Annotated in this window: 54 protein-coding genes (2 of these 54 only partly in view); 28 read left to right on the plus strand and 26 right to left on the minus strand. The window is 63.7% G+C overall.

What is annotated here, in order from left to right:
* The 3 genes in view from ABH922_RS08250 to ABH922_RS08260 are tightly spaced (at most 6 nt apart) and all read right to left on the minus strand, a layout consistent with a single transcriptional unit that may run on beyond the window.
* Positions 1-584, minus strand: partial view of an energy-coupling factor transporter transmembrane component T family protein gene (locus ABH922_RS08250; protein ID WP_424806448.1) — the 5' portion only. The gene continues 22 nt to the left of window position 1, outside the view; 584 of the gene's 606 nt are visible here — the first part of the coding sequence; it begins with the start codon at positions 582-584; its stop codon lies off the left edge, out of view.
* A complete protein-coding gene (locus ABH922_RS08255; protein ID WP_424806449.1) occupies positions 581-1261 on the minus strand; it encodes an energy-coupling factor ABC transporter ATP-binding protein in 681 nt (226 codons plus the stop codon). Before ABH922_RS08255 ends, ABH922_RS08250 begins: the two co-directional genes overlap by 4 nt.
* Before the next feature lie 6 nt (positions 1262-1267).
* The gene (locus ABH922_RS08260) at positions 1268-1864 is read right to left on the minus strand and encodes a biotin transporter BioY (RefSeq protein WP_424806450.1); all 597 of its coding nucleotides are present in this window, start codon (positions 1862-1864) and stop codon (positions 1268-1270) included.
* A gap of 225 nt (positions 1865-2089) precedes the next feature.
* Here ABH922_RS08260 and ABH922_RS08265 point away from each other — a divergent pair, with 225 nt between their 5' ends.
* The 7 genes from ABH922_RS08265 (at position 2090) to recX (ending at position 7812) form a co-directional block, all read left to right on the plus strand.
* Positions 2090-2266: a hypothetical protein gene (locus ABH922_RS08265; protein WP_424806451.1), complete on the plus strand. Its 177-nt coding sequence runs from the start codon at positions 2090-2092 to the stop codon at positions 2264-2266.
* A 95-nt stretch (positions 2267-2361) separates the two neighbouring features.
* Complete coding sequence (locus ABH922_RS08270; RefSeq protein WP_424806452.1) at positions 2362-3030, plus strand: TetR/AcrR family transcriptional regulator; 669 nt, start codon at positions 2362-2364, stop codon at positions 3028-3030.
* Complete coding sequence (locus tag ABH922_RS08275) at positions 3027-4547, plus strand: glycerol-3-phosphate dehydrogenase/oxidase (RefSeq protein ID WP_424806453.1); 1521 nt, start codon at positions 3027-3029, stop codon at positions 4545-4547. Before ABH922_RS08270 ends, ABH922_RS08275 begins: the two co-directional genes overlap by 4 nt.
* Positions 4548-4589: 42 nt before the next feature.
* Positions 4590-5759: a glycosyltransferase gene (locus ABH922_RS08280; RefSeq protein WP_424806454.1), complete on the plus strand. Its 1170-nt coding sequence runs from the start codon at positions 4590-4592 to the stop codon at positions 5757-5759.
* A 58-nt stretch (positions 5760-5817) separates the two neighbouring features.
* The gene (locus ABH922_RS08285) at positions 5818-6012 is read left to right on the plus strand and encodes a DUF3046 domain-containing protein (RefSeq protein WP_424806455.1); all 195 of its coding nucleotides are present in this window, start codon (positions 5818-5820) and stop codon (positions 6010-6012) included.
* 193 nt (positions 6013-6205) lie between these two features.
* The gene (gene recA / locus ABH922_RS08290; protein ID WP_424809609.1) at positions 6206-7243 is read left to right on the plus strand and encodes a recombinase RecA; all 1038 of its coding nucleotides are present in this window, start codon (positions 6206-6208) and stop codon (positions 7241-7243) included.
* Positions 7244-7251: 8 nt separating this feature from the next.
* Positions 7252-7812 (plus strand): recombination regulator RecX, encoded by a 561-nt coding sequence (recX, locus tag ABH922_RS08295; RefSeq protein ID WP_424806456.1) that lies wholly within the window; start codon positions 7252-7254, stop codon positions 7810-7812.
* Between the two features lie 248 nt (positions 7813-8060).
* Here the strand turns inward: recX and ABH922_RS08300 are convergent, their stop codons facing one another.
* The 4 genes from ABH922_RS08300 to gluA all read right to left on the minus strand — a co-directional run bounded on the left by ABH922_RS08300 (position 8061) and on the right by gluA (position 11406).
* Complete coding sequence (locus ABH922_RS08300; protein ID WP_424806457.1) at positions 8061-8957, minus strand: amino acid ABC transporter permease; 897 nt, start codon at positions 8955-8957, stop codon at positions 8061-8063.
* Positions 8954-9634, minus strand: a complete 681-nt coding sequence (locus ABH922_RS08305) for an amino acid ABC transporter permease (protein WP_424806458.1) — start codon at positions 9632-9634, stop codon at positions 8954-8956. The genes ABH922_RS08300 and ABH922_RS08305 overlap by 4 nt, the downstream gene beginning before the upstream one ends.
* 97 nt (positions 9635-9731) lie before the next feature.
* A complete protein-coding gene (locus tag ABH922_RS08310; RefSeq protein ID WP_424806459.1) occupies positions 9732-10565 on the minus strand; it encodes a glutamate ABC transporter substrate-binding protein in 834 nt (277 codons plus the stop codon).
* 112 nt (positions 10566-10677) lie between these two features.
* Positions 10678-11406, minus strand: a complete 729-nt coding sequence (gene gluA / locus ABH922_RS08315; RefSeq protein WP_424809610.1) for a glutamate ABC transporter ATP-binding protein GluA — start codon at positions 11404-11406, stop codon at positions 10678-10680.
* 212 nt (positions 11407-11618) lie between these two features.
* Here gluA and miaB point away from each other — a divergent pair, with 212 nt between their 5' ends.
* Positions 11619-13148, plus strand: coding sequence for a tRNA (N6-isopentenyl adenosine(37)-C2)-methylthiotransferase MiaB (gene miaB, locus ABH922_RS08320; RefSeq protein ID WP_424806460.1), 1530 nt, complete (start codon positions 11619-11621; stop codon positions 13146-13148).
* Positions 13136-13735 (plus strand): hypothetical protein, encoded by a 600-nt coding sequence (locus ABH922_RS08325; RefSeq protein ID WP_424806461.1) that lies wholly within the window; start codon positions 13136-13138, stop codon positions 13733-13735. The genes miaB and ABH922_RS08325 overlap by 13 nt, the downstream gene beginning before the upstream one ends.
* 68 nt (positions 13736-13803) lie before the next feature.
* On the opposite strand, the gene ABH922_RS08330 is transcribed toward ABH922_RS08325, so the two are convergent.
* Positions 13804-15213 (minus strand): DUF349 domain-containing protein, encoded by a 1410-nt coding sequence (locus ABH922_RS08330; protein WP_424806462.1) that lies wholly within the window; start codon positions 15211-15213, stop codon positions 13804-13806.
* A 139-nt stretch (positions 15214-15352) separates the two neighbouring features.
* Between ABH922_RS08330 and ABH922_RS08335 the strand changes: the two genes are divergently transcribed.
* The 6 genes from ABH922_RS08335 (at position 15353) to ABH922_RS08360 (ending at position 21913) form a co-directional block, all read left to right on the plus strand.
* Entirely contained in the window at positions 15353-16081 is a 729-nt protein-coding gene (locus tag ABH922_RS08335) for a hypothetical protein (protein ID WP_424806463.1), read from the plus strand.
* On the plus strand, positions 16069-17010 hold the full coding sequence (miaA, locus tag ABH922_RS08340) for a tRNA (adenosine(37)-N6)-dimethylallyltransferase MiaA (RefSeq protein WP_424806464.1): 942 nt from the start codon (positions 16069-16071) through the stop codon (positions 17008-17010). Before ABH922_RS08335 ends, miaA begins: the two co-directional genes overlap by 13 nt.
* 36 nt (positions 17011-17046) lie before the next feature.
* Positions 17047-17916 carry a diaminopimelate epimerase gene (gene dapF / locus ABH922_RS08345; protein ID WP_424806465.1) on the plus strand — a complete coding sequence of 290 codons (870 nt, stop codon included), beginning with the start codon at positions 17047-17049 and terminating at the stop codon, positions 17914-17916.
* Positions 17917-17985: 69 nt separating this feature from the next.
* The gene (hflX, locus tag ABH922_RS08350; protein WP_424806466.1) at positions 17986-19443 is read left to right on the plus strand and encodes a GTPase HflX; all 1458 of its coding nucleotides are present in this window, start codon (positions 17986-17988) and stop codon (positions 19441-19443) included.
* Positions 19443-20471, plus strand: coding sequence for a hypothetical protein (locus ABH922_RS08355; RefSeq protein ID WP_424806467.1), 1029 nt, complete (start codon positions 19443-19445; stop codon positions 20469-20471). Before hflX ends, ABH922_RS08355 begins: the two co-directional genes overlap by 1 nt.
* A gap of 116 nt (positions 20472-20587) precedes the next feature.
* On the plus strand, positions 20588-21913 hold the full coding sequence (locus tag ABH922_RS08360) for an alpha/beta hydrolase (protein WP_424806468.1): 1326 nt from the start codon (positions 20588-20590) through the stop codon (positions 21911-21913).
* Positions 21914-21946: 33 nt separating this feature from the next.
* On the opposite strand, the gene ABH922_RS08365 is transcribed toward ABH922_RS08360, so the two are convergent.
* The 4 genes from ABH922_RS08365 to ABH922_RS08380 form a co-directional block, all read right to left on the minus strand.
* Complete coding sequence (locus tag ABH922_RS08365) at positions 21947-22204, minus strand: HPr family phosphocarrier protein (RefSeq protein ID WP_424806469.1); 258 nt, start codon at positions 22202-22204, stop codon at positions 21947-21949.
* A gap of 82 nt (positions 22205-22286) precedes the next feature.
* Positions 22287-24329: a PTS fructose transporter subunit IIABC gene (locus ABH922_RS08370; protein ID WP_424806470.1), complete on the minus strand. Its 2043-nt coding sequence runs from the start codon at positions 24327-24329 to the stop codon at positions 22287-22289.
* 72 nt (positions 24330-24401) lie between these two features.
* Positions 24402-25370, minus strand: coding sequence for a 1-phosphofructokinase family hexose kinase (locus tag ABH922_RS08375; protein WP_424806471.1), 969 nt, complete (start codon positions 25368-25370; stop codon positions 24402-24404).
* On the minus strand, positions 25367-26134 hold the full coding sequence (locus tag ABH922_RS08380; protein ID WP_424806472.1) for a DeoR/GlpR family DNA-binding transcription regulator: 768 nt from the start codon (positions 26132-26134) through the stop codon (positions 25367-25369). Before ABH922_RS08380 ends, ABH922_RS08375 begins: the two co-directional genes overlap by 4 nt.
* Before the next feature lie 167 nt (positions 26135-26301).
* Between ABH922_RS08380 and ABH922_RS08385 the strand changes: the two genes are divergently transcribed.
* The 3 genes from ABH922_RS08385 to ABH922_RS08395 all read left to right on the plus strand — a co-directional run bounded on the left by ABH922_RS08385 (position 26302) and on the right by ABH922_RS08395 (position 30631).
* Positions 26302-27975 (plus strand): putative PEP-binding protein, encoded by a 1674-nt coding sequence (locus ABH922_RS08385; RefSeq protein WP_424806473.1) that lies wholly within the window; start codon positions 26302-26304, stop codon positions 27973-27975.
* 31 nt (positions 27976-28006) lie between these two features.
* A complete protein-coding gene (locus tag ABH922_RS08390; RefSeq protein ID WP_424806474.1) occupies positions 28007-29305 on the plus strand; it encodes a uracil-xanthine permease family protein in 1299 nt (432 codons plus the stop codon).
* Positions 29306-29488: 183 nt separating this feature from the next.
* Positions 29489-30631, plus strand: a complete 1143-nt coding sequence (locus tag ABH922_RS08395; protein WP_424806475.1) for an acyl-CoA dehydrogenase family protein — start codon at positions 29489-29491, stop codon at positions 30629-30631.
* Between the two features lie 75 nt (positions 30632-30706).
* On the opposite strand, the gene lexA is transcribed toward ABH922_RS08395, so the two are convergent.
* Positions 30707-31441: a transcriptional repressor LexA gene (gene lexA, locus ABH922_RS08400; RefSeq protein ID WP_424806476.1), complete on the minus strand. Its 735-nt coding sequence runs from the start codon at positions 31439-31441 to the stop codon at positions 30707-30709.
* A gap of 421 nt (positions 31442-31862) precedes the next feature.
* Between lexA and ABH922_RS08405 the strand changes: the two genes are divergently transcribed.
* From ABH922_RS08405 to ABH922_RS08415, 3 genes are all read left to right on the plus strand, one after another.
* Positions 31863-32522: a LysM peptidoglycan-binding domain-containing protein gene (locus ABH922_RS08405; protein ID WP_424806477.1), complete on the plus strand. Its 660-nt coding sequence runs from the start codon at positions 31863-31865 to the stop codon at positions 32520-32522.
* A gap of 223 nt (positions 32523-32745) precedes the next feature.
* Positions 32746-33240 (plus strand): transcriptional regulator NrdR, encoded by a 495-nt coding sequence (gene nrdR / locus ABH922_RS08410; RefSeq protein ID WP_424806478.1) that lies wholly within the window; start codon positions 32746-32748, stop codon positions 33238-33240.
* A gap of 190 nt (positions 33241-33430) precedes the next feature.
* Complete coding sequence (locus tag ABH922_RS08415) at positions 33431-33892, plus strand: hypothetical protein (protein WP_424806479.1); 462 nt, start codon at positions 33431-33433, stop codon at positions 33890-33892.
* Positions 33893-34040: 148 nt separating this feature from the next.
* Here ABH922_RS08415 and hrpA read toward each other — a convergent pair whose 3' ends face one another.
* Positions 34041-37946, minus strand: a complete 3906-nt coding sequence (gene hrpA, locus ABH922_RS08420) for an ATP-dependent RNA helicase HrpA (RefSeq protein WP_424806480.1) — start codon at positions 37944-37946, stop codon at positions 34041-34043.
* Between the two features lie 71 nt (positions 37947-38017).
* Between hrpA and ABH922_RS08425 the strand changes: the two genes are divergently transcribed.
* Positions 38018-38668 (plus strand): Pr6Pr family membrane protein, encoded by a 651-nt coding sequence (locus ABH922_RS08425; protein ID WP_424806481.1) that lies wholly within the window; start codon positions 38018-38020, stop codon positions 38666-38668.
* A 104-nt stretch (positions 38669-38772) separates the two neighbouring features.
* Entirely contained in the window at positions 38773-39996 is a 1224-nt protein-coding gene (locus tag ABH922_RS08430; protein WP_424806482.1) for an aspartate aminotransferase family protein, read from the plus strand.
* A gap of 1 nt (position 39997) precedes the next feature.
* Here ABH922_RS08430 and ABH922_RS08435 read toward each other — a convergent pair whose 3' ends face one another.
* The gene (locus tag ABH922_RS08435) at positions 39998-40264 is read right to left on the minus strand and encodes a hypothetical protein (protein WP_424806483.1); all 267 of its coding nucleotides are present in this window, start codon (positions 40262-40264) and stop codon (positions 39998-40000) included.
* Between the two features lie 296 nt (positions 40265-40560).
* Between ABH922_RS08435 and ABH922_RS08440 the strand changes: the two genes are divergently transcribed.
* On the plus strand, positions 40561-41259 hold the full coding sequence (locus ABH922_RS08440) for a hypothetical protein (RefSeq protein WP_424806484.1): 699 nt from the start codon (positions 40561-40563) through the stop codon (positions 41257-41259).
* Here the strand turns inward: ABH922_RS08440 and ABH922_RS08445 are convergent.
* The 3 genes from ABH922_RS08445 to ABH922_RS08455 form a co-directional block, all read right to left on the minus strand.
* Entirely contained in the window at positions 41245-41925 is a 681-nt protein-coding gene (locus ABH922_RS08445) for a PhzF family phenazine biosynthesis protein (protein ID WP_424806485.1), read from the minus strand. The two genes, ABH922_RS08440 and ABH922_RS08445, sit on opposite strands and share 15 nt — an antisense overlap.
* Positions 41926-42003: 78 nt before the next feature.
* Positions 42004-42543, minus strand: a complete 540-nt coding sequence (locus ABH922_RS08450; RefSeq protein WP_424806486.1) for a carboxymuconolactone decarboxylase family protein — start codon at positions 42541-42543, stop codon at positions 42004-42006.
* Between the two features lie 2 nt (positions 42544-42545).
* Entirely contained in the window at positions 42546-43133 is a 588-nt protein-coding gene (locus ABH922_RS08455; RefSeq protein ID WP_424806487.1) for a peroxiredoxin, read from the minus strand.
* A gap of 230 nt (positions 43134-43363) precedes the next feature.
* On the opposite strand from ABH922_RS08455, the gene ABH922_RS08460 reads away from it, so the two are divergent.
* Positions 43364-44293 (plus strand): LysR substrate-binding domain-containing protein, encoded by a 930-nt coding sequence (locus ABH922_RS08460; RefSeq protein WP_424806488.1) that lies wholly within the window; start codon positions 43364-43366, stop codon positions 44291-44293.
* A gap of 50 nt (positions 44294-44343) precedes the next feature.
* On the opposite strand, the gene ABH922_RS08465 is transcribed toward ABH922_RS08460, so the two are convergent.
* The 5 genes from ABH922_RS08465 to ABH922_RS08485 all read right to left on the minus strand — a co-directional run bounded on the left by ABH922_RS08465 (position 44344) and on the right by ABH922_RS08485 (position 50262).
* Complete coding sequence (locus ABH922_RS08465) at positions 44344-45732, minus strand: FAD-binding oxidoreductase (RefSeq protein WP_424806489.1); 1389 nt, start codon at positions 45730-45732, stop codon at positions 44344-44346.
* Positions 45733-45811: 79 nt separating this feature from the next.
* Entirely contained in the window at positions 45812-46498 is a 687-nt protein-coding gene (locus tag ABH922_RS08470; protein ID WP_424806490.1) for a hypothetical protein, read from the minus strand.
* A 145-nt stretch (positions 46499-46643) separates the two neighbouring features.
* Positions 46644-48995, minus strand: a complete 2352-nt coding sequence (locus tag ABH922_RS08475; protein ID WP_424806491.1) for a hypothetical protein — start codon at positions 48993-48995, stop codon at positions 46644-46646.
* A complete protein-coding gene (locus ABH922_RS08480; protein ID WP_424806492.1) occupies positions 48992-49300 on the minus strand; it encodes a hypothetical protein in 309 nt (102 codons plus the stop codon). Before ABH922_RS08480 ends, ABH922_RS08475 begins: the two co-directional genes overlap by 4 nt.
* 113 nt (positions 49301-49413) lie before the next feature.
* The gene (locus tag ABH922_RS08485) at positions 49414-50262 is read right to left on the minus strand and encodes a LysR substrate-binding domain-containing protein (RefSeq protein ID WP_424806493.1); all 849 of its coding nucleotides are present in this window, start codon (positions 50260-50262) and stop codon (positions 49414-49416) included.
* 56 nt (positions 50263-50318) lie between these two features.
* On the opposite strand from ABH922_RS08485, the gene ABH922_RS08490 reads away from it, so the two are divergent.
* Positions 50319-50726, plus strand: a complete 408-nt coding sequence (locus ABH922_RS08490; RefSeq protein ID WP_424806494.1) for a DUF5997 family protein — start codon at positions 50319-50321, stop codon at positions 50724-50726.
* 54 nt (positions 50727-50780) lie between these two features.
* Here the strand turns inward: ABH922_RS08490 and ABH922_RS08495 are convergent, their stop codons facing one another.
* The 3 genes from ABH922_RS08495 to ABH922_RS08505 form a co-directional block, all read right to left on the minus strand.
* Positions 50781-53285, minus strand: coding sequence for a DEAD/DEAH box helicase (locus ABH922_RS08495; protein WP_424806495.1), 2505 nt, complete (start codon positions 53283-53285; stop codon positions 50781-50783).
* A 47-nt stretch (positions 53286-53332) separates the two neighbouring features.
* Positions 53333-54370 carry an alpha/beta fold hydrolase gene (locus ABH922_RS08500; protein ID WP_424806496.1) on the minus strand — a complete coding sequence of 346 codons (1038 nt, stop codon included), beginning with the start codon at positions 54368-54370 and terminating at the stop codon, positions 53333-53335.
* 183 nt (positions 54371-54553) lie between these two features.
* Complete coding sequence (locus ABH922_RS08505) at positions 54554-55492, minus strand: proteasome assembly chaperone family protein (protein WP_424806497.1); 939 nt, start codon at positions 55490-55492, stop codon at positions 54554-54556.
* 250 nt (positions 55493-55742) lie between these two features.
* On the opposite strand from ABH922_RS08505, the gene ABH922_RS08510 reads away from it, so the two are divergent.
* Both ABH922_RS08510 and ABH922_RS08515 read left to right on the plus strand, forming a co-directional pair.
* Positions 55743-56492 carry a sensor domain-containing protein gene (locus tag ABH922_RS08510; RefSeq protein WP_424806498.1) on the plus strand — a complete coding sequence of 250 codons (750 nt, stop codon included), beginning with the start codon at positions 55743-55745 and terminating at the stop codon, positions 56490-56492.
* A gap of 184 nt (positions 56493-56676) precedes the next feature.
* Positions 56677-57237, plus strand: the 5' portion of a protein-coding gene (locus tag ABH922_RS08515; protein ID WP_424806499.1) for a DUF4192 domain-containing protein. Its footprint extends 585 nt past the window's final position; 561 of the gene's 1146 nt are visible here — the first part of the coding sequence; its start codon is at positions 56677-56679; its stop codon lies beyond the right edge, outside the window.

The following is a 57237-nucleotide window of genomic DNA, read 5'->3' on the forward strand; positions in this document are numbered from 1 at the left end:
GCCAGCGCTTCGCCCATGGCGTCGGCGGTCATGAGGGTGCCGACGACGACTGGGGCGACGAAGGAACGCAGTGAGAAGCCGAGCCCGCGTGCTTTTCGGGCCTCGGAGACTTTGGTGATCACCTCGAAGATCAGCGGTATACAGCGGACCGTCATCGCGAAGACGAGAGCAATCCGGTCGGGGTCGAGTCCGACTCTGCGCAGTGGTGCCAGAAAACGGGTGATGGCGTCGAGCATGTCGGAGATGCGAGTTGTCAGACCCATGACGGCTGCGAACCCGATGGAGATGATCAACACTCCGCAGACGACCACCGCACGGTGCCAGCCGGCGACGATCCATTGAAATGTGCCGATGAAGAGCAGCATCCACAGGGCCGGGCGCAGTTGTCGGAGTGCATCGCGGACCGGGATGCGGGCGACGACGTACAGGGCGACGAGAAGTGCGGCAGGCGGTGCGAGGTGCCACGGTTTGTGTACGAACACCGAGACGGCAACGATTGCGAGCACCAGGCCGAGGAGTTTGACCCCGGTGGGCATCCGATGCAGAAAAGAGCGGCCGGGTCGGTAGACGCCGAGCGTGGTCACGAGACCAGGGCCCGGTATGTGGCTATGGACTCGTTCGGGAGGCCGTCTGCGACGACCTCGCCGTGATCGATCACCAGCACCCGTTCGAACGACGAGAGCAGTTCGAGTTGGTGGGTGACGACGATCAACTGTTGGTCGAGGGATTCGAAGACGGCGCTGATGAGCCGTGAGTTTCGAAGGTCGAGCAGTGTGGTGGGCTCGTCCGCGACGAGCACTCTGGGCTCGGTCACCATGATCGCGGCGAGCGCCAGCAGTTGTTTCTGCCCGCCGGACAGGTGGTGAGTGGGGTGATCGGCGTGACCGGCGAGACCGAATCGCTCGAGTACCGACGTTACCTTCGCGGCCCGGTCGGCCTTGCCGAGTCCGCTTCGGCGGAGCGAGAATTCGATGTCCTCGGCGACGGTGGGCATGACGATCTGGTGGTTCGGATCGGTGAAGACGAAGCCGACCTGCTTTCGAACGTCGCGCCCTTTTCTGGCGGTGTCGAGTCCGTTGACCGTCACGTGCCCGGACGTGGGTACGACGAGTCCGTTGATCATGCGAGCCAGCGTCGATTTGCCGCTCCCGTTCGAACCGACTATTCCGATCCGCTGTTCGGTGAGCGTCAGATCGACGTGGCGCAGGACTGGTCGGTCACCGAAGCTGTGCCCGACGCCGTCGAAGAGGATCTCGTTCATCGTTGTTCAGTTTGCGACGGCTGGTTTCGCGTTCTGCACCGTCGAGTCGCGCAGAAGCGCAGGATAGGCGCGGTGAACTTGTGACGCGACCGCGGCGGTCACGACGGCTTTGGCGGCGTCGAGGGGAATGAACGCGGCGTTGGCGGCCCAGGCAGCGGTGAAGCTCAGGTGCCCGCGGATCATCATTCCGACAATGCCGAATACGTAGAGAACGACGACTCCGCCGAGCAGATTGATACCGACTCCGGCGACGATCCGGTACTTGGGGAGCATCCTGGCGGTCAGCCAGCCGATGACGAACGCCGTGGCGATCCAGCCGACGAGGAACCCCGAGGTGGGGCTTGCCAAAGCGGTCAGAGATGTACGGCCACCGGCCAGTACGGGGAGACCGACCAGGCCGAGGGCGATGACGGTCAGGACGGCCAGGACGCCTTTGCGCGGTCCGAGGAGTGCGCCGGCCATCATCACACCGAGAGATTGCAGAGTGATCGGTACGCCGGAGATGCCGATGTTGATGGCACCGGGTAGCCCGAGCGCGATGATGAGCGCGGCGAACACGGCGACGTGCGCGAGATCGCGAGCGGGAATTCGATTGCTGGACACTGCGGTAGTGCTCCTTCGGCGTACGGAATGTAACTTCGCGAGTTTACGCCAGTGCGCGATTTCTCAGGGAGGGCCGGGGTTGACGGACCTGTGCAGTCTCGGGGTGATCCCTGATCTTTGCCTGAACTTGCCGCTCGGCGGGTGTTTTACCGTCCTCGACCTGTCACTCTGGATGTACGGACTGCGGATCGCGAGTCCGTTCTGATCTGCAACTGGAGGTAGGACATGTTCTGGAAAATCGTGCTGGCGGTCGTTCTCGTATGGGTGGCGCTCGCCGTGGTCGGTGCTTTGATCAAGGGGTTGTTCTGGTTGGTTGTCGTCGGGGTCATCGGTGCCGGAATTTATTTCCTGGTGAAGGCGATGTCCGGTAGTGACGACAATTCATCCGCTTCTCGTTTCTGATTTGTCGCGTATCCCCGGTTGGAAGCGAGAATATCCACCGACCGTTCACTCGGATATGTTTCGACAGCAGCGCTTCCGGTAGCGTGTTACACACGATGGCAATCCGTAACGCAGATGACCGGGCCGATGCAGATGGGGTCCGGGATCGACTCGCACCAGTGAATTCACGTGTCTCCGGACCCGAAATGGACGACTTGATCCTGGACGCAGCACGTTCGTGTGTCCTCGACGTCGGGATGCAGCGAACGACGCTGGCGGAGATTGCCAGGCGTGCAGGCGTGAGTAGACCCACCGTGTACCGACGCTGGCCCGACACCAGGGGCGTGGTAGCGGACCTGCTCACTCGTGAAATCCGTGACTTGTTACCGCAGATGCGACCATCGGGAACGGCATTGTCGCAGTTGGTGGCTGCGCTGGGCGAAGTAACGGCTGCGATCGGTGGCCATCCACTGTTCGTGAAGATCCGGCAGACGGATCAGGCACTGCTGATCACGTACGTGGTGGACCGTCTCGGAACCAGCCAGAAGTCGATACTCGACGTGATCACCGCGCTGGTGCAAGCCGGTCACCGCGACGGTTCCATCCGTGCCGGTGACGTGAACGAGATTGCGGCGATGGTGTTGTTGATGGCGCAGGCGGTGGTCGTCTCGGCCCCGACTGTCAGTGATCGGCTGTCGGCCGAGGCCGCAGTCGAACACCTCCGTGACGCGGTGACGGCGTATTTGACCCCCTCGGCGAACTCGCGGCACGAGGGGCGATCGTGAGTGGTGTGTTTCCCGGGTCGACAGCTCTGAATGCTGCGCGTCGCACTCGTGAGCTGGAACGGTTGGCTGACGGCGACTCGGTCGACGTACTGGTGATCGGTGGCGGCATCACCGGTGTCGGCGTGGCTCTGGACGCGGCGACCAGAGGACTCGGTGTGGCACTCGTCGAGAAGCGTGACCTCGCGTTCGGGACCAGCCGGTGGAGTTCCAAGCTGGTTCACGGTGGCTTGCGTTACCTGGCCTCGGGCAATGTCCGGATAGCCCGGGAGAGTGCCGTCGAGCGTGGGATTCTCATGACGCGCACCGCGCCGCATCTGGTCCGTGCGATGCCGCAACTGGTGCCGTTGCTTCCGCCTACGTCGTTGTTCGGAAAAGCGTTGGTGCGTACGGGTTTTCTGGCCGGCGATGCGCTTCGCTTCGCGGCCCGCACGCCCGCGTCGGTGTTGCCGCGCTCGCGAACCATCGGTGCGGACCAGGCGCGCGAGTTGGTACCCGGGCTTCGGCGCGACGAGCTGCGGGGTGCACTGACCGCCTTCGACGGTCAGCTGATCGACGATGCGAGGCTGGTGGTCGGGGTAGCGCGTACAGCGGCGGCGCACGGTGCGCGCATTCTGACCAGGGTGGGCGCATACGACGTCTCCGGTACGTCGGCGACACTTCGAGACGAGCTGACCGGCTCCGAGTTCTTGTTACGCGCCCGTGTGGTGATCAATGCGACCGGGGTCTGGGCAGATCAGGTGGATCCGAGTATCACCTTGCGGCCGAGTCGGGGCACTCATGTCGTGCTCGACGCCGCTCGCCTCGGGAACCCCACCGCCGCCTTGACGGTTCCGATACCGGGGGAGAGCAACCGATTCGTCTTCGCGTTGCCCGCGCAGTTGGGCCGCATCTACCTCGGTTTGACCGACGAAGCTGCACCCGGGCCGGTGCCAGAGGTTCCGCACGCGTCCGACGGTGAGATCGATTTCCTCCTCGCCACGGTGAACACGGCGTTGGAGGACCCGCTGACCCGTGCGGATGTTCTCGGGTCGTTCGCCGGATTACGACCACTGCTCGACACCGGTGCGGGCTCTACCGCGGATCTCTCCCGCGATCACGCGGTCGTGCGTTCGGATTCGGGTGTGGTGACCGTGGTCGGCGGCAAGCTCACCACGTATCGACGTATGGCGCAGGACGCGTTGGACACGGCGATGACCGCGGCGTCACTCGGTGCCGGTCCGTGCCGAACCCGCGACGTTCCGCTGGTGGGGGCGGCGCCTGCGGCGATTCTGAGGAAGATCGCGGCACCGGCCGGGGTGGTGGCTCGGTACGGTACGGAGGCTCCGGCTGTCGCATCGGGCGGCACCGACTGTGTGAACGGTGTGGAGATCTCACGAGCGGAACTGGAGTTCGCCGTCACACACGAGGGCGCATTGACTGTCGAGGACATTCTGGACCGCCGTACCCGGGTCGGTCTGGTCGAGGCGGATCGCGAACGAGTGGTCGAGGCGGCGGAGCAGGTGCTCTCGCGCCGTTGACGCGATGCACGTGATGGTCGCCCGGTGTGACATCGTCTACTCGTGCGCGTAGCAGTGGTAGCCGGACCGGACCCGGGTCATGCGTTTCCCGCCATCGCCTTGTGCCGTGCCTTCTGCGTGGCCGGCGACGATCCGATCCTGTTCACCGGTGCCCGATGGCTGGAACCGGCTCGGGCTGCGGGTGTGGAGGCGCAGTTGCTCAAGGGTCTGACGCCGCGCCCGGAGGACGACGATCTGGATGCCGGTGCCCGAATTCATTCGCGGGCGGCCTACATCTCCACCGAACTGCTTGCTGATCTGAACGCGCTCGCCGTCGATCTCGTGGTTTCCGACATCCTCACTGCCGGAGGTGGTTTGGCGGCCGAGCGACTGGGGATTCCATGGGTGGAATTGTCTCCGCACCCGCTGTATTCGCCTTCGCGTGGCCTGCCACCGATCGGGAGTGGACTGGCTCCGGGCACCGGGGTGCGCGGACGCCTGCGTGATGTACTCATGCGAGCAGCTACCGGACGCTCGATCAAACAGGGCGTGGCGCAACGCTCCAAAGCTCGCGTGAGTGTGGGTCTACCGGCGCGTGATCCCGGCCCCGATGCCAGGTTGATCGCCACCCTCCCGGCGCTGGAACTGCCGCGACCGGACTGGCCGGACCACGCGTACGTCGTCGGGCCCTTGCTGTGGGAGCCGACACCGGACGTCGTGGCGCTGCCCGCCGGGACTGCTCCGCTGGTGATGGTGGCACCGTCCACTGCCCATACCGGTGCGGTGGGCATGCTCGAGGCCGCGATCGAGGGTTTGAGTGGTACAGGTGTCAGATTGATCGCGTCGGTACTTGACGGAGACCACGGTTCTCACCCGGAATGGGTTCGCGCCGGTCTAGGTCGTCAAGATGTCATGTTGCGTGACGCGGCGGTCTTGATATGTGGGGGAGGTCACGGGATGTTGGCGAAAGCGCTTCTGGCCGGAGTGCCGACGGTGATCGTTCCGGGCGGCGGAGACCAATGGGAGCTGGCCAATCGAGCGGCTCGTGCCGGCACTTCGATAATCGTGCGTCCAGCAGATCCCGTGTCGATCCGGGATGCGGTCTCGACGGTGCTCGGTGACGCCGAGTACCGGCACGCGGCAGCGGCGGCGGCCGCTTCGGCGTCGCAGGTGTTCGATCCGGTGTCGGTCTGCCGTGCTGTGCTGGCCGGTGACGCCGATTCACGCCGGTGAACGGCCTTCGACCAGTGCGTGAGCGCACCGATCTCGTACCTGGACTACGGTGGCGGCTGTGCGATTGACCGAATTCCACGAACGGATACACGACGAGTTCGGGCATATACGGGGTGATTCGATGCTGGTCGATCACGTCCTGACAAGCCTGGACGGAATGACCGCTGCAGAGGCGGTGGAAGCGGGCTGGGATCCACGCGAGGTGTGGCGGGCCCTGTGTGTCGAGTTCGACGTACCGCCGTCCCGTCGCTGAACCCCGAGACGTTCGACGATTCTCACCTGTGATTCGAACAGATGTTCGTCTATGCTGTGGAAGTTCTGTGGCGTCGTGCGATCTCGATAGCTGCAGGTTGTCGGTCGAACGGCTCGAGCGAACAGTTTGTCGGTAGCCGGATCTACCCTGATCGCAACACCACTGAAGAAGACTTCGACGAATGGGGACCACGATGGCACCACAGGCTCACGACCGGGACAAGGCGCTCGATCTGGCGCTGGCACAGATCGACAAGAACTTCGGCAAGGGTTCGGTGATGCGTCTGGGTGAGGGTGTGCGTCAACCCATTGCCGTCATTCCCACCGGTTCCATCGCTCTGGACGTCGCTCTGGGTATCGGCGGTCTGCCACGCGGCCGTGTCATCGAGATCTACGGTCCGGAATCCTCCGGTAAGACCACTGTCGCATTGCATGCGGTGGCCAATGCTCAGGCCAACGGCGGCATTGCGGCCTTCATCGACGCCGAGCACGCACTCGATCCCGACTACGCCGCCAAGTTGGGCGTCGACACCGACGCGCTTCTGGTGTCCCAGCCGGATACCGGTGAGCAGGCGCTCGAGATCACCGACATGCTGATCCGCTCCGGTGCGCTCGACATCGTCGTCGTCGACTCGGTGGCAGCGCTGGTTCCCCGCGCCGAGATCGAGGGCGAGATGGGCGACAGTCACGTCGGCCTGCAGGCGCGACTCATGAGCCAGGCACTGCGAAAGATCACCGGTGCAATGAACAACTCCGGTACCACGGTGATCTTCATCAACCAGCTGCGCGAGAAGATCGGCGTCATGTTCGGTTCTCCCGAAACGACAACGGGCGGTAAGGCATTGAAGTTCTATGCCTCGGTACGCCTGGACATCCGCCGCATCGAGACGCTCAAGGACGGTACCGACGCGGTCGGTAACCGCACTCGAGTCAAGGTTGTCAAGAACAAGGTGGCTCCGCCGTTCAAGCAGGCCGAGTTCGACATTCTCTACGGTCATGGCATCAGCAAGGAAGGCTCGCTCATCGACATGGGTGTCGAGCACGGGTTCATCCGCAAGTCGGGTTCCTGGTACACCTACGAAGGTGACCAGCTCGGTCAGGGCAAGGAGAACGCTCGTAAGTTCCTGCTCGAGAACACCGATATCCGTGACGAGATCGAGAAGAAGATCAAGGAAAAGCTGGGTATCGGGGCAGATGTCACTGCAGCCGATGAAGCACCCGCCGACTTCTGAGAGTCGACATGCGTCCCGATGACGGCGAGACCGTCGACGGTGCCACGTACGAGGGTGGTCCTCGGGGCCGATCGAGGCGGTCGGCCCCGAGGACGGAAGGTGGAACGGCGGCGCAGGCCAAAGAAGTATGCCTGCGTCTGCTCACCGACCGAGCGCGTAGCCGCAGCGAGTTGGAGACCAAACTCGTGGCCCAGGGGTTCGAGGCCGAGATCATTTCCGGTGTTCTCGACAGACTTCAGGAGATCGGGCTGATCGACGACGCGGATTTCGCACATCAGTGGGTGCATTCGCGGCACACGTATTCCGGTAAGGGCAAGCGTGCCCTGGCAGTCGAGTTACGGCTGAAGGGAATCGATCAGGAAACCGCATCAGAGGCTCTCTCGCAAATCGACCCGGACGACGAGCGTGAACGTGCTGTGGAGTTGGTGCGGAAAAAGCTACGCAACAAACCGATCGACGATCGAGACAAGATCACGCGACGACTGGTAGCCATGCTCGCGCGAAAGGGATACTCGGCGAGTATGTCCTACGAGGTGGTCAAGGCAGAAGTCACGGCTGCCGCCGAATAGCTGATGCCGCTGAACAACTGCGGAACTGGGTAGTGGTCGCCGATATCGGCGACCACTACCCAGTTCCGGTTCACGTTCAGCCCGGGATTCCTGTTCACCAGGTACCTCGGTGCCGGAAACCGCTATGGGCACGAGGATTTCGTCCCACAGAGACTGTCGACACGTTTCGCGGTGGCTCGGGCGCGTCGAGAGCTGACCCGGCTCGGGGTCCGCGCCGATACGGCGAGGACCCCGAGCCGCGGCGGAGATCAGTGTTTGGTGAGGTCGAGCCCGGGTGCGGCCAGATCGGCGCCGGCGACCGGAGTAGCTACCGGCCCCTTGCCTTTTCGCTTTCCTGATCGAAGTCGATGTTCGAGCCTCGTGGCGAGGAACGTCAGGGCGGAGTTGAGGACGATCATGATCGCGGCAACCACGATGAGTGCCGGGAGGAAGTTTCCGTACACACTGCTCAAGTTTTGTGCTTGCCGGACCAATTCGACGTAGCCGATGAGGTATCCCAGCGCAGAGTCCTTGAGCGCCACCACCATCTGAGAGATGAGGGCGGGGAGCATGGCGGTGATCGCCTGCGGAAGCAAGATGGTCACCATGATCTGGGTCTTGCGCATTCCGAGTGCCTTCGCCGCCTCGCTCTGGCCCTTGGGTAGCGAGTTGATGCCGGCCCTGACGATCTCGGCGATCACCGAACCGTTGTAGAGAGTCAAGCCGACGACGACGGCGGCGAGTGCGAGGTACGAGGATTTGAAGACCTTGTATTCCGCGAACACCTGGTACGCGAAGATCATCAGGATCAGGACGGGAACGGCGCGGAAGAGTTCGACGAACGCGCCGCACAACTTACGGATTATCGCGTGGTCGGACAATCTTCCGATTCCCAGTGCGGACCCGAGAACCAGGGCGAACACGATCGACATGGCCGCGGCGACCAACGTGCCGCGGATGCCGGGAAGAAGGTACGTGGTCCATGTCGTGGACTCGATGAACGGGTTCCATTTTTCGCTGGTGATCTGCCCCTTGTCGTCCATGGCCCGATAGATGACGTACCCCGCGGCAACGACGAGCGCGAGGACGACGAGAGATACCAGTCGATACAGGGAGCGGGCCCTGGGGCCGGGTGCGTCGTAGAGAACGGTGGCGCGATTGCTCATCGGGATACCTCGAAACGCTTGCTCAGCTTGCCGAATATCAAGCCCATGGGCAGTGTCAGGATCACGAATCCGAGAGCGAAGATGGCGCCGACGACAAAGATGGCGGCCTCGTTCTCGATCATCGTCTTCATCAGCGCCGATGCCTCCGAGACACCGATGACTGCGGCGATGGTGGAATTCTTGGTCAGAGCGATCAGAACGCTACCCAGTGGTGCGGTCACAGCGCGGAATGCCTGGGGCAGAACGATCAGCCGCAGATTCTGGGCGAACGAGAGGCCGAGGGATCGCCCGGCCTCGGCCTGGCCGACCGGGACGGTATTGATTCCGGATCGCAGCGATTCGCAGACGAATGCGGCGGTGTAAATGCTGAGCCCGAGGATTGCGAGCCTGAAATTGTTGTCTTTCAGGAAGGTCGGAGAGTCGGACGCGGCCAGCGTGACGCCGAGTGTTTGCGAGAGGCCGAAGAGGCAGAACAGCAGGATCAATGTCAGCGGGGTGTTCCGGAACACCGTCACGTATGCCGTGCCGATCGCGCGGGCTACCGGAATCGGTGACACCCGCATGGCGGCGACGAGGATCCCGATGATCAAGGCCCCGATCGCCGAGAAGAAGGTCAGCTGGATCGTGATCCAGAAGGCGTCCAGTAGTTGGTCGCCGTATTTGCTCAGTAGATTCACGCGCAGTCTCCCAGAATCACGAGATCTCTGTCGGTGGCGTCACGCGCTGCGAATTCGGACTTGCCGAAGACGCAGCGCGTGACGGGGACGCGAACTGTCAGTAGCGGTCGACGGTGGGCGGCGCCGGAAGCTGGTATCCCGACGGACCGACGGTGTTGTCGAACGCTGCTTCCCATGCACCGGACGAGATCATCTTCTCGATGGCGTCATTGATCTTGCCGCGGGTTTCGGAGTCGTCCTTCGCCAGGCCGATTCCGTACTTCTCCGTGGTGAACGGCTGTCCGACAACCTTGAGTTGACCGGGGTACTGAGCGGCGTAACCGGCCAGGATGATGTCGTCGGTGGTCACCGCGTCGACCGCTCCGTTACGGAGAGCCTCGACGCACGCGGAGTAGGTGTCGAACTCCTGGAGTTGGACGTCCTGGGCGTACTTGTCCTTGACATTCTGAGCCGGTGTCGATCCGGTCACCGAGCACAGCTTCTTGCCGCCGTTGAGGGAATCGGGACCGCTGATGTCGGTGTTGTCGGCCTTGACCAGAAGGGACTGTCCGGCGATGAAGTAGGGGCCGGCAAAGCCGACTTTCTCCTTGCGGGTGTCGGTGATGGAGTAGGTGGCGACGATGTAGTCGACTTCGCCGTTCTGGATCAACGTCTCGCGTTGGGCCGAGGGTGCTTCCTTAAACGTGATTCCGTCGGGCTTGACGCCGAGCTCGTTTGCGACGTACTTGGCTACCTCCACGTCGAAACCGGAGTACGTGCCGTCGGGGTTACGGAGTCCGAGACCCGGCTGATCGAACTTGATGCCGATGGTGAGCTTGCCGTCTGCGGCGCTCTGGGACGCGCTCTTCTCCTCACCGCCGCCACAGGCGGCGGCGACGAAGGATAGCGCCAGAATTCCGATGGCGAAGCGGGCTGACCGTGCGATCTTCATGGAGAGTCCTCTCGATTGATGACATGTGGACGGGGCTGTGGACTCGGCGTGGGTGTGCTCCGCGACAGCACGTGTGCGTGTATCGCGACAGTGTCGGAGCAGGTCAGCTAGCTCAGTGAGTAAGGATCTTCCCGAGGAAGTCCTTTGCGCGTTCGGATTTGGGCTGGGTGAAGAATGCTTCGGGCTCGGTGTCCTCGACTATCTGGCCGTCCGCCATGAATATCACCCGATCACCGGCTTTGCGGGCGAATCCCATCTCGTGGGTGACGACGAGCATCGTCATTCCCTCTTTGGCGAGTGATGTCATCACGTCGAGCACTTCGTTGACCATTTCGGGGTCGAGGGCAGAGGTGGGTTCGTCGAACAACATCACCTTGGGTTGCATCGCGAGGGCACGAGCGATGGCTACGCGCTGCTGTTGGCCTCCGGACAGCTGGGCGGGATACTTGTCCGCCTGGTTGGCGATTCCCACTCGCTCGAGAAGTTGGACCGCGACTTTCCTGGCGTCGTCCTTCTTGGTCTTGCGCACTTTCATGGGTGCGAGCATGACGTTCTCGAGGATCGTCTTGTGAGCGAACAGGTTGAAGGACTGGAAGACCATGCCCACGTCGGCGCGCAGCGCGGCGAGCGCTTTTCCTTCCTCGGGCAGGACTTGTCCGTCGATGCTGATGTGCCCGGAGTCGATGGGCTCGAGTCGGTTGATGGTCCGGCACAGGGTTGACTTCCCGGAGCCCGACGGGCCGAGGACGATCACCACCTGGCCTTTGGGTACTTCGAGGTTCACCGTCTTGAGGACGTGTAGTTCACCGAAGTGTTTCTCCACCGACGTCATCGAGATCATGGACGTGGTACTTCCGGGCTTGGCCGGTGTCTGCGGATCGTCGGCTTGGCTCATACCCGAGAACCATAGGCGTATTTTGCGTCCGCGCCGGGCAATTCGCCAGGGTTCCTGTCAGATGTAATGGAAACTTTACTGGCGAGACCCATATGTCGGGTTTTGGTATTCGAGTAGCCGTTATTACACGACGTAGTGGACGTGGGCTAGTCTGAAGCGTGTCACTGATCGACGAAACGCCTCCCGCATCGCCCGTCCGCACCTACGAGGTGCGGACGTACGGCTGCCAGATGAACGTCCACGATTCCGAACGTCTGTCGGGGCTGCTCGAGGATGCGGGCTACGCGAAGGCGTCACCCGGAACAGATCCCGACCTGGTGGTCTTCAATACCTGCGCGGTGCGGGAGAACGCCGACAACAAGCTGTACGGAAATCTCAGTCAGCTCGCGCCCAACAAAGAGGCCAATCCCGACATGCAGATCGCTGTCGGTGGCTGTCTGGCGCAGAAGGATCGCGACACCGTCGTGAAGAAGGCGCCGTGGGTCGACGTGGTCTTCGGCACCCACAACATCGGTTCGCTGCCTGCATTGCTCGATCGCGCTCGGCACAATCAGAGGGCCGAGGTCGAAATTCTCGACTCGCTGGAGGCCTTTCCGTCGACGTTGCCCGCGAAGCGTGAATCTGCTTACGCTGGTTGGGTTTCCATCTCCGTCGGATGTAACAACACCTGCACGTTCTGCATAGTTCCCGCCCTGCGTGGTAAAGAGGTTGATCGGCGACCGGGCGATATCCTCGCCGAGGTTCAAGCGCTGGTCGACGAGGGCGTGTCCGAGGTGACTCTGCTGGGGCAGAACGTCAATGCGTACGGGGTGTCGTTCGCCGATCCGGAGCAGCCACGAGATCGCGGCGCGTTCGCCTCGCTGCTGAAGGCCTGCGGTCACATCGACGGCCTCGATCGGGTGCGATTCACCTCGCCACACCCGGCAGAGTTCACCGACGACGTGATCGAGGCCATGGCAACGACACCCAACGTCTGCCCGCAGCTGCACATGCCGCTGCAATCGGGTTCGGACAAGGTACTCAAGGCCATGAAGCGCTCGTACCGCAAGTCGAAGTATCTCGGCATCATCGAGAAGGTGCGGGCGGCCATGCCGCACGCAGCCATCACCACCGACATCATCGTCGGATTCCCGGGTGAGACCGAAGAGGACTTCCAGGAAACCCTCGATGTGGTCCGCAAGGCCCGGTTCTCCAACGCGTACACCTTCCAGTACTCGAAGCGTCCGGGAACTCCGGCCGCGGAGATGGACGGCCAGCTCCCCAAAGAGGTTGTCCAGGAACGGTACATGCGCCTTCTCGCCGTTCAGGAAGAAGTGAACATCGAGGAGAATCGCAAACTGGAGGGCACCGAGGTCGAACTGCTCGTCGCAGCAGGGGAGGGTCGCAAGAACGCGGCCACACTGCGCATGAGTGGGCGTGCTCGTGACGGACGCCTCGTCCATTTCCGGCCGGAAGGTGCGCTCGACGGCACCATTCGGCCCGGTGATGTCGTCACTGTCGTCGTCACACACGGTGCACCGCACCACCTCGTCGCCGACGCCGGAGTTCTCACGCATCGGCGTACCCGCGCCGGCGATTCGTTCGAAAAGGGCATCACTCCGAAGACTCCGCCCATCGGCGTCGGTCTCGGTCTACCTCGAGTCGGTGCCCCGGCCCCACAACCCGTCCAGATGGGATGCAACGCATGAGTTCGAAACACGAAGATCCGAAGTCGGGAACAGTCGACGACAGCATTGCCGGACATCAGAAGGACTTCGAAGCTGCCGAACGCAAGATCGCCGGCGAGATCGATCCGGGACTGCGCGCCGTGGTGGTTGCGGTGGCGGTGCTCGTCCTCGTCGGAACTTTGGCCCTCCCACACTCCGGTGTCGCGAACGGATGGGACGTCCTCGCATTCAACGCCGACGCCCAGAGCGAACGCATCGCGCTCTTCTCACGGTTGTTCGTGTGGTTCGTCGTGATCTTCGGTATCGGATTCTCGATGTTGGCCCTGGTCACTCGCCGCTGGGCGCTCTCCTGGGTAGCTCTCGCCGGTACCGCCGTCTCGAGTGCCCTGGGCATGATGGCGATCTGGTCGCGCCAGACGATTCCGGCAGGATTTCATGTCGCCGGTCCCTCGATCGGCCTGGTGATCGGCTGGTTCACGGTCATTTTCCTGACCTTCCACTGGCTCAAGGTGGTCTGGACTCGAACGTCCTTGCAACTGGCCGCCGAAGAAGAGCGGCGGCTGGCCACGGCCGAGGCGGAGAAGAACCACGAGTGGAACGTCGGCTGATCCCGACTCCACCCGGACGTGAGACGGGGACCGACAGAATCTGTCGGTCCCCGTCTGCGTAGCCGATCTCAGTCGTTGACGGCGTTTTCCGCAGCCTGCGCCCACTCGCGCCACTGGTTCGCCTGGGCGAGTGCCTTCTCGGCGTCCTTCGTCTTTCCGGCGGCCTGGGCCTTTGCAGCCTGCTCCTCGAACTGGGCGACGCGCTCCTTGAACTGGGCCGCACGCGCCAACGCCTCGGGATCGGTGCGACGCCACTGCTCGTCGACCGCGTCGCGCACCTTCGTCTCGATGGCGCGTAGCTTCGCCTCGAGTTCCTGAATGCGCTCGCGGGGCACCTTGCCTATCGCGTCCCACTTCTCCTGCAGATCGCGTAAGGCCGCCCGGGCGTTGTCCAGGCCGTTCGCCGGGTCGATGTTCGCGTGTGTGGCGAGCAGTTCTTCCTTGGCTGCGGCATTCTCCTCGAATTCGGCGTCTCGCTCGGAGGCCGCCGCGTTACGGGCCGCGAAGAACACGTCCTGGGCGCCTTTGAATCGTGCCCACAGATTGTCGTCTGCCTCGCGAGGTGCCCGCCCGGCTGCTTTCCACTCGGTGAGCAGGTCACGGAACTCTCCCGCCGTCTGACCCCACTCGGTGGACGTCGACAGCTTCTCGGCTCGTTCGACCAGCTCCTCCTTGGTCGAACGAGCGCTGGCCCGGTCTCGGTCCAGTTCGGCGAAGTGTGCACCCCGACGTCGATTGAACACCTCACGCGCCTTGGAGTACCGCTTCCAGAGTGCGTCGTCCACCTTGCGATCGATTCCGCGAATGGTCTTCCACTCGTCGAGAATCTCCCGGAGACGGTCGCCTGCGCTCTTCCACTGGGTGGAGTCGGCACCGATCTGCTCGGCCTCGACGGCGAGTGCTTCCTTGCGGGCGGTGTTGGTGGCGCGGGATTGCTCTTTTTCCTCCTTGGCGTGCGCCGCAGCCTCGTCGGAGCCGGAAATCACCGCAGCGAGCCGTTGCGCCAGTGCGTCGAGATCGCCGATCACCGCTGCGGTGGGAAGGGATTCGGCCAGTGCCGACGCTGCGGCCTTGGTCTTCTTCGCGTCGCCTGCGCCAGAGGTGAGCCGAGCCTCGAGAAGTCCGACCTCCGTCGCGAGATCGTCGTACCGTCGCCCGAAATGGGCCAGACCTTCAGCCGCGTCGCCTGCCTGCCACGACCCGATCCGACGTTCACCGTCAGCGGTGGTGACCCAGGCGGTGCCGTCGTCCTCGACGCGACCGAACTTGCTCGGGTCGCCTACCGGGGCTGCCGCAGTTGCATGCACGCCATGCGCGGCGGCGGGGCCTGGGCGTGGACCGCCCGGGCGCGGTCCACCGGGCTTGGGGGCCCCGGGCTTCGGGCCGGCAGGTCTGGGAGTCGACGCCGGTGCGGGCACCGATGCCTCGCCCGCCGAACTGCTGTCGGTTCCGGTGGTGGGTTCACTGTTCTCGGTCATCGGTCCTCGTCTCTGCCGCGCGTCACGGCTGCCTGATCGCATTCCTGGTTCCATTGAACCCGGTACTCACGTTCCTCGACTATTGAAGCAGGTATGAGGGTGTCAGGTCGCCACCTCGGGGTCGACTAGCGTGGGACGGGTGTTCACAGCTGCTGCTCTGGTACCTGCACCGCCACTCCTCGTCCCGCAATTGGCCGGACAAAGCTCGGAGGCCGCCGATCTTCGTCTCGCCGCTGTCGCCGCCGTGCGAGAGCTCGGTCGAGGCTCACGGCGCTGGATCGCGTTGGGAGTGGGGCAGGCGGGTCGACCGGTACACCGGGTCGGGGTGGGACGCGCGGTGGTGGGCACGTTTCTCGGGTTCGGCGTGGATCTGCGCACGGCGCTCGATCCGACCACCGACGGACCACCGGATCCGGAGCTCGAACTCTCTGCACTGATCGCCGGTTGGCTCAGGTCTGAGGTCGACTCGGAAGTCTGCATCGACCTGCACACCGTCGCCACGGACGCCACACCGCAGGAATGCCACCACCTCGGAGTGTCGTTGCGCGAGCAGATGGATGCCGATCCCGAACCGGTTGCACTGCTCGTGCTCGCGGACGGCGCCCGCACATTGACGAAGAAGGCCCCGGGCAGTTTCGACGAGCGTGCCGCCCCGGTACAGACGATGGTGGACGAGGCGCTCGCCACCGGTGACCGTGCCGCAGTCGAAAGCCTGGACCCGACCCTGTGCGCCGACGTGGGCATGGACGGTCGAGCGCCATGGCAGACCTTGGCCGGCGTGTTCGCCTCGGCACCGCCGCGCGCAGCGCAGAGCTACCGTGGTGCGCCGTTCGGCGTCGGTTACCACGTCGGGATGTGGCGTCCGTGAACGTTCCGGAAGAACTGCGTCCGGTGGCGGTGGTCGGACCGACCGCGACAGGCAAGTCGGACCTCGCTCTGTCCGTGGCAGAGGAGTTCGGCGGCGAGATCGTCAATATCGATGCGATGCAGCTGTATCGCGGGATGGACATCGGAACCGCCAAGCTTCCTCCTGCCGATCGACGTGGCATCTCGCATCATCTTCTCGACGTCCTCGACGTCACGGAAACCGCTACCGTCGCGCAGTACCAGCAGGCCGCGATCGGTGTCATCGAGGAGTTGATCGGCAACGGACGGATGCCGGTGGTCGTGGGCGGTTCGATGATGTACGTGCAGTCACTCCTCGACGAATGGTCTTTTCCTGCAACGGATCCACAGGTTCGAGCCAAGTGGGAAGCGGTGTTGGCGGAGTCCGGGGTCGGCGCCGTCCATGCCGCGTTGACCGCCGCCGATCCGGTGGCCGCCGCCTCGATTCTCGCGACCGACGGTCGACGGATGGTGCGGGCACTCGAGGTGGTGGAGCTGACGGGAAAGCCGTTCGCGGCGTCGGCGCCGCAGATCGGCCCGGCGCGGTGGGGGACCCGGATCGTCGGCGTCGACCGCGACACCGAGGAACTCGACGCCCGCATCCGACTGCGTACCGAGCAGATGTTCGACACCGGCCTGATCGACGAGGTACGCGCGCTGATCGAGGTGGGTCTTCGTGACGGTGTGACCGCGCCGCGCGCTATCGGATACGCGCAGGTCCTGGCCTACCTGGACGGCGAATACGATCTCTCGGAAGCGCTCGAGCGGACATTCGTCGGCACCCGCCGGTACGTGCGCAGGCAACGGTCCTGGTTCCGTCGTGATTCCCGGGTGCGGTGGGTGGACGGGGCCGACCCGAACCTGGTGTCCGCGGTGATCTCCGGGCTGGCGACGCCGGTGTCCGACGCCTGATCGGTCGGCAGTGATGTCCGCACTAGGATGGCGGGCATGGATTTCAGCAAGGGCCACGGTACCGAGAACGATTTCGTCGTTCTCCCCGATCCGGACGTGACGATCGATCTCGAGCTGTCGACAGTGGCGGCCCTGTGTGATCGCCGACGTGGGTTGGGCGCCGACGGAATCCTCCGGGTCGCGAAGGCAGGCGCGTTGGCGCAGGCCGGGGTGCTGGACGCGATTCCAGACGGCGTCGGTGCGGACGACTGGTTCATGGACTATCGCAACGGCGACGGATCCATAGCCGAGATGTGCGGCAACGGTGTTCGGGTATTCGCGCACTATCTGCGGGCGTCGGGGCTCGAGAGCCGTACCGGGTTCGTGGTGGGTTCTCGCGCCGGTGCCCGGCCGGTCGTCGTCCACAGCAGCGACGCCACCAATGGGGACGTCACCGTGGACATGGGAGTGGTGAACGATCTCGGACCCAGTACTGCCACCGTCGACGGTCGAGTGTTCAGCGGCATCGGTATCGACGTCGGTAATCCGCACCTGGCCTGCGTGGACGACCAGACCACGGCCGACGTCCTGGCCGGTCTCGATCTCACCGCGGCACCCGGTTTCGATCCGGCGTTCTTTCCCCACGGGGTGAACATCGAGATCGTCACACCGATCGACGACGGTGCTGTCCGGATGCGGGTTCACGAACGGGGCGTCGGTGAAACGCGATCGTGTGGAACCGGCACCGTCGCGGCTGCGGCGGCGGCTCTGCGCCACGACGGCCGGGAGTCGGGCTCGGTGACGGTGCGGGTGCTCGGCGGCGAGGTGCAGGTCACGATAGCGGACTCCCGGGCGGCCCTGCGCGGACCGTCGGTTCTGGTGGCGACCGGAACAATCAGCGACGAGTGGTGGAATTCGATTGCCTGACCTGCGGGTTCACCCGGTCGTGAAATGCGGATGCATCGCGGGTGTATTTCGTGCGACCATGGATTTCGTATGACGAACACACATGAGAACGAAGAGTTCACCGCTCACACGCAGTCCGACTACGCGAACAGCTCCGGAAGCGATCCTTCGACCGGTGAGATGCAGCTTGCCGACCGCGGTGCGCTGCGGCGCGTCGCCGGTCTGTCCACCGAGCTCGAAGACGTCACCGAGGTCGAGTACCGCCAGCTCCGACTCGAACGAGTGGTGTTGGTCGGTGTCTGGACTCAGGGCACCGCGATCCAGGCCGAGGCGAGTATGACCGAGTTGGCCGCGCTTGCCGAGACAGCAGGCTCGGAGGTCCTCGAAGGACTGGTCCAGCGCCGCGACAAACCCGACGCGTCCACCTATATCGGTTCCGGTAAGGCTCAGGAATTGCGCGAAGTCGTGCTCGCGACCGGCGCCGACACCGTCGTGTGTGACGGTGAACTGACACCCGCCCAGCTGACCGCGCTGGAAAAGATCGTCAAGGTCAAGGTCATCGATCGCACCGCGTTGATTCTCGACATCTTCGCTCAGCACGCCACTTCTCGTGAAGGTAAGGCGCAGGTCGCCTTCGCGCAGATGGAATACATGCTGCCCCGGCTGCGCGGTTGGGGTGAGTCGATGTCGAGGCAGGCCGGTGGCCGGGCGGGCAGTAACGGCGGCGTCGGTCTGCGTGGACCTGGTGAGACCAAGATCGAAACCGATCGCCGACGCATCCGTGAGCGGATGGCGAAGCTGCGCCGTGAGATCAAGGGGATGAAAGCCGCCCGCGACACCAAGCGAACGAAGCGGCTGCACAGCGACATTCCCTCGATCGCGATAGTGGGCTACACCAACGCCGGTAAATCCAGTCTGCTCAACTCGTTGACCGGATCAGGGGTGTTGGTGGAGAACGCGCTGTTCGCCACCTTGGATCCGACGACGCGACGCGCCGCGCTCGACGACGGTCGAGAATACGTCGTCACCGACACCGTCGGGTTCGTTCGACACCTGCCCACACAATTGGTCGAGGCCTTCCGCTCCACGCTCGAAGAGGTCACTGATGCGGACTTGCTGCTGCATGTCGTCGACGGATCCGACGCGTTGCCCACCGAACAGATCAAGGCGGTGCGTGAAGTGGTCACCGACGTTCTGCGCGAGACGGATTCGACGGCACCGCCGGAACTGATGGTGGTCAACAAGATCGACGCGGCGGATCCGGTGACGCTCACCCAACTGCGATCCCTGCTCCCGGGTGCGGTGTTCGTGTCGGCGCGCACCGGCGAGGGGATCGCCGAGTTGCGCGCTCGGCTCAGCGAGGTACTCGTACGCCCCGACGTCGAGGTCAATGTGCTGGTGCCGTACACGCGCGGTGACTTGATGGCTCGAATTCATTCCGACGGAACGATATTGGAAGCCGAACACGAGGAGTCCGGTACCCGGGTGCATGCCCGCGTGCCGCACATGTTGGCCTCGGCGCTGGTCGAGTACGCACCGAGCGCCTAGTGCGTCGGGCGGGTGCGGCACTCGCGTCGGCGGCCGCTGCACTGCTGACCGGCTCCGCCGTGGTGCTCACTGTCGGCATCGCCGATGCCCGCGCTTTCTCTCCGGTCACCGACGGCTTCGACGTGCTGTGCACACCGACAGATCCTGGCCTCGACGAGCTGTCGGGAATGGTCGTCGTCGGTGACCGTCTGTACGGCATCGGCGACAGCGGTAACGACGACGTCGTTCTGGAGATGGGAACGGACTGCCACGTCCATCGCCGAATTCCCGTTCCGATCGACCCGTACGACGTCGAGGACCTGGCGAGTCTCGACGGCGCACTCGTGCTCTCCGACACCGGGGACAATCTCCGCACGCGCACCACTGTCGCACTTGTCACCATGGATCCGGACACCGGCGAGGGCGACCTGCACCGGTTGACGTATCCGGACGGGCCGCACGACGCGGAATCGTTGCTTCTCGGCCCGGACGGTCGGCCGTTCATCGTGACGAAGGAACTCTTCGGAGCAAGCGCTGTCTACACCCCGGCGAACAACGAGACGACAGGGGAGTTGGCTCGCCCGGGTCCCACTGCGTTGAAACGCGTCGGAACGGTCACCGCCGGCAGCGAGAAGGCGAGTTCGGGGACCGTCGGTTCGGTTCTGTTCACCGGCGGAGCGGTCTCCGCAGGCGGTGAGGTTCTGGCGTTGCGAACATACACCGACGTCTACCTGTATCGAATCGTCGACGGCGACGTCGGCGCCACGCTGGTCGACACCGAACCTGTCGCGACGATACCCACACCGGCCGAGCCGCAGGGTGAATCCGTCGCATTCACCGAAAGTGGGGACCTTCTGATCGGCTCGGAAGCGGCGGGCGGTGATCTACCTCCGATCCACATTGCCCGCGGTGTGGTCGACGCGCTTGCGCCTGCACGCGATGCGACGTCGTCGTCGCGGCACTGGACGACTATTGTCTGGGCCGGTCTCGCTGTCGGCGTTGTGGGGGTAGGTCTGCTCTCGACCCGGTCACGACGGCTGCGGGGTTGAACGGCTGCGGGGTTGAACGGCTGCCGGGTTGAACGGCTGCCGGGTTGAACGGCTGCGGGGTTGAACGGCTGCGGGGTTGACTCGCGGCCCCGCCGCGGATGTGGATACTGGGACGGGTGCACGAGCAACATTTCTTGACGCGACTGTCGCAACTGTCCCTCGATCACGGCCACGCGATTCTCGTGCTGCTTGTCGGTTCGGCCGTGGCGCTGGTCGGTGCGGTGCTGATGACGAGGTGGCTGGCGTGGCGCGCCACCCTGGTGGCCGCAGGTCTGGCCGTTCTGACGGCCGTGACCTGCGCCGTGGTGGTGTGGGTGAGGTACCGGCCGCTCCCACTGCAGGTGCCGGTGCCCAGTCTGCTGTGGACGGCGGTGGCGGGGTTCGTGATGGTCGGCTCCGTCATGGTGCTCCGACGGCGCCCAGGACTGCTTCGAGGTGCATCGGTGATCGGGCTGGCCGGGATCGCAGCGGTGGTCGCGGCCGGGCAGGTCAATGCGCACACCGGTACCTTTCCGACGGCAGGCTCGCTGGTAGGGCACTGGCCGCTCGGAGCAACGGAGACCGTCGATTTCGCTTCGGTGCCAGGCTTCGATCCGGCACCTCAACAGGGATTGCCGACACAGGAGCATTGGCGGGCCCCAGCGGACATTCCCCGGCACGGAGTCCTCACCGAGGTACCGATTCCAGGCGAGGTTTCCGGTTTCGCGGCTCGCCCGGCCATGGTGTACCTGCCGCCTGCCTACCTTGCCGAACCGCGAGCCGAGCTGCCCGTCCTCGTTCTGATCGCCGGCCAGCCTGGAAATCCGGCCGATTGGCTCGACAGTGGGAAGCTCACTCGGACAATCGATTCCTTTGCCTCGCAGCACTCCGGTCTGGCCCCGGTAGTGGTGCTGCCCGACGCTTTGGGTGCGTTCGATGCCAATCCCGGGTGTATGGACTCGTCCCTCGGCAACGTCGCCACGTATCTCTCGGACGACGTGCCGACGTGGATCGAGACGAATCTGCAGGTCAATCCGAATCCGGCCCAGTGGGCGATCGGCGGCTACTCGTACGGGGGTACCTGCGCCATCCAGATGGCGGTCACCCACCCGGAGCGGTATCCGACGTTCTTGGACTTCTCCGGTCAGGACGAGCCGTCGGTGGGTGACCATGCCACCACGGTATCGGCGATGTTCGGCGGTGACGAGAGCGCATTCGACGCGGTCAATGCCAGAGATCTGATGTTGCACAATTCGTTTCCGCAGATTTCGGGGATCTTTGTCGCGGGGGCGGACGACGCGACGTTCCGGCCGCAACAGCAGACTATGTTCGCTGCCGCGCGCCGAGCAGGCATGAACGTCGAATATTATTCGTTGCCCGGCGGCCATTCCGGCCAGGTCTGGGGCACGGCATTCGCACTCGAAATCGATTGGCTGAGCCGGACACTCGACCTGATTCGGTGAGTGCCCGGCTCGGCAACCGTGGGGAGCGAAAGATCAGGCGTCGAGATCCGAGGCGACCAGGTCCGCGATCGTGGTCAGGACCGCTTCGTCGTCGGACTCGACGGTGACCTCGGTGCCCTGGGTTGCGCCGAGAGTCATGATCATCAGCGCGGACCCCGCGTCCACGGGCTCGGTATCGGCTACCGCCAAGGTCACGGTGACGCCGGAGTCGGCAACGGCTTCGGCGATCAACGCCGCGGGGCGAGCGTGCAGGCCGACTGCGGAACCGACGGTGACTGTCTTGCTGGGCATGATAACTCCTGGTTGTGTGGTGGTCGGACGAGTGCCGGGGAAATTCGGGTTCATATCGGAGGGTAGCGGCAGTGACTCCCGATCAGGCCGCTATCGCAGTCGCCACCCTCTCGGTATCGGTGGTGGGTTTCTTGCGGATGAGTTCTTTGGCACCGATGACGGCGATGGCAGCAATCACGGTTCCGACGGCGAGGGACACGAGGAACCAGCCGATGCCGCCGACTGCGAAGAAGACGAAGATTCCGCCGTGCGGTGCGCTCAACGTCACGTCGAACGCCATGATCAGTGCGCCGGTCACCGCGCCGCCCGCCATCATCGACGGGATCACACGCAGCGGATCGGCTGCTGCGAACGGGATGGCGCCTTCGGAGATGAATGCGGAGCCCAGCAGCCAGGCTGCCTTGCCGTTCTCACGCTCGGCCGCACTGAAGAGCTTGGGGCGCAATACGGTCGACGCCAAGGCCATCGCGAGCGGCGGGACCATACCGGCCGCCATGACGGCGGCCATGATGCGCAGAGTAGCCGGGTCGTTCACATTCAGACCGGCGACGGCGAAGGCGTACGCGGCCTTGTTGACCGGACCGCCCAGATCGAAGCACATCATCAGGCCCAAGATGATGCCGAGGAATACTACCGAGCTGCCGGAGAGGCCGTTGAGCCAGTCCGTCAGTCCGTTGGTGATCGCGGCGAGCGGACGTCCGAGCACCAAGAACATCAAGGCGCCGACGACGAGAGTCGCGAACAGCGGGATGATCACCACGGGCATGAGACCGCGAAGCCACTGAGGAACTGCGATTCTGCCGATGTAGAGGGCGACGACACCGGCGATCAGACCGCCTACCAGGCCGCCGATGAAGCCGGCGCCGACGAATACGGCCACCGCACCGGCGGTGAAGCCTGGCGCGATACCGGGACGGTCGGCGATCGCGAAGGCTATGTAACCGGCCAGCGCCGGGACCAGGAAGCTGAACGCCAGCGAGCCGATCTGGTACAGCACCGCACCCAGATAGATCTTCAGTCCGCCGTCGGGAAGGTTGGTGAGCGAGTTGTCGAGGACGATGTCCTTGGCGGGCCCGGAAATCTCGTATCCGCCGAGAAGGAAGCCGAGCGCGATCAGCAAACCACCAGCTGCGACGAACGGAATCATGTAACTGACGCCGGTGAGCAGGACCTGTCGCAGGTGGGTGCCGAATCCGATGGAACCTGCATCGGAGTCCTCGGTTGCCGCGGCACTGCCGTCTACTTTTGCGGCTCCGGGGTTCTCGGCGGCGCGCAATGCTTCGGACACCATCTTGTCCGGCTCGTTGATGGCACGTTTGACGCCGGACGCAACCACCGGTTTACCGGCGAATCGCTCGCGGCCCTTGACCCCGACATCGGTGGCGAAGATGACCGCTGCCGCGCTCGCGATCAGCGACGGCGCCAACGGTGTACTACCGCTCGATCCTTGAGTTTCCACGTGCACGGGCACACCGGCGCGTTCACCGGCCGCAACCAGCGAGTCGGCCGCCATGTACGTGTGTGCGATCCCGGTCGGGCACGCGGTGACGGCGACGATGTGCTGTTGCGCGTTCTTCGTCTCGGCGGTTGTCTCCGGGGAGGAGGTGGGGGTCGAAACTGTGTCGGGCGCGGCTGGTTTCGGTGCGGGGTTGAGAACGTCGTCGACGAGACGGACGATCTCGTCTTCGGTGGAGGCTTCCCGAAGCGAGGCGACGAATGCCGGACGGACAAGGGCACGCGCCAGCGAGGAGAGTAGCTTCATGTGCTCGGCGCCTGCGCCCTCGGGTGCGGCGATCAGGAAGACCAGGTCGGCGGGGCCGTCCGGAGCGCCGAAGTCGACCTTCGGATTCAGGCGTGCAAATCCCAGCGACGCGGTCCGAACCGCTTCGGCGCGGCAGTGGGGGATCGCGATACCGCCCGGAAGTCCGGTCGCGGACTGGGCTTCGCGAGCCAGGGCGGCGTCGATCAGCCCCGAGGCCTCGCTTGCTCGACCGGCGGACGTGAGACGCTCGGCCAACGACCGGATGACGTCTGCCTTGCTCGTACCCAGGTCGGTGTCGAGTGAGATCAGTTCCGCACTGATGATGCTCGGGCCGGACCCTGCACCTGCGGTGGTATCGGACATGTCGTGTTCCTTCTGGCTCGAGGGAGTTCGTTGCTCGGCGCACTGCGACTGTGCGGCTGTGCGGTTGTGCTGTCAGCTGTGTGGTTGGACTGCGGTGACGGTGACGGCGTCGAGATCGAGTTGATCGGGTCGCGGCAAGGTGGTTCCGGGTAGTGCGGCTGCAGCGCTGCCGTAGGCCACCGCCCGGCGCAGACGATCGGGTTCGGCCAGCCCTTCGGTCTCCGCCAGGAGATAACCGGCGAGGGACGAGTCGCCTGCGCCGACGGTGCTCAGTGCGACGATGGGCGGTCGGTGGGCGACCCAGGCGCCGTCGGCGGTGACCAACACGGCGCCCGCGGCACCCAGCGTGGCCAGTACCGACACGACTCCCTGATCGACCAGACGACCTGCGGCTGCGATCGCGGGACCGGGATCGCCTGCTTCGGCTGCCTGCTCGAGAACATGCGAGTCGAAGCCGGTCAGCTGTGCGAGTTCCTCGCCGTTCGGTTTCAGCAGGTCGGGGGCAGCGCGTGGAAATCCGTCGGCGAGCTCGGTCAGGGGTGCGTCCGAGGTGTCGACGGCGATCCGGCAGGGATGGTCGCGCAGCGCGACGACGAGTTCGGCGTACCAGCCCAGGGGCACGCCGGGTGGCAGTGAGCCGGAGAGCGCAAACCACCTGGCGTTGTCGGCATGGTGGAGAAGTTCCCCGGCCAGCGCGTCGAGAGTCGCCGCCGACAATGCGGGACCGGGTTCGTTGATCTTCGTGGTGGTCCCGTCGGGTTCTGCGATGGTGATGTTGGTGCGGGCACATCCGTCGACGCTCACGCCTCGGCACGGGATGCCGCCTTCTTCGAGTGCGAGAAGTAGCGGATCGCCGGGGTTGCCGGGCAGGATCGCGAGGGTGTCGACGCCTGCCGCGGTCAGCACGCGAGCGACGTTGACGCCTTTACCGCCCGGATCGCTGCGTGTGGATGTGGCGCGCAGTACCGAACCGCGCTCGAGGCGTTGCTCGAGACGTACCGTGCGATCGATACTCGGATTGGCTGTCAGTGTGACGATCATGCGATCACCACCTCGATTCCGTGGTCCTGAAATTCGGTTGTCGATTCCGCGCTGATGTCGGAGTCGGTGACGAGGACGTCGATGCTGTCGAGCGGAGCGAAACTGATCAGATGCTCTCGTCCCACCTTCGACGAATCTGCAAGCACTACTACGTGATTGGCGGCCTTGACCATGGCGCGTTTGACCGCGGCCTCTTCGCTGTCCGGGGTGGACAGACCGTGGTCGACGCTGACGGCGTTGGTGCCGATGAACGCGACGTCCACCCGCAGGGTGCTCAGGAGTCGGAGGGCGTCCTCGCCCACGGCAGCCTGGGTCACGCCGCGCACCCGACCACCCAGCAGGATCAGCGACACCGCGGTCATCGACGCGAGGCGGGCGCCGATCGGTACCGAATTGGTCACCGCGGTGAGATCGTGATCGCCGGGTAGTTCGGGCATCATGCGTGCGGTGGTGGTTCCGGCATCGAAGATGACGCTGCCGCCGGCCGGTGGGAGATAGGTGAGCGCGCAGCGTGCGATTCGCTCTTTCTGTTCGGCTCGGGTCTGGTCACGCTCGGCCATGCCGGGTTCGCCGACGGTGAGTGAACCGGCAGGTACCGCGCCGCCGTGTACGCGTCGGATCTGGCCGATGCGTTCGAGGAGCGCGAGATCACGGCGGACGGTCTCCGTCGTAACCCCGAAGGTCTCGGCCAGAGCCGCCACGGACATTCGTCCGCGCTGCGACACCAGGGTGCCGATCGCTTGTTGGCGTTCTTCCGCGTACACGTGCGCTCCGCTTCGAAGGGTGATCCGGGTGGTGCGGTGTGGATCACAGTGAATGTTGCTTTATGTTGTTTTACGCCCGAATGTGTTGACATGTCAAGCAGCACGAGTAACGTTCGTCACAGCGAAGAGGTAGTGACGGCACTACCGAGTTGGTTTTTGGAGGACTGATGAGCGAACAGCGAGAACGCACCACCGTCCGGGGAACGCCCGTGGTCCCCGGCGTGGCGTACGGTCCGGCGATCTGGCCTGCGCCTCGCCCGGCGCTGATCGTCGAGGCACCCACACTGTCCGAGGACGAGCGCGACACGGCACAAACGACGTTCGTCGACGCCGCGAAGGCCGTCGAAGATCGACTTCGCGCACGAGCTGCCGCTGCGACCGGCTCCGCCGCCGAGGTGTTGCTCGCCAACGCGTCGATGGCCGCAGATCGCGGTTGGATCGGTGCCGCCCGGAAGTCGATAGCCGCCGGGGTGCCGCCGGTACAGGCCGCGATCGCGGCCACCGAACAGTTCGCCGCCGTGTTCACCAAGCTCGGCGGTGTGACGGCCGAGCGAGTCACCGATCTCGAAGACATTCGCGATCGAGTCGTCGCCGAGCTGTCCGGCGAATCCGAGCCGGGCATTCCCACCCCGGCTGTGCCCTCGGTACTCTGCGCCGACGATCTGGCTCCGGCGGACACCGCAGGCTTGGATCCTGCCCGGATAGTCGCGTTGGTCACTGTTCGCGGCGGCCAGACCAGCCACACGGCGATCATCGCCAGACAACTGGGAATTCCGTGTATCGTCGCCGCCGCCGAGCTGCGATCGGTGCCGGCCGGCGCACTGATTCTCGTCGACGGTGCCGGCGGTGAGATCGTTTCGAACCCGGACCCGGAGGAGGCGACGGCGCTGGTCGAGCAGTACCGCGTCGAACGTGACCGTATCGGTGCCTGGACCGGCCCCGGACGCACGGCGGACGGGTTGACCGTCGACGTCCTGGCGAATGTTCAGGACGGCGCAGGCGCCCGAGCTGCGGCATCGACCGCGGCGAGCGGTGTCGGACTGTTCCGCACCGAACTGTGCTTCCTCGGACGCGACGTCGAACCGACCGTGGACGAGCAGGCGAGTATCTACGGCGAGGTCATGGACGCCTTTACGGGTAAGAAAGTGGTGATCCGGACTCTCGACGCCGGCTCCGACAAACCACTCGCGTTCGCCAACCATGCGGACGAAGCCAACCCGGCGCTCGGCGTCCGCGGCATTCGAATTGCCTGGCAGGACAAAGGGATTCTGGACCGTCAACTCGACGCCATTGCGGCCGCGGCCGCCTCGACGTCGTCATCGCCGTGGGTCATGGCCCCCATGATCGCCACCCCGGACGAGGCACGGGAATTCGCCGAAGCAGTCCGCGTGCGAAACCTCATTCCCGGCGTCATGGTCGAAATCCCGGCAGCCGCCCTGCTGGCCGAGCAGATCCTCGAACACGTGGAGTTCCTGTCCATCGGCACCAACGATCTGGCTCAGTACACGATGGCTGCCGACCGGATGTCGTCCGAACTCGCAGCGTTGACCGATCCCTGGCAGCCGGCGGTACTCGCGCTCGTCGCCCGTACCGCGGCCGCGGGCAAAGCCGCAGGCAAGCCGGTCGGAGTGTGCGGCGAGGCCGCATCGGATCCGCTGCTCGCATGTGTGCTCGTGGGTCTCGGTGTCACCTCACTCTCCTGTGCGGCAGCAGCTGTCGCCGGGGTCGGTGCGAAACTCGGCACGGTCACCTCCGCACAGTGCGAGGCCGCCGCAACGGCGGTTCTGGCAACGGGAAGCCCGGCCGCAGCGCGGGAGGCCGCAGTAGCCGCGTTGTCCTGACTCGTGCCGTCGACCTCTAGTATGTCGAGCTGTGAACGAACGAGATACGACGACGAGGGCCGGCGGCCTCGGCTGGAGCGTCCATGGGGACGGCAAGCGGATCGCCGACGGTGCAGTGGTCGGGCCGGACGAGCGGTTGAGTTGGCCGCGGACCATCGGAATCGGGATGCAGCACGTCATCGCGATGTTCGGGGCCACGCTGCTGGTGCCGACCATCACCGGGTTTCCCGTCACCACCACGCTGTTGTTCTCGGGTATCGGAACCGCGCTGTTCCTGATCATCACGCGCGGCCGGATTCCCAGCTACCTGGGTTCGTCGTTCGCGTTCATCGCACCGCTCACGGCGTCGGCAGGTTCGGGGCCGGCGGCCCAGCTCGGCGCTGTCGTGGCGGTGGGTGTCGTGCTGATGCTGATCGGCGTCGCCGTTCGGCTGATCGGCGGACGGATCATCGATGCCGTCATGCCGCCCGTCGTGACCGGTGCCGTCGTGGCACTGATCGGCCTGAATCTGGCGCCGACGGCAGCCGGGTCGTTTCAGTCTCAGCCGCTGATCGCCACCGTCACCTTGCTGTCGATTCTGCTGGTGACCGTGGTGGGGCCGGGGTTGCTCGGTCGTCTGGGCATCCTCGTCGGGGTTGTCGTCGGATGGGTGTTCGCCGCAGTGATCGGTGGCCTGGACAGTGACCGTGTCGACGCTCTGCGAGCCGCCGACTGGTTCGGCCTTCCCAGCCTGCACGGTCCGTCGTTCGACTGGTCCGTGATCGTGCTGGCATTGCCGGTGGTGATCGTGCTGGTCGCGGAGAACGTCGGACACGTCAAGGCGGTGTCGGCGATGACCGGGAAGTCGCTCGACGACATGGCGGGCAATGCGTTGTTCGCCGACGGTCTCGCGACCACACTCGCCGGTGCGGGCGGTGGATCGGGAACCACCACCTACGCCGAGAACATCGGGGTGATGGCTGCCACCCGGGTCTACTCCACTGCTGCTTACTGGGTGGCTGCGGCGACGGCGGTGGTGCTCGCGTTCTCACCGAAATTCGGCGCACTCGTCTTCACCGTGCCGAACGGGGTCATCGGTGGGGCGACGATGGTGCTCTACGGGCTCATCGGCATCCTCGGAGTGCGAATCTGGATGGAGGCCAAGGTCGACTTCACGGATCCGGTGAATCTCACCGTCGCCGCAGCTGCCCTGGTCGCGGGCATCGGAAACCTGACCCTCACCATCGGTTCCGTCGAACTGGGGGGCATCGCCTGGGGATCGGTGGGCATTCTCATCGCGTACCCGGTCATGAAGAAGCTCGCCGCTGTGCGTACTTCGGGTAACACATAACCGGTACGGTCACGGATCGTGATCGTTCGAGTCATCGACCGATCCGGCGGTGCGATCTACTGTGGGCTCAAGAGTGGCGTGGGTAACACGCCGCTGAAATAGCGCACCGCCGTGGGGAAACGTGGTTCCGCGGGAACGCGGTTTCGTGGGAGTGCAGCGCCGAGGAAATACAGAGGAGTCGACGTGGATCGCACCTTGTTCGAACCGGAACATGAACTCTTCCGGGAGTCGTACCAGAAGTTCTTGGCGCAACACGTGGCGCCGAACCACGAGCGGTGGGAAGAGCAGAACATCGTCGATCGAGACGTGTGGGTCGAGGCCGGCAAACAAGGATTCCTGGGAACTGCGGTTCCGGAGGAATTCGGCGGCGGAGGGGTGAAGGACTTCCGCTACAACGCGATCATCGCGGAGGAAACCACCAAGCGTGGATTCAGCGGAATCGGGTTCACATTGCACAACGACGTCGTCGCGCCCTACCTCCTCGACCTGGCCAACGACGAGCAGAAGCAGCGCTGGTTGCCGGGATTCGCGTCCGGCGAGCTCATCTCGGCCATCGCGATGACCGAGCCCGGTACCGGTAGCGACCTGCAGGGCATCAAGACCAGAGCGGTTCGAGACGGCGACCATTGGATTCTCAACGGTTCCAAGACATTCATCACCAACGGCATCAACGCGGACATCGTCATCGTCGTGGCCTGTACCGATCCGGACAAAGGTGCCCAAGGCTTCAGTCTGTTCGTGGTCGAACGTGACATGCCCGGTTTCGAGCGTGGACGCAACCTCGACAAGATCGGGATGAAGGCGCAGGACACGGCAGAACTGAGCTTCACCGACGTGCGAGTGCCGACGGCCAACCTGCTCGGTGCCGAAGGCATGGGGTTCATCTACCTCATGAAGAACCTCCCGCAGGAGCGGTTGTCCATCGCTGTGGTGGCGGCCGCAGCGATGGAATCCGTTCTCGAGAAGACCATCCAGTACTGCCGCGACCGCAAGGCATTCGGCAAGTCGATCGGCAGCTTCCAGAACACTCGCTTCGTGTTGGCCGAACTTGCCACCGAAACCACGGCCGTTCGCATCCTGGTCGACAAGTTCATCGAACAACTCAATGCCGAGAAGCTGACCGTCCAGGAAGCGGCGATGGCCAAGTGGTGGACCACCGAAGCCCAGGTCAAGCTCATCGATCGGTGCTTGCAACTGCACGGCGGCTACGGCTACATGAAGGAGTACCCGATCGCCAAGGCGTACCTGGACTCTCGCGTTCAGACGATCTACGGCGGAACCACTGAGATCATGAAGGAAATCATCGGACGTTCGCTCAACCTCTGATCAGTTCCGGCCCAACGAGGCGGGGCCCTGGCATCTGCCAGGGCCCCGCCTCGATATCTGCTCCCGGAATTCGACTCAGATCTTGCGCATCACGGTCACGACCTTGCCCAGAATGACAGCGTCGTTACCCGGAATCGGATCGAACAGAGGGTTGTGCGGCATGAGCAGAACCTCCTTCTTCGTTCGCTTGAACGTCTTCACCGTGGCTTCGCCGTCGATCATCGCCGCCACGATGTCGCCGTTCTCCGCCACGCTCTGTTGGCGAACCACAACCCAGTCGCCGTCACAGATCGCGATGTCGATCATCGACTCGCCGACAACCTTCAACATGAACAGCGAACCCTGCCCCACCAGTTCGCGGGGGAGGGGAAACACCTCCTCGACAGCCTGTTCCGCCAGAATCGGTCCGCCGGCAGCGATCCGGCCCAACACCGGAACGAAAGCGGGTTCGGGAAGTGGATCGGCCGACGTGGCCTCACCCGAGATCTTGGTCACCGACGCTATGGCGGTGTCTGCCGCGATTTCGTCCACGCCGCGCACGTCCACCGCGCGCGGACGATTGGGATCACGCCGGAGGAAACCTTTACGTTCGAGGGTGCGAAGCTGATGCGCCACCGAGGACGTCGACGTCAAACCCACGGCGTCGCCGATTTCACGGATGCTCGGCGGATAACCCCGCTCACTCACCGAATCGCGGATGACCTCGAGGACACGGCGCTGACGCGGCGTCAACGATTCGCTTGATGTCGCACCAGCCCCTGCCGCCGTGGTTGCTGCCGTCGCGGCACTCGTGGAGCGATCGTCCTTCATGGCGTGTGGCCTCCGTGTCTGCGGTGATGCGTGTCTGCGGTGATGCGTGTCTGCGGTGATGCGTGTCTGCGGTGATGCGTGTCTGCGGTGATGCGGTGATGCGGTGTTGCAGTGGAGCAAGTGGTATTTCGGGAGGTTGTCGGTGGCTCCTGTCACCATGTGATCGTTCGGATCTCGATCAGCAGGTGATCGGTCAATCGGCAACTCGGAGCACGACGGCGTTTGCCGCCCTGTGGTCTGGGAAAAATCTGTGGTCTCGAAACGAATCTAGCCGGATTCACGCAGGGTTTCAAACATCTGTTCGATTCGTGTCGCCTCGACTAGAGACATTGTCGGTTGATCGTGGTAGAAATTCGAACATGCGTTCGTAATCGAACGCATGATCGAATAACTCGATCGGTGTAGACCAGCGGAGGTCATGATGGGCAACGCAACACTTGGCAGCGCAACACTTGGCAGCGCGGTACTCGAGGACGGCGTGGCATTCGGGGGAAACATGCACCGGACGCAAGCCCCGCGCCCCGGCCCTGGTCCCGACTCGGCTGCGCCTGCTCAGCCGGCATTCGACGGCACATCAGCTTTGAAGTATCACCCGTCGTTCTACGGTGCCGCGCCCCAAGCCCCCGCACCGTCGCACATCCCGCCCGTGGCGCGTGGTGTCGAGGGAACGATGTGGGTGCGGACCACCCCACGCCGGACGGACGGCGACACGGATCGTTCGCGGCCCGGAGGTGGAACCTTCGAGTACCGAAACCGCGTCGGCGTCTCGCAAGTCGGACACGAGGCCCGCACCGAGGACGTGACGTGGCGGTCGATGCTGCTCGGAGTGGTACTGACGGCAGCGGCGGTGCTGGGATTGGTGGGAATAGGTGCCCTCTCCGTCGGTGACGCAACGACAAGCGACGACACCGCTGTCGTACGGGTGGCATCAGGCGACACGCTCACCGCGATTGCCACCAAAGTCTCCCCCGATCGCCCGGTGTGGTCGGTGATCGAACAGATCATGAACCTCAATGCGATGTCCACCTCTGCACTTACAGTCGGTCAGACTCTGATTGTTCCTGCGGGGCAAGGGCGCTGACCTGACGATGCGTGTGAACCCGCATGCCGGTACGCGGTCGGGATGAAAACGACCCACCGAGCGTGCGAGTCACAGATCGTCGGCGAGTAAGGTGTCACTTGACAGTCACACCACCTCGGGTGGTCGCGTTGAGTACGTGGATCTGCTCTGTGAATCGTCGGAGGGTTCACAGTCGGTAGCGAATCGGAGTTGCGGCCATTTCGGCGACGACGAAGGAACACCGATGCATTGCCCGTTCTGCCGGCACCCTGATTCCCGAGTGGTCGATTCGCGCGAAGCCGACGAAGGCCAGGCGATCCGCCGACGCCGATCGTGCCCGCAATGTGGCCGCCGCTTCACTACGGTCGAATCGGCGGTGCTTTCCGTGGTCAAGCGCAGCGGTGTCACCGAACCGTTCAGTCGGGAAAAAGTCGTCAAAGGTGTGCGCCGGGCGTGTCAAGGCCGTCAGGTCGACAACGATTCGTTGAATCTTCTCGCCCAGCAGGTGGAAGACGCTGTTCGGGCGTCGGGTTCGGCCGAGATTCCCAGCAACGAGGTGGGGCTCGCCATCCTCGATCCGCTACGCAATCTCGATGAGGTCGCGTACCTGCGATTCGCCTCGGTGTACAAGTCGTTCAGCTCGGCAGAGGACTTCGAGCAGGAAATCACCGATATGCGTCGACACGCGCAAGCAAGACAATCAAGCGCCACCGATGCAAATCCGGTGACTGTCGACTGAGTATTGGCAGCGGACCGACAGGAAGTTCCGTCGCCGAGTACGACGCGGACATACGAGTACCGGCAGTCGCCCCTCGACGGGCGTCCTGGGTTCTGTTCGACACGTGGCCGGTAGCCGAGTCGGTGTGACCATGTTTCGGTGTTGGTTCGAATTCGGGATCGTCGTTTTCGCTGTGATCGGTAGCCGGCAGTTGACTACTCCCGATTGCCCGGTTGCCGTGACAATCGACGAGCAGACGTTGCAATGCGCGCCACCGTATCGCGTCGGCCCATTCCGGATGACACCGACGGGCATGGTTCCCGACGGATTCGTAGCTGTTGCCGCTCTCACGTGCGATCCGCATCCGAGCGGCGACGTAGCCGCCGATCGAACTGTCGGATTCTCTGCTCACCGCTGGGCAGGCGATGTCGGCGGGGTGATCGAACGGCTGAACCGATCCTCCGAGCATCAGATCTCATGTCCCGGAAGCTGCGACGACGACGATTCAGCCGTGCTGGACGAATTGTGGTTAGTCGACAATCATGGCCGGGCAATACGGCCGGGACACCCCTCCGATTGGTGTGCACTGCCGAAACCCGGTGCACTGGCCGCGGTCAAGGAATTGACGTCGGTCGGCAGCGCCGAACATCGAATTGCCTTGTCCGACAAATAGATCTATGCACTGTCGAGTTGGCGGCCGACATATCGGCACCCGAGAGCAGGTGAGGCGTTGCCGGCGTCGGATGAACTGCCGGCGTCCCTGCGGCGGTGACCTCCAGACATCGGCGGGTTCACCGCAACGTCCGCTCTGGAATCAAGCCTCAGCGCTTGATCGCCTCGATTGCTTTCAATACCCGCTTCTCCGATACCGGTGTGGGGGTACCGAGGGACTGGGCGAACAGCCCTACCCGAAGTTCCTCGATCATCCAGCTGATCGCGTCGATGTCGCGGGCGGTGCGACGTTCCTCGGGCAGCGAGCCGAGCAATCTCTCATATGCGACATACACTCGGTCGAGCGCGTCGAGAGCCTGCTGATCGCGTTTGGCGCTTGCGGGCAGAGCCTCGAGGCGGAATGTCGCCGCAGCGAGGTATCGGGGAAGTTCACGCAATCGCGCCGAGCCCAATTCCGCCACGAAACCGGGGAACAGGAGTGACTTCACCTGTTCGCGGACGTCGTCGGCAGCGTCGCCACCGGCTCGGTCGAGCACGACGTTCAGCCGGTGAGCCTGCGCCAGGACCGGGACGATCATGCGCAGAATAGCCGAGACCCGCCCGGCCATCTCCGACCGCGCGACCTTGACCAGCACCTCGAACGACTCCGGAGTGCGAACCGGACCACCTTGCCCGGCAATCACTTCCGTGGCTGCTGCCACTCGACAGTCTTCCACCAGGGCCTCGAGACTTCCGTCGGGGTTCTGGCCCAACGCGAGACGGTGACTGTTGGACAGGCCGGCGGTGACGGCTTTGAGTTGCGTCGGAACTGCGGCGAGTAGTAGCGCTCTGGTGCCTTCCCTCATGGCCTGCGCCTGAGCGGCGGGTGTACTCAACACCCGGACGGCGACGCCGCCGTTCTCGGGAACCAACGCCGGATAACCGGTGACCTGCTGGCCGCCGATGGATCTGGTGACAGTCGGCTCGATTGCTCCCAGAGTCTCCGAGGTCCAGACAGTGGCAGCAGGGCGCTCGGTTCCGGTAGCGGCCTTGGCTACTTCCTTCTGTACGCGCGGCGCGAGCGTACGTCGAAGTTGCGTCAGGTCCTTGCCCTTGGCGAGGACCTTGCCGGACTCGTCCTCGACCACGAACGTCATACGTAGGTGGTCCGGCAGAGCTGCCGCGTCGAAATCCTCGCTGTCGATCCGGGTTCCGCCCAGGCGGGCCAGCTCACGAGCCATCGCGGCCTGCAGTGGTTCCGATCGCGGTTTCACCGTGGCCAGTGCAGCAACGGCATAGTCCGGTGCGGGAACCACTTGGCGACGGATGGTCTTGGGCAGCGTCTTGATCAGTGCGGCAACGAGTTCGACGCGCATGCCGGGTACCAGCCAGTCGAAACCGACGGGTTGGAGTTGAGCGAGCAGACCGACCGGGATGTGGGCGCTGACGCCGTCGTCGGCCTTACCCGGTTCGAACTGGTAAGTGAGCGGGAACTGCATGTCGCCCTGACGCCAGGCATCGGGGTACTCGCCGCCCAGGACGGCCGCGGCGTCGGAGTTCACCACGGTCTCCGGGGTGAAGGTGAGCAGCGCCGGGTTCTTGCGGCGCTCGCCCTTCCACCACTGATCGAAATGCCTGGCGGACAAGGCTTCCGAACCGATGCGTTCGTCGTAGAACTCGTACAGAGTTTCGTCGTCGACCAGGATGTCGCGTCGGCGTGCCCGGTTCTCGAGTTCCTCGACGCCGTCGAGGAGTGCGCGGTTCTCGTGGAAGAACGTGTGACTCGTCTGCCATTCCCCTTGAACGAGAGCGTGGCGGATGAACAGATCGCGGGAGGCTTCGGGATCGATCCGCGAGTAGGTGACAGCGCGACCGGTCACAAGCGGTACGCCGTACAGGGTGACGCGTTCGTACGCCATCGCGGAACCGCGTTTGGACGACCAGTGTGGTTCGGAATACGTGCGTTTGACCAGGTGCGGTGCCAGCTTCTCGGCCCATTCGGGTTCGATGCGGGCGGACATACGTGCCCAGAGCCTCGAGGTTTCCACCAATTCGGCGGCCATCACCCAGCGCGGCGGCTTCTTGAACAGGCCGGAACCGGGGAAGATCGCGAAGTTGCTGCCGCGAGCACCGAGGAAATCACGCTTCTCGCCCTCACGAAGTCCGATATGCGAGAGCAAACCGGCCAGCAGCGACTGGTGAATGGCGTTCTCACCGGCGGTGTCGTCGTTCACGGACCAGCCGAGACCGCGCGTGATCTGACGGAGCTGCCCGTGCAGGTCCTGCCATTCGCGGATGCGAAGCCAATGCAGGAATTCGGTGCGGCACATCTTGCGGAACTGGCTCGACGACAGTTCACGGCGTTGCTCGCGGACGTAGTCCCACAGCTTCAGGTATGCCAGGAAGTCGGAGTTCTCCACGTTGAAGCGCGCATGTTTCTCGTCGGCGGCCTGCTGGTGCTCGGCCGGGCGCTCACGCACGTCCTGGATGGACAAGGCCGCCACGATGACCAGTACCTCGTGCAGGCAGCCGTTGTTCTTCGCTTCCACCAACATTCGGGCCATCCGCGGGTCAACCGGAATGTGCGCCAATTCGCGGCCGATCGCGGTCAGCTCAGGGTGGGCGGCGTCGGATCCGCGGCTGATGGCGCCGAGTTCTTCGAGTAGACCGATACCGTCCTTGATCGCGCGCGGGTCCGGTGGTTGAACGAACGGGAACGCGGCAATGTCGCCCAGCCCCAGCGCTGTCATCTGCAAGATGACCGACGCGAGATTGGTTCGCAGGATCTCCGGCTCGGTGAACTCCGGGCGAGAGTCGAAGTCTTCCTCGGAGTACAGCCGGATGCAGATGCCCTCGGCGACACGGCCACAGCGGCCCGAGCGCTGCCGCGCCGACGCCTGCGAGATGTCCTCGATCGGAAGGCGCTGCACCTTGGTACGCACCGAATAGCGCGAGATACGGGCAGTTCCGGGATCGACGACGTATCGGATGCCCGGGACGGTCAGCGATGTCTCGGCTACGTTCGTGGCCAGCACGACGCGTCGGCCGGTGTGTGGCGAGAACACTTTGTGTTGTTCGGCGGCCGAGAGTCGCGCGTACAGCGGCACGATCTCGGTGTTGCGTAGGCGCCGATCCCGTAGGGCATCGGCGGTATCGCGGATCTCGCGTTCACCGGAGAGGAAGACGAGGATGTCGCCGTCGCCTTCCGCACTGAGTTCGTCGACTGCCTCGCAGACGGCATCGACCGGATCGCGATCGAAGGTGATGTCACCGGATTCCACTGTCAGCGGGCGGTAACGCATTTCCACCGGGAACGTCCGCCCGGAAACCTCGACGATCGGCGCCGGTTTCCCGTCGACGGCGAAGTGCTCGGCAAAGCGCTCCGGGTCGATGGTGGCGGAGGTGATGATCACCTTGAGGTCGGGGCGGCGGGGGAGTAGCTGCGCCAGGTAGCCGAGGATGAAGTCGATGTTGAGGCTGCGCTCGTGCGCTTCGTCGATGATCAACGTGTCGTAGCGCCGGAGCATACGGTCGCGTTGGATTTCCGCGAGCAGGATGCCGTCCGTCATCAGTTTGACGTACGTCCCGTCGGACACCTGGTCGGTGAACCGGACCGTGTATCCGACGGCGTCGCCGAGTTCGGTGCCCAGTTCTTCGGCGATGCGTTCGGCGACGGTGCGGGCGGCCAGGCGTCGTGGCTGGGTGTGACCGATCAGACCACGGACGCCACGTCCGAGCTCGAGGCAGATCTTGGGGATCTGGGTGGTCTTGCCCGAGCCGGTTTCGCCCGCGACGATCACCACCTGGTTTTCCGCGATTGCGGCGGCGATATCGTCCTTACGCCGGCTGACCGGGAGCGATTCCGGATACGAGATCTTGGGAAGATTTTCCGAGCGGCGCGTCAGCCGGTCACGAGCGGTCCCGATTTCCTCGGCGAGGGCGGCCAACGCCTGCGGTGTGCGTGCGCGGTCGAGTTTGCGGCGGAGTCGACTCTCGTCGCGTAGCGAAACCTGTGCGAGGGCGCTCTTGAGCTCGCTGCGCCGGGGCGAAACTGGGGCTGGAGGTGTAGTGGACATGCTCTCGACAGCCTATCGAACTGCCTCGGGAGGCTCACCCGCAGACCACGTTGTTATGACAGCATCGACGCGTGACGAAACACGATTCGGTGACCCCCTTCTTCGTACGGATATTCCGGGTCGTGTTCGCGGCTTACGGTTTGATGGCGTTGCTGTGGATACCGATCCGGAACGAGGACGGGTTCGTACTCGCCGACTATCTCAGCTATTTCACCATTGAAAGCAACATCTTGACGGCTGTGGTCCTTGTGGTCGGTGCCGTCCGGGATCCGCAGTCGAGGAGATGGCAGTACTTCCGGGGCGCGGTCACGATGTACATGGTGATCACGGGCATCATCTACGCGTTGCTGCTGTCCGACGTCGACGTGCAGTCCGGCGATGCGTGGACGAATACCGCCCTGCACCGGGTGTTGCCGCTGGTCCTCCTCCTCGATTGGGTGCTCATGCCGTCGCGGCATCGGATTCCCCTGCAGCGAACTTTGGTCTGGTTGAGTTTCCCGCTCGGGTACGGAATCTATTCGTTGATTCGGGGAAGCCTGGTCGAGTGGTATCCGTATCCGTTTCTCGACCCGGGGCAGTCGGGATACCTCGAAGTCGTCATCGGGTTGGTCGTGCTGTGGGTGTCGATGGGGGTGATGGGTGTGGCCGTGGTGGTGGCCGGTCGGATCGGCGCCCGCCGGCGCTACGGGGCGGACGCGGAGATGCTCGCGCTCACCCCGTGACAGGTACTCCGGCGCTGACAAGTGCCTCGGTGCGGCGGCATGGCATAGTCGCCATGACAGAGATTGTCATGGCACTACGACAGTATTTCGAAGGGGAACTAACGATGGCTTCGGCATTGTGGCACGGTTTCGCGGACATGGGTTCGGTCGAGAAGAACGGCGCTTTCGTGGTTTCGCGCGGTGAGGGTGCGTACATCTGGGATGGCGAGGGAACCCGGTATCTCGACGCGACGGCGGGACTGTGGTTCACCAATGTCGGTCACGGTCGTACCGAGATCGCTGACGCGGTGGCTGCTCAGCTGTCGAAGATCGCCCATTTCTCTAATTTCGGTGATTTCGTGCCCGAGACGACGCAGGCTCTGGCCGAGCGGCTCGCGACGATCGCGCCGGTGCCGGGTAGCAAGATTTTCTTCACTTCCGGTGGGTCTGATTCGATCGATACTGCGGCCAAGCTCGCCCGTCGGTACTGGCATGAGGTGGGCCGGCCCGAGAAGACGATGATCGTCGGCCGCCAGAAGGCTTATCACGGTATGCATGTCGCGGGTACCGCGCTTGCCGGAATTGCGGTCAATCGTGAAGGTTACGGGGAGTTCATGGCCGACGCGGCTACCGTCGGTTGGGATGATGGGAAAAGTTTGCTCGAGTTGATCGAGCGGGTTGGTGCGGACAAGATCGCTGCGTTCTTCGTCGAGCCGATCATCGGTGCGGGTGGGGTTTATCTGCCGCCGCAGGGTTATCTGGCCGAGGTGCGTCAGATCTGCCGTGAGCATGACATTCTTTTCGTCGTCGACGAGGTCGTGACGGGGTTCGGCCGTATCGGTGGGCAGTGGTTTGCGTCTACTCGTTTCGATTTGCAGCCTGACATGATGACTACTGCGAAGGGTTTGACGTCCGGGTATGTGCCGATGGGTGCGGTGTTCATCGCGCCGGCTGTGGCTGAGCCGTTTTATGCGGGGGCGTGGTGGCGTCACGGGTACACCTATGGTGGGCATGCCGGTGCTGCGGCTGCGGCGATGGCGAATCTCGATATCATCGAGCGGGAGGATCTGCTCGGGGAGTCGAAGCGTCTGGAAGCGTCGTTGCATGCGTATCTGCAGCCGTTGGCTGAGCATCCGCGGGTCGCGGAGGTGCGTAGTGGGCTCGGCGCTGTTGCCGCTGTCCAGTTGGTCGATGCTGCTGAGGCGTTGCCGTTGGTCAAGACCTTGCGTGAGCACGGGATTTCCGGTCGTGCGGCCGGTCAGGGTGCGATGCAGATTTCGCCGGCGTTCGTGATGACCGATGATCAGGTAGCGGAACTGGCTGCCGGAATTCTCGCAGCGCTCGGATAAGTCACTCGTCGCCCCGACTGCGGCGCCCCATCATCGACCTGATGCGGCGCCGCAGTGTCGTCGGTGCGGGTTCGAGCTCGATCTTCTGCTGTTCTGCTTCCTTGGCGTAGGCCTGCGTGTACCGCTCGTGTAGAACCGATCGAATCTCGTCCGGCGAGTACGCGCGTCGTTGCCGTTCGCCGCGCGCGACGAGTACGCCGGTCGCGGCCACCCCCATCGCTCCGGCGAGACCGACGAGTTTCCAGACGTGCGAGGCGCGCAGATTCATCAGTTCAGATTAGGGCCTTCCGGCCGACGGTACCTTCGTGAGGCGATGTTCTGGCCCAAGGCTGTCGTCGAAGCGGCCCCCGGTACGCGCCGAGGTCGGCGGTAGATCAGGCGTTCGACTCAGGAGCAACGGGCGTGGCAGCACCGGGCTGCTCGACTCCATGCCGGTCGAAGGCAGCGAGGAGATTATCGCCGCTACGGCGACCTCCGACCGAGAGTTGTTGCAGAGCAAGACCGTTCCGACGGGTGCGGCGGCCGCATCGGTAGGCGCCGGTGTATTGCCAGTACTGTTGTCGCATGGAAAGTGTGTCGACATCGCAGGTCAGTCTCCACGAGGCAGCGGCAGTCACCCGAACCGGGGATATCTGGATCTTCCGTGGCGAATCGACGGCGGACAGGGCGATTCAGACGCTCACCAACAGCCCGGTCAACCACGTGGGAATGTCGGTGGTGATCGGGGATCTCCCACCGTTGATGTGGCATGCGGAGCTGGGGCACTCGCTTCAGGACATGTGGACCGGTCGATTCCAGCGCGGAGTTCAACTACACGATCTCGAGGCCGCGGTTCGGGTGTGGGGTGCCAGATACGGGCAGCGCGGATGGTTTCGCCAACTCGATCGACCGGTCACCCGCGAACAGGAAGATGCGCTGCTGCGCACCGTCGCCCGCCTCGACGGCACACCGTTCCCGTCGACGGTGAAGTTGGCCTCTCGGTGGTTCGGTGGCCGAATTCCCAAGCTGCGCTGGAAATCAGCGGTGCCCGACTCCGGCGTCGAAAGCGCGTACTGCGCCGAGGTGGTCGCGCAAACCTACGAGGCGATGGGCCTGCTCGTCGGCAGTCGCCGGGTCAACTGGTTCGATCCGGGCAAGTTCTGGAGCGGCGACCAGTTGCCGCTGGCGCCGGGTGTGGGTCTCGGCGAGGAGATCGCGGTTCTGCTCAGCGACGCGGACCTGGAGGCCGGCCGAAATCCCGCAAAGCCCTCAGACCGTGCGTGATCGGTCGAACTCCACCAGACCGCCGACTTCGAGCCAGCCGTCCGTCGAGTACGTGGTGCGCAGGACCGATCCGCGGCCCTGAGTGATGAGCAACGACTGTCGCAGATGGTCGGTGATGCGGATCGCTGCGGCGCCGGTGGCCTCGTCCTCGGTGATTCCCAGCCCGGGACCGAACATCCGGGTCCTGATCGAAGACTCGAGTTCGTCCTGCCACGCCCAGAGGTAGTTTCCGCCGTCGGGATAGTCGGACGAATGGGCTGCGAGTACGTCCTCGGTCGAATCCAGCGGGTAGATCGCGAATTCCGGTGCCCAGTCCGCCTGGGCTCGAACCCACGTGAGCTCACCCGAACGACGGACTGCGACCACACCTGCCGGCGCGTCCAACGACGTCACCGGAACGCCCTGACGGTTCAGCCACCAACCGACCCCGACCGTGGGATGCCCGGCGAATGGCAGCTCGCGCGTCGGGGTGAATATCCGGACGCGGGCGCGCGCGTCGCCGACGGCGGGTAGATCGACGAAAATCGTTTCGCTGTAGTCGAGTTCGGCGGCCAACGCCTGACGTTCGGACTCCGGGACCAGGGAAGCGTCGACGATGCCGAGCGGATTGCCGTGCTTGCCGTTCTCGTCCGTGAAAACCCGGACGACATTCACTTCGATACCCATGGTCGCTACCTTAGCGCGCGAAAAGCCCTCCCCGCCGTGCGGCGGGGAGGGCGTGATTCTGCGTCGGGTCTTGGTATGTCAGACCTGTACGGCAGAGAGGATCTCGTTGGCTTCGACAGCTTGCGCAACACCCGCGACGATGGAACCGGCGCGGATCGCCTCGAAGATGACCTCCCGCTCGACACCTTCCTGGCGGAGGGTGTTCTCGTGAGCCTCGAGGCAGTGGTTGCAGCCGTTGATCGCAGAGACTGCGAGCGACCACAATTCGAAATCGGCCTTGTCGACGCCCGGATTGCCGATGATGTTCATCCGCAGCCCGGCACGAAGATCGTCGTACTTACCGTCCAGGTAGCCCTTGGTGCGGTAGAAGACGTTGTTCATGCCCATGATCGACGCGGCACCGAGTGCGGCGTTGTACGCCTCGGCCGACAGATTGTCGGCAGCCTCGGCCGCGATCTCCTTGAGCGTGGACGCCGACTTCGTGGCGGCTGCCGTCGCGAGGAGCGTTCCCCACAACTGCTGCTCGCTGAGAACCGTCGTACGCGCAATGGAGCTCAGGTTGAGCTTGAGATCCTTGGCGTACTCGGGAAGCGAGTTCTTCAGGTTCTCGACACTCATGGTCAGACGCTCGCCGTCAGGAGCTCACCGGCGTTGATCGTCGGATCGCCCTTCTTCCAGTTGCAGGCGCACAGCTCGTCGCTCTGCAGAGCGTCGAGGACACGGAGAACCTCGTCGACGTTACGGCCGACGGAACCTGCTGTGACAGAGACGAACTGGATCTCGTTGTTGGGGTCGACGATGAACGTCGCGCGGTCGGCGACACCGTCGGCATTGAGAACGCCGGTGGCTTCGGCAAGCTCACGCTTGAGGTCCGAGAGGATCGGGAACGGCAGGGTCTTGAGATCCTCGTGCTGTGCACGCCACTGGAAGTGCACGAACTCGTTGTCCACGGAAGCGCCGAGAACCTGCGCGTCGCGATCGGCGAATTCGTCGTTGAGCTTGCCGAATGCGGCGATCTCGGTGGGGCACACGAACGTGAAGTCCTTGGGCCAGAAGAAGACGATGCGCCACTTGCCGGCGTAGTCGTCGCTGGTCACGGTGGTGAAGTAGTCATCGGGCTGCTGAGCATCGACCTTGGACAGGTCGCCGCCGATGACGCCCGTGAGGTTGTATGCGGGGAACTGATCGCCGATTGTGAGCAGAGCCATGTGTCTGTATCTCCTACGTCTGTCGTGAACAGGGTTGTTGTGGGCATACGGTTCCGCGTGTGGAGCGTGGGTCGGACAGGGTTGCGGAGCCGAGAAGACTGTCTCCAACGCACGAGCCTGCGGCCTGCTGGATCGAGCACAGGGTCGAGGTGTTCGTTTATTGGTATGAATCCATTCTGCATCAAATAAGTCAAAAGGTAAAGGTGATGGATGGTTATAAACTGATAGGCATGTCTGATCAGACTTATCACCCTTCCTTGTCGCAGCTGCGTGCGTTTGTCGCAGTCGCCGAATATCGTCACTTCGGCACCGCCGCCGCCCGATCCGGTGTGAGTCAACCCACACTGTCGCAGGCTCTTGCCGCCCTGGAAGCCGGGCTGCGTGTTCGCCTGATCGAGCGAAGCACGCGGCGAGTGCTCGTCACGGCCGACGGTCAACGGTTATTGCCTCAGGCGAAGAACATTCTCGAGGCGGCGGACAGTTTTGTCGCCAGCGCCGCCGGTACCGGTACTCGGTTGACGGGACCACTTCGAGTCGGTTTGATTCCCACGGTAGCGCCGTACGTGTTGCCGGGATTGTTGCCCGCAGTGCGTGACGCCCTGCCAGGGTTGCAGCCGCAGATAGTCGAAGACCAGACCGCCAGACTGCTGGATGCTCTACGGTCCGGGGCCCTCGACGTAGCAGTGATGGCTCTGCCGGCTGGAGCTCCCGGTCTGGTGGAAATCCCGGTGTACGACGAAAGTTTTGTGATGGTCGTACCGGCCGGTCACCAGTTGGCCGGCCGGGTGGACCTCACCCCGAACGCACTCGATTCCCTTCCGCTTCTCCTGCTCGACGACGGGCACTGTCTTCGGGATCAAACTCTGGATCTGTGTCGCTCCGTCGACGCTCACCCGCTTGCCGGTGATACCAGAGCGACCTCCCTCGCCACCGTCGTGCAGTGTGTAGCAGGTGGACTCGGAGTGACTCTGGTTCCGGAATCCGCTGTGGTGGTAGAGCTTCGGCGTGGCGATCTGGACACCGCCCATTTCGCCGCGCCTGTGCCTGGTCGAACCATCGGAGTGGTGTTCCGCTCGTCGAGCGGTCGCGCCGAAGGGTTCCGGCAGTTCGCCGACCTCATCGCATCGGTCAGTCCGGTTGCGGCGATCGACGTCGGTTGACTGCTCCCGGCGGCGAACAGTGTTGTCGGTGAGCCCTTCGCTCGGGTCTGCTACTGAGCGGCGGCGATGACGGCGCCGGGGTTCAGGATGCCCAGCGGGTCGAGCGCATCTTTCACCTTGCGGTTCAGCGCCATGACGTCCTCGCCCAGCTGAGCGGGCAACCAGTCGCGTTTGAGTCGACCTACTCCATGTTCGCCGGTGATCGTGCCGCCCAGCGCGATGGCCAGATCCATGACCCGGCCGAACGCAGTCTGAGCGCGATCGGCCATATCGGGGTCAGCGGGGTCGAATACGATGAGCGGGTGCGTGTTTCCGTCACCGGCATGGGCGACCGTGCAGATCTGCACGTCCAGATCGTCAGCGATGTCCGCGATTCCGGTGACCAGCCGTGGGAGTTCTCGCATGGGGACTCCGACGTCCTCGAACAGCAGGCTTCCCAGTTTCAGGACGGCGGGAAACACCGCGCGTCTGGCGGCAGTGAACGCCTCACCGTCAGCCTGATCGTCGGTGGCGAACACCTCGGTGGCCCCGTGCCTCTCGCACGCCGACACGATCGTCTCGATCTCGAGTGCACCGGCAGCGCCTGGAGCATCCGACTGTGCGAGAAGAAGCGCGTGGGCGTTCCGGTCCAAGCCCATCCGGACGAAGTCCTCGACGGCATTGATACTGGCATGATCCATGAACTCGAGCATCGCCGGACGCATGTTCCCCGTGATAGCGAGTACCGCGTCGGACGCCGCGTGCACCGAATCGAAAGACGCCACCACCGTCGATGCAGGTGGTTGTGCTGGAATCAGGCGCAATGTGATCTCGGTGATGATTCCCAGAGTGCCCTCACTGCCGACGAACAGTTTGGTCAGAGACAGCCCGGCAACGTCCTTGATCAGCGGCCCACCGAGTTTCACCGCAGTGCCGTCGGCCAGTACCACCCGAAGACCGAGAACGTAGTCGGTGGTGACGCCGTACTTCACACAACACAGCCCGCCCGCGTTCGTCGCCGCGTTGCCGCCGATGGAACAGATCTCGAACGATGACGGGTCCGGGGGATACCAGAGTCCTTGCGCCGCTGCCGCTTTCTTGACCTCGACATTCATCAGTCCTGGTTGTGCGACGGCGACGCGGGCAACCGGATCGATCGTGATCTCGCGCATCCGCTCGGTGCTGACCACGATGCATCCGTCCACGGCGCTCGACCCGCCGGAGACTCCCGAACCTGCGCCGCGCGGAACCACCGGAACCCGGTGCGCGGTAGCCCAGCGCATCACGGCTTGGACATCCTCGGTGCAGGTGGCTCGAACAACGGCAGCCGGATGGCCGGCCGTGGGATCGGCAGCCCAGTCCTGCCGGTAACTCGCAGTCAGATCCGGATCGAGAATCACCGAACTGTCCGGGAGTGCTGCGATCAGTTCGTCGAGGGCAGATGAAGTCGCGGACGTCATGTCCTCATCATGCTCGACGTGACTTGTCGACGGGCGCATTTGCATGTGCGGACGTGGGTCGGATGTTGTGCATGCCCGATCAAGATTGCGGCTGTTGTGGGTCGTCGTCGTTGTCGTCCGGCCAGCCGGGGTAGTTGGGCAGAACGAGTGGTGGAGTGAAGTCGTTCCACGCCCTGAGTCGTTTCCCGTCGTGACGAGATTTGAACCACTCTGAGCAAAGGTCTTGCTGTGCGCGATTGCTGGTGGCGTTGGTGTATTTATCGACGATCCAGCCGCCGAACACGTCGTCCTTGGGCGCGTTGCGTGGTCCCTCGAACAGGGGGTAAACAGTACCTGGAGGTGACGGGGTCGTGTTGTGCATCCTGATTTCGTGGCTTCCGCTCGGTGGACGGTACCAATCTGGTTGGCGGCCGTCGTAGTCGGTGTCGTATGCGTCGGTGCAAACGTAGACGACGACGGTGGAATCGCCGCGGTATTCAGGTTGAATGTCTTCGATGCTGAGTATGCGGTTGATGCTGGTGCCGCGATAGGTTCGTGGTGGTGTACCGGGCCGGTTTCCGTAGCGACGATCGTTCGAGATTGTTCCGCGGGTGTCGGCTGTGGCACGAGTGAATCCTGGATAGGCCTGGTTGCTGTCGCCGCTACTCTCTACGACGGCGTCGGATTCTATGAATGCCCGGACTATGGTGGCTTCTTCGCCGAACAGGTCGATGCCGGGGTCTGCGATCCAATGATTGCGGTAGTCGGTCATGTAGTGCGGCAGCATGTAGCTACTTTGCGGGACCGATGTAGCGGTGACGGATGCGGGTGGCTCGGAAGACGAACAACTCGACATGCAGATTCCCGCGATCAAAATAAGCGCGAGAGCTTTTGCGGTGCTGCGGTTCCGATGAGATTTCGCCGTAGAAGTCCTATCCGACATCATTGAGACCGTCCATCAAGTTGACCATGAAGGTATCTCGATTGAATCCACGGAATCTCAAGTAGTCTTGAAGAGCGCCGTCCAGTGTAGCGTTGTTTCCCAGCGTTTCGATATTGATCGGTGTCAGGGACTGGTCGAAGTCACCGTCGATTCGAAAGTCATTGAGGACTTCGAAATCACTTCTCCCGTATGCGTTGTCAAGTGCCTGGACCAACCGATAGTCAAGCAAAGTCGTGGAGTCCGTAGACCGGTCCGAGAAGTTGAGTTGCGCTGGCGGAACGTCCACCGGAGCACCGACGACGTGGTCCCGCAGTTCGACTCCGAGCATGCTGACCGCAACGCTGGTCGGTGGCCCGAAGCCGGGAATCATGGCGGTGCCCCCGGAAATCAGCCATCCGAGTTCGTCGTACGTCTTCCCACGCCTGCCTAGGATGTCCTGCTGCGCTGCCGCAGCGTCGCCGGTGCGGTTGAGGGCCTCTTCCTCGAGGGCGCCATCCATCAGTGACTGGACCCTGCCGGCATAAATGGCGTACTGCGAAGAGCCTGCGGCGATGTCGCCGCTCATGCTTTTTTCGACGAAGGTCCCCTGGAGTTGGCTCGAGGCGCCGAGCATATGAGCATTGAAACCGGCGGCAGCCTCGGGATCGCTGTCGATGATCGCGATCAACGATTTCGCGTTGGCGAACCTGTTGTCGTAGGTGTCGAGATTTTCGAATCCGAGGGTGCCGGTTTGATCTGGTGCCAATCCGACGAGGTTTCCGATGTACGGGGTCATCGCGGCGCCGATGGACTGGGTCAATGCGGGATTTACTTCGCCGATGGACCTGTCGCCGAGGCCGGGAATGTCGAGGAAGGTGCTTTTGCCGTCGGCGAGATTATGGGCGAGTGCGAGGGCTGAGGTGCCGGCGCGTTCGGCGACAGCTGGGTCGGGGTGAGTGGCGTCGGGTCCGATCCACTGGGTGAGACCGCTGACGGCTCGTCCGTCATCGTTCCAATCGCGAGTGAACAGGTGTGTCAGATTTTCTTTGTGCGCCGGGTCGGTGAGGAATTCGGCGTTCGACGAAGTGTCCCGAGTGGCGACGTCGAGGGCTGTGGTGAGCGTGGAATCGAGTTCGTCGTTGCTGATGGGGCGGTCGTTGTCGTCGAGGATCAGGTGCATCGGTGCACTCGGCGAGGTTTGCGTATGTAACGGTGCGAGATCTGCGGTTCGATCGAGCAATGCAGAACTGAGAGCGCTACCCGATTGTGTTGCCGGATCGGCATTTCGGAGAATATCCGTGAGGGCATTCGAATCGTCGTAATGGTTGATCTTCGTGGTGGTGAAAAATTCGTCGGGCCTCAGCTGCGAACTGTACGCAGGATCGCTGAAGATCGTACGGACGTCGGGTGGAAGATTGTCGAGGCTGCCGACGGTTCCGGTGCCGTCGCCGACGTGCGGATTGGCGACGGTGAACATGCCGGACGCGAGGGCATCGGGTATTCGAGGGTCCGCGGCGATATTTGCATCGGGAAAGGCGAGGGTTCGGAAACCTGCCGCTCGGGCGTTGATGTCCTTCATTTCGTCGAGGTCGGTGTCGGCGTAGAACTCGCGGAGGTACGCGAGTTGTATCGGGTCGAGAACTACCGGTCCGCCGGCGGCGAGTTGCGCCTGTTGTTCGGAGGTGAGTGTCGTCGCGGCGATCAGTCGTTGCTTGGCAGCTTCACTCTCGGGCGTTGCCTCTGTGGATCGGGCGAGAACGTCGGAATCGTCGGCACCGTGTCCGTCCAACCGGATCGAATGTGTAGTGGCGGTCAGCGTTGCATCCGGGATTCCGAAGTCCGCCTTGCGGTCGAGGAGTGAGGTGCCGGCGGCAGTGATGTCGGCGAGCGCACCGGCGGCACGCGCGTCGGTGTCGTTGACATCGGTCAGTGCCGCACCGATGCGCCATGCGTGGTATTCGAGGCGGTCGCGCACGTCGTGTGGGTCTGCGCCGGCCTGAATGTCCGGCGTCGCTGTGACTGACCCGTCGTCGGCGACGGTGAAACCGTCGGCGCTCGCCTGGTCGACTCGGCTGACAAGCGTTTCCCTGGCGTATCGGAGGTTCGTCGTTTGTGCCGTGACGCACCGTTGGGCGTCGGCGACCGTCGAGACTGCGTCTCGACCGAAGGTATGCAGACGGGTCGCCGAATCCCAGGCCGCTGTCGCCGCAGTGCCACTCCAGGTGGTGGTTGCCGTGTCCATGATGCGGTATGTGGTATCGACGTTGCTGTCGAAGACGTCGCGTCCGTTGCCGAGGGAGGCGGCATAGCTGTCGACGGCGTCGAGGTTCCAGGATCGAATCTGCGAGATCGACAGAGTCATCGTATGTCGCCTGAATCCTCGATCCGGGCGCCGTTGGAGGAGTCGACTTCGACGAACTCTCGGGCGGAGTTTTCCAGGCAAGCACTGGTAGCGGTGATTCCCGCTCCGATCGCGCGTCCGAGCCCGTCGACTGCGACGGCGTTGTCGGTTATCGCTGTGGCGAACATCGAACCCGCAGCGCCACGTGTTGCGGCGGTACCGGCCTCCGATGCCGAGAAACCGGTGACAGCAGCAGCAGGAGCGGTCAGCCCTGCCGCTGCGCTTGCCAATTCGGCTGGATCAGCGGCGAACGTTTCCACACCCATGAACGAATCCCCCCGAATTCAACTACCTCATTGCAGTGAACTGAGGATAGAGCATGGACGAGACATCAGCACGGCAATGGCGCGCCGACGTCCGTGCAGTGCGCATGAAATCCTTAACGGCCCTTCGGTTTTCCGGAGAATCGGCCACCCGAACTCTTGGTTCCACCGGACTTGCCGCTACCGGACCTGCCACCGGCTTTGGCCTTGCCTGCACCCGAGTTGCGGCCCGAGATGTTCTTGGCGGTACCGGCACCCTTCGGCTTCTGTCCGTTCTTCGCGGCCTCGGCGCGCCGCTCGCGCGCTGCCAGCTTGGCCTTCACCGAGCCTTTGATCTTCTCGGCCGGCGCACCGTTGCGGCCCCGCGAACTCTGGGCCGTCCGGCCACGCACGATCCCGATCAGCTCTTCGATCAGATCGGTGGTCTCGTCTTCGAGCCAGGCCAACGCAATCGGTGACTCGGGAGCACCGTCCACCGGTACGAACGTCAGATCCTTACGGTGGTGCAGGCGCGCCAGTGACTGGGGAACAACGACCACTCCGACGCCCGCCGCCACCAATTCGATGGCGTCGGCAACGGTCGCGGGACGTTCGGCGGCCTCCTTACCGGGGCGGCTCGACCACTCCAGAGTGTCCTCGAGCGGATGCAGAACGATCTCGTCGCTCAAATCGTCGACCGAAATTCGGTCCACCGCGGTGAACACGTGGTCCTTCGGTATCACGACCACGGGAGTTTCGGCATAGAGCGAGATCGCGCTGATCCCGTCTCGACCGATCGGCAAACGGACCAGGCCGGCATCCGCGCCCCTGTCCCGCAGTGTCGCGGTGAGCTCGAGAACCGGTACCGGAACGAGTTCGAGGCGAACCTCGGGAAGACGCTCGTGCCACACCCGAACCCACTTGGTGGGCGTCACGCCCGGGGCGTACGCGAGTCGAAAGATGGTTGGACTATCCGGCGCTGTCACCCGCTCAGGTTACCGCCTTGGTAAAACCGCTCGCGTAGGCTCGTTACTCTTGTCCCATGACGTCGAACAAAACGCCCCAGACGATGAAGCCGACGACGGCTGCAAAGAAGTTGGGTGTGTACCTGGAAGCAACACCTGCGCAGTTCCAGGAAGGCGACGTGACCCGTGAAGAGTTGACCGCACTGCAGACCGAGCCGCCGCAATGGCTACTCGAGCTGCGTCGCACCGGACCCCACCCGCGCCCGGTCATCGCCGCCAAGTTGGGCGTGTCCATCGCCGGGCTCGCACGCGGTGGTGTCGACGATGCACTCACCACGGATCAGATCGCCGCACTTCTGGACGAGAAGCCGGAGTGGCTGGAGAAGGAACGCGCACTGCAAGCCGAGGTGCGCGCCGAGAACGTGCGCATCAAGGAAAAGCACGCGGCACGGCGTAATCAGCCGCGAAAGCCCAAGAGGGGTTAACCCTTCCCTGTGCGCCTTTGTCAACCGCGGGCGGTTGACAAAGGCGCACAGCGGTCAGCCTTCGACGACGCTGAGCTCGTCGAACACGATCTCGCCCGCCGCATCCGACTCCGGGATGTCGACGACAGCCAGTAGAGCCCAGCCGTGATCACCCTCGGGGTCTTCGAGTACCTGACGCACTCGCCAGAACTCTCCTTCGGCAGTGACCTGGAACAGCTGCGGACCACGCGCCGACGGCCCGGTTCCGATGGTCGCGTACTCCTCGAAATAGGGGAGCAGCTGCTCTTCCCATTCGTCGGCATCGATACCGTCCTCGAGATTCGCGAGATCGAACCATTGTCGTCGTGCCGCCAGATCTATGCGCCGGAACATCGCGTTGCGCACCATCACTCGGAAGGCGCGGGCGTTCGCGGAGATCGGGCGTGGGGCGTCCGCCCCGAAGGCAACCTGGACGTCATCGGTTTCCGCGCCGGGATCGGTCAACGATTCCCATTCGTCGAGCAGGCTGGAATCGACCTGGCGAATCAGCTCACCGAGCCACTCGATGATGTCCTCGAGCTCGTCGGTCCGTGCCTCGGTCGGTACCGTCTGCCGCAGCGCCCGGTACGCGTCGGCGAGATAGCGCAGCACCAGGCCTTCGGAGCGAGTGAGCCCGTAATGGCTGATCAACTCGGCGAACGTCATGGCACGCTCGACCATGTCGCGGACTACCGACTTGGGGGAGAGCGCGAACTCCGTGATCCACGGATGTCCACCCCGGTACATCTCGAACGCCGGGAAGAGTAACTCCGACAACGGTTTCGGCCACGTAACCTCTTCGAGGAGTTCCATTCGCTCCTCGTATTCGATACCGTCGGCCTTCATCTGGGCGACGGCCTCCCCGCGCGCGAAATGCTGCTGTGCCATCAAAACCTGGCGCGGATCGTCGAGCGTCGATTCGATGATCGAGACGACATCGAGCGCGTAGCTGTCGGATTCGACGTCGAGAAGTTCGAAGGCGGCCAGCGCGAACGGTGAGAGCGGTTGATTGAGGGCGAAGTCGCGCTGCAAGTCCATGGTCAAGCGCGCCATTCGGCCGTGCTCGTCGGGCTTGTCGAGACGTTCGACGATTCCGGCGCCGAGTAACCCTCGATACAGCGAGATCGCCTTGAGGATGTGCTTACGCTGCGCCGGACGCGATTCGTGGTTGTCCTCGAGAAGGTGACGCATGGCCTGAAAGCAGTTGCCCGGACGGGCGATCACGTTGAGCAGCATCGAGTTGCTCACCGAGAATCTGGAGACCAACGGTTCCGGCGACGCGGCGACGAGTCGGTCGAAGGTGGCCTCACTCCACGAGACAAATCCTTCGGGAGCCTTCTTGCGCTGGATCTTACGGATCTTCTTCGGATCGTCGCCGGCTTTGGCGACGGCCTTGAGATTCTCGACTTCGTGCTCCGGTGCCTGGACGACGACGGTACCCATCGTGTCGTACCCGGCCCGCCCGGCTCTACCAGCGATCTGGTGGAACTCGCGGGCCTTCAAGTGCCGGGTGCGGACACCGTCGTACTTGGCCAGCCCGGTAAGCAGCACGGTACGGATGGGAACATTGATGCCCACCCCTAAAGTGTCGGTCCCGCAGATGACCTTGAGTAGTCCGTCCTGCGCCAGAACCTCGATCAGACGCCGGTATTTGGGCAGCATTCCGGCGTGGTGGACGCCGATACCGTGGCGCACCAGGCGGGAGAGCGTCTTGCCGAATCCGGTCGTGAACCGGAATCCGCCCAGTGCCTCGGCAATCGCTTCCTTCTCCTCCTTGGAGCAGAAGTTGACGCTCGTCAGTGCCTGCGCGCGCTCGAGGGCGGCCGCCTGCGTGAAATGCACGATGTAAACGGGGGACTGGTTGGTGGTCACCAGGTCTTCGATGGTTTCACCGACCGTCGTCGTGGCGTACGAGAACATCAGTGGCACCGGACGTTCGGTGCCGGAGACCACCGTGGTGGGTCTGCCCGTGCGCCGGGTGATGTCAGCGGAGAAGAAGTCGACCTCGCCGAGTGTTGCCGACATCAGCAGAAACTGGGCATGAGGCAGCTCGATCAACGGTACCTGCCAGGCCCAGCCGCGATCGGGTTCGGAGTAGAAGTGGAACTCGTCCATCACCACCTGCCCGATGTCGGAGTTCGGTCCCTCGCGCAGTGCCAGGTTCGCGACGATCTCGGCGGTGGCACAGATGATGGGCGCCGACGAGTTCACGGCGGCATCGCCGGTCATCATGCCCACGTTCGCGGCCCCGAAAACATCGCACAGCGCGAAGAACTTCTCGCTCACGAGTGCTTTGATGGGCGCGGTGTAGTACGTTCGCTTGCCGGTGGCCATGGCGTGGAAATGGGCGCCGATCGCCACCATGGACTTACCTGAACCGGTGGGGGTCGCCAGGATCACGTTTGCTCCCGAGACCAACTCCATCACGGCCTCTTCCTGCGCTGGGTACAGCGTCAGTCCTCGCTCGAGGGTCCACGAAGAGAAGGCGTCGAAAACGGAATCAGGATCCGCGTTGTCGGGGAGAAGTTCCGTCAGCAGCACCAGTACAGGCTAGCTGCCCGGCCCGTCAGGCCTGCGGTGCGCTCGGATCAGGTTGCGCTGCGCTCGTCCGAGCCCATCGCGTCGAGCACTGCCATTCGAGTGGAGGCGGTGCCGCTGATGTTGTTCTCACCCACACCCGAGACCAGCATGTGCCGCCAGCGTGCCTCGTCGAAGACGAGGGGGGCGGTTGTGGAGAGGAAGTCCTCGACGACCTGCAGGAAACGCATCGGATCGTCATGGAACGGGAAATGTCCTGAACCCTGGAAGATTTCGAGGCGAGAATTGGGCATCGCCGCATGTGCGAGTCGCGCATGCGAGACCGGAATGACGGTGTCGCCGTCTCCCCAGATCAACTGAACCGGCAGATTCTCGGTCAGATAACATCGGTCGAGCATCGTGACGACCTGTCCCCGCCAGTCGACGACGGCCCGCAGGGTCCGCAGGTATGCCTCGTATGCGGTGGGGTCGGGAAGGTCCGCGAGAACCCGAATCAGATCCGGAGTGTCGTGCAGCATCGATCCCGGGCGAAAGTTCGATCCGTGAACCATTCCGGCCAGCCCACCTGCCGCACGAACCAGCGGCATCGCTCCAGGAATACGGAGAAGCTTGACCACCTCGTTGACCACCGGAACCGACATCAGTCGAAGTAGGGGATGAACGTCTTTCGTGACACCACCGGACGACACCAGCACAAGCCGGTCGACCATGTGTGGGAACTGATACGAGAACTGCATCGCGACGCCACCACCGAGCGAGTGCCCGATCACCGTCACGTGTTCGATCCCGAGAGTGGAGAGCAGATCACGCATCCCGTTGGCGTACGCGGCCACCGAGTAGTCGGCCCGAGGCTTGTCCGAACGGCCGTGGCCGAGCAGATCAGGCGCGATGACCGTGTACTTCTTCGCCAGGTGCGGGATGATATCCGCCCAGGTCGACGAATTGTCTCCGATACCGTGCAGGAGGAGCAGGGCCGGGCCTTCGCCCGCAATGCGATACGCACGCCGATAGCCGTGGATGGTGCGGAACATCATCCGAGGTTCCTCGTCCGGAACCGGTCGAAGCTGGCGGTGCCCCGGTCTACTCATGTCGCCTCCTGGCTCAGGGCGTGATCAGGAATGTTCGACCAAGCCTGTTGAGCCGACAACTTGAAACACGCTGGGTCGAGGCTATCCGACGAATGTGTCCTGGACAACGGCCCAGATAACGAGAAGATTGCGGAATGTGCACAATGTCGCATTCCGCATTCCCGCTACCGACGGCCCAGGCGATTACTCGGCGCTACCGAATCCGTCGGTTCCGCTCTGCTCTGCCAGGAATCGTTCCAGTTCGGCACCGATCTCGTCGCCACTGGGAAGGTCGGCCTCGCCGGCCAGCAACGAGGACTGCTGCTCCTGCGCTGCGACGAACGTGTCGTACTGCCGCTCCAGTGCGTGGACGACGTTCTGCACTTCGTCGTTTCCGGCGATGTGCTCGTTGACCTGCTCACGAACTCGCGCTGCGGCCTCCCCGAGTGCGGCGAGCGGAAGATCGAGATCGGACACGGCCGAGACATTCTCCAGCAAGGTTTCCGCAGCCCCCGGATAGTCCGTCTGGGACAGGTAGTGCGGTACGTGCACCGAGAATCCCATTGCCTCGTGACCGTGCTGCGACATCCGAAGTTCGATCAACGACGACGCGCTTCCCGGCACCTGAAGCTCACCGGACCACCGCTGGTGATCTTGAATGAGCTCCTTGTTGGTGGAGTGAGCCGTGACACCCAGCGGCCGGGTGTGGGGAATCGCCATCGGGATCGCATTGAGTCCGATGGTGCGACGAACCCCGAACTGCTCGGCGAGTAACCGTACCGCCGTCGTGAAGCGTTCCCACTTCAGATCGGGCTCCAGGCCAGCCAGGAGCAGGAACGGTGTGCCGGCGTTGTCGCGCACCGCGTACAGATTCAGCGTCGGAGCATCGTAGTCGGAGAAGTGGTCGGCCTTGAACGTCATGGTCGGTCTGCGCGATCGGTAGTCGATCAATTCGTCCACTGCGAACGAGGCCACCAGTTCGGTCTCGAGGCTCTCCCGAAGATGTGTGGTCGCGAGTTTCACGGCATGCCCGGCGTCGGAATATCCCTCCAACCCGTGAATCAAGATCGGGCCCTGCCCATCGGCGGCCGATACCTGGGGTGCCGGGAATTCCAGCTCGTACATTTTCGACTGGTCATCCATCGCAGTCCCCTTCGCTTGTCGGTCTCTTGTTCCAGTGTCCACTATCGGCGCGATCGGTGACAGCAGCGCACTCCACTGGAATTCTCCTCTGTGCACAGAACACCGGCGTCGTGGGTGATCATTCCCCAACAGCCGATTCGATGCGTTCGCCGACAGCGAAGTCGTGAGCCGAACGCCGTACGTGGCAGAGTGAGGGAGGAGTCACGGCGAGCATCGACCGGATCGGCCGAGGGCTGAATTGGAGGATCTCGTGCAAGGTACTCGAGCCACAGCGCCGCACACGGTGGCCGGACTCGTGGTCATCGGCCTCGCGACGGGGCTGATGTCGGGTTGCGCACAGTCCACGTCCGGCCAGGCCATTGCCGATCATCGGGTGTCGCAGTCCGATGCGGGTACGCCTACCATCACGTCGGCGCCCTCGGCGGTAGTACATTCGGCAAGTTTGGATACCCTGCTTCTCGCGCCGTCGGAGTTCCCGAGCCCGTTCGATGCGGTCACGCTTCCCGCGCAAGCGGTACCGATGGCTGCGCCCGACTTGGTGGGGGTTCCGCGCGGTGCAACAGTGCAGCCGCCGGAATGTGCGCAACCGAAACAGGATTACGGCCCGGATTCCACGGTGATGGCGGTCGGGACCGACAACGCCACTCGAACGACGATCTCGGTGGAGCTGACGCGGGACGCCACCGGACGACTGACCGAGTGGGAAGAACGCACCCGTCGCTGTCACACGACGAAGGTGACCGCCAACGGCGTGACCTCGACCGTCGAGACGGAGATTCTGCCACCTGCTCCGGTGGACGCGGACGAGTCGATGGCGTTGCGGCGGACCGTGACCACGCCGACTGCTGCGGGGGGAACGCAGACGATGTTGACTCTGCTCGCGCAAGTCGACGACGTGCGAATATCGGTCACCTTGATGACCTTCGCAAGCGTGGCCGATGCGTCGGCGCCACTCGATCAGACCTTCACCGCAGCGGTGGCGAAAGTTCGCAAAGGCTGAACATTTCGTGGGCACGTGCCACCGAATATTCGGTGATCACGTGCCACCGACACGCCGACAGCGCGAGTGATCAGAGGCCGTGTGCTGTCCCCAGCGCGCATACCGGTCCACAGGCGAAATGCGTGGACGTATTTTCCCAGGTTGTGTCGGCAGCTCGATCGATGTCGTGCGTCATTGTCTTGGCATGACACCTTCACACTCTCCTCACGAATTCGAGCTTCCGGATCAGCACGACGAGTTCGAGCCGCCGTCCGAGCATGTCTCCAACCCCGGCGAACTGATCGCCGCAGTTCCGGCCCTCCTGGGTTTCTGCCCTGTCGATTCGGTGCTTGCGGTGGCGCTGAAGGGAACCGAGACCAAGACTCTCGGGCCGGTCATGCGCCACGACTATTTCCCGTGTGACGGAGGTACCCCGGCGCGACCGGTGATACTGGCACTCGAGCAGTTCGCTGCGGTCTGTGCGGTAGAAGAGGCCACCGGTGTGATTCTGATCGTGGTCGGTGCGTACCCGTTCGGAGAATCATTGACCATTGCAAGTGCGTTCGCAGACCTATTGGCTCCGATGTCGATCGACCTGGTCGACGCACTGAGTGTGCCGAGTATCGAGACCGATTGCGTGTGGACGAGCGTCGTACAGAGCGATCGCCACGGAATCGTGCCTGACCCGTCGTCGTCGTCGGTGGCGGCCGCGCAGGTGTGGGGCGGCCGGATCATTCGCGGGTCCCGTGACGAACTGGTGAACGCG

It is taken from the genome of Rhodococcus sp. 27YEA15, assembly GCF_049739425.1.
Lineage (GTDB): Bacteria > Actinomycetota > Actinomycetes > Mycobacteriales > Mycobacteriaceae > Rhodococcus_F.

Coding starts and splice junctions, on each gene's coding strand:
- ABH922_RS08375 (WP_424806471.1), bottom strand. CDS start 25,370: ATGATCGTCACACTGACAGCCAATCCGAGTATCGATCGCACGGTACGT.
- ABH922_RS08270 (WP_424806452.1), top strand. CDS start 2,362: ATGGCAATCCGTAACGCAGATGACCGGGCCGATGCAGATGGGGTCCGG.
- hrpA (WP_424806480.1), bottom strand. CDS start 37,946: ATGTCCACTACACCTCCAGCCCCAGTTTCGCCCCGGCGCAGCGAGCTC.
- ABH922_RS08490 (WP_424806494.1), top strand. CDS start 50,319: ATGACGTCGAACAAAACGCCCCAGACGATGAAGCCGACGACGGCTGCA.
- ABH922_RS08465 (WP_424806489.1), bottom strand. CDS start 45,732: ATGACGTCCGCGACTTCATCTGCCCTCGACGAACTGATCGCAGCACTC.
- ABH922_RS08505 (WP_424806497.1), bottom strand. CDS start 55,492: ATGGATGACCAGTCGAAAATGTACGAGCTGGAATTCCCGGCACCCCAG.
- ABH922_RS08385 (WP_424806473.1), top strand. CDS start 26,302: ATGAGCGAACAGCGAGAACGCACCACCGTCCGGGGAACGCCCGTGGTC.
- ABH922_RS08480 (WP_424806492.1), bottom strand. CDS start 49,300: ATGGGTGTGGAAACGTTCGCCGCTGATCCAGCCGAATTGGCAAGCGCA.
- ABH922_RS08255 (WP_424806449.1), bottom strand. CDS start 1,261: ATGAACGAGATCCTCTTCGACGGCGTCGGGCACAGCTTCGGTGACCGA.
- ABH922_RS08310 (WP_424806459.1), bottom strand. CDS start 10,565: ATGAAGATCGCACGGTCAGCCCGCTTCGCCATCGGAATTCTGGCGCTA.
- ABH922_RS08370 (WP_424806470.1), bottom strand. CDS start 24,329: ATGTCCGATACCACCGCAGGTGCAGGGTCCGGCCCGAGCATCATCAGT.
- ABH922_RS08265 (WP_424806451.1), top strand. CDS start 2,090: ATGTTCTGGAAAATCGTGCTGGCGGTCGTTCTCGTATGGGTGGCGCTC.
- lexA (WP_424806476.1), bottom strand. CDS start 31,441: ATGAAGGACGATCGCTCCACGAGTGCCGCGACGGCAGCAACCACGGCG.
- ABH922_RS08455 (WP_424806487.1), bottom strand. CDS start 43,133: ATGGCTCTGCTCACAATCGGCGATCAGTTCCCCGCATACAACCTCACG.
- ABH922_RS08445 (WP_424806485.1), bottom strand. CDS start 41,925: ATGGGTATCGAAGTGAATGTCGTCCGGGTTTTCACGGACGAGAACGGC.
- hflX (WP_424806466.1), top strand. CDS start 17,986: ATGACGAACACACATGAGAACGAAGAGTTCACCGCTCACACGCAGTCC.
- dapF (WP_424806465.1), top strand. CDS start 17,047: ATGGATTTCAGCAAGGGCCACGGTACCGAGAACGATTTCGTCGTTCTC.
- ABH922_RS08430 (WP_424806482.1), top strand. CDS start 38,773: ATGGCTTCGGCATTGTGGCACGGTTTCGCGGACATGGGTTCGGTCGAG.
- ABH922_RS08365 (WP_424806469.1), bottom strand. CDS start 22,204: ATGCCCAGCAAGACAGTCACCGTCGGTTCCGCAGTCGGCCTGCACGCT.
- ABH922_RS08405 (WP_424806477.1), top strand. CDS start 31,863: ATGGGCAACGCAACACTTGGCAGCGCAACACTTGGCAGCGCGGTACTC.
- ABH922_RS08450 (WP_424806486.1), bottom strand. CDS start 42,543: ATGAGTGTCGAGAACCTGAAGAACTCGCTTCCCGAGTACGCCAAGGAT.
- ABH922_RS08325 (WP_424806461.1), top strand. CDS start 13,136: ATGCAACGCATGAGTTCGAAACACGAAGATCCGAAGTCGGGAACAGTC.
- recA (WP_424809609.1), top strand. CDS start 6,206: ATGGCACCACAGGCTCACGACCGGGACAAGGCGCTCGATCTGGCGCTG.
- ABH922_RS08435 (WP_424806483.1), bottom strand. CDS start 40,264: ATGAATCTGCGCGCCTCGCACGTCTGGAAACTCGTCGGTCTCGCCGGA.
- gluA (WP_424809610.1), bottom strand. CDS start 11,406: ATGATCTCGATGACGTCGGTGGAGAAACACTTCGGTGAACTACACGTC.
- recX (WP_424806456.1), top strand. CDS start 7,252: ATGCGTCCCGATGACGGCGAGACCGTCGACGGTGCCACGTACGAGGGT.
- ABH922_RS08330 (WP_424806462.1), bottom strand. CDS start 15,213: ATGACCGAGAACAGTGAACCCACCACCGGAACCGACAGCAGTTCGGCG.
- ABH922_RS08475 (WP_424806491.1), bottom strand. CDS start 48,995: ATGACTCTGTCGATCTCGCAGATTCGATCCTGGAACCTCGACGCCGTC.
- ABH922_RS08440 (WP_424806484.1), top strand. CDS start 40,561: ATGGAAAGTGTGTCGACATCGCAGGTCAGTCTCCACGAGGCAGCGGCA.
- nrdR (WP_424806478.1), top strand. CDS start 32,746: ATGCATTGCCCGTTCTGCCGGCACCCTGATTCCCGAGTGGTCGATTCG.
- ABH922_RS08470 (WP_424806490.1), bottom strand. CDS start 46,498: ATGCTGCCGCACTACATGACCGACTACCGCAATCATTGGATCGCAGAC.
- ABH922_RS08500 (WP_424806496.1), bottom strand. CDS start 54,370: ATGAGTAGACCGGGGCACCGCCAGCTTCGACCGGTTCCGGACGAGGAA.
- ABH922_RS08460 (WP_424806488.1), top strand. CDS start 43,364: ATGTCTGATCAGACTTATCACCCTTCCTTGTCGCAGCTGCGTGCGTTT.
- ABH922_RS08300 (WP_424806457.1), bottom strand. CDS start 8,957: ATGAGCAATCGCGCCACCGTTCTCTACGACGCACCCGGCCCCAGGGCC.